A 50,389-nucleotide genomic window follows, 5' to 3' on the forward strand; every position below is an offset into this window, starting at 1 on the left:
CAATTAACTTTTTCCCCTCCCCCACTCTGTTCATTTGTGGACGGGCTGTTTTTGTGCGGGTTCCCCGCGGGGTCCCCTGCGGGGCGCTTCTGCTTGGTGGGTGGGGGTGGGGGCCCTCCGGGCAGACTCCTCAAAAATGGCGTGTGCACCCGACGACGCATCGGTACCCGGGTCGTACGCCATTTTCTGCGGGGACTGCCCTGCACGCCCCCACCCGGCATCAGTCGCGTCTGCACACCGGCCCATATGACCGTCGCAGACGCGAGACGGCCGGGGCCGGGGGCGTGCAGGGGAGTCCCCGCAGGACGACGAACATCGACCCGGGTCCGCTGCGTACCCGCGGAACGTTCGTCGTCCGAGGAGACGCCCCGGAGGGACCCCGGACCCCCACCCACCGGGCAGGCGCACACCCCGCGGAGCAACCCGCACACATCAAGCCCGTCCGGCGATTGAGGACGGAACCCCCGACGCCGGACCGGGGCGAACAACGAGCCCGCCCCGGACCACCGCACCCCGCGGAGCACCCGCACCACACCAAGCCCGTCCGGCGATTGAGGACGGAACCCCGCGCCCCGGACCGGGGCGAACAACCGGCCCGCCCCGCGCCAACAGAACCCCGCGCCCCGACAGGGGCAGGGCACAGAACCCCCGCCCCCGCCGTACGCTCGTACACATGACGACTGACGTACCCCTCCCCGCCCCCGGACGCGAGATCCAGACGCTCGACACCCTGTCCCCCGACCAGGCGGTCGCCGTCTCCGAGCTCCTCGCCGAAGCCGCACGGTCCGACGGCCGGCAGGCCGTGTCCGAGCAGGGGCGGCTGCAGCTGCGGGGCGGGCACCGGGACGGCGTGCGGCACTTCCTGCTGACCGCCGGCGGCACGCTGGTCGGGTACGCGCAACTGGAGGACACCGACCCCGTCGAGGCGCCGGCCGCCGAGCTGGTCGTGCACCCCTCGCACCGCGGCCACGGGCACGGGCGGGCGCTCGGGGCGGCCCTGCTCGCCGCCACCGGAAAGCGGCTGCGCGTCTGGGCGCACGGCGGGAAGTCCGCGGCACGGCACCTCGCGCAGGTGCTCGGCCTGTCGCTCTTCCGCGAACTCCGCCAGTTGCGCCGTCCGTTGAGCCCGCTGGACATCGCGGAGCCGGTACTGCCGCCGGGCGTCACCGTCCGCACCTTCGTGCCGGGCGAGGACGACGCCGCCTGGCTCTCCGTCAACAGCGCCGCGTTCGCCCACCACCCCGAGCAGGGCTCGCTGACCCAGCGCGACCTCGACGACCGCAAGGCCGAGGCGTGGTTCGACCCGAAGGGCTTCTTCCTCGCCGAGCGCGCGACCGGAGGCGGGGACGGCGCCGGGGGCAGCGAGCTGATCGGCTTCCACTGGACGAAGGTGCACGCCGACGAGCAGCTCGGCGAGGTGTACGTGGTCGGCATCCGGCCCGACGCGCAGGGCGGCGGCCTGGGCAAGGCGCTCACCGCGATCGGGCTGCGCCACCTGGCCGCCGAGGGGCTGCCCACCGCGATGCTCTACGTGGACGCGGACAACACCGCGGCCCTGACCGTCTACGAGCGGATGGGCTTCACCACCCACGAGGTGGACCTGATGTACCGCACGGAGTCCTGAGCACGCGTCAGAACCGCAAGGGGCGGCGTCGCTTGACGTCGCCCCTCTCTTGCGGCACCCTTTCACTACTCAATTAGTGAAAGGGGTGAAGATGGCACAGTCCGCAGCGGTCGAGTTCCGCATCGACCGGCGCAGCGGCGTCGCCACGTACCTCCAGATCGTCCAGCAGACCAAACAGGCCCTGCGGCTGGGGCTGCTGGAGCCCGGCGACCGGCTGCCCACCGCACGCGAGGTCGTGGAGGCCACCGCCATCAACCCGAACACCGTGCTCAAGGCCTACCGCGAGCTGGAGCGCGAGGGCCTCGTCGAGGCCCGGCGCGGCCTCGGCACCTTCGTCACCCGGACGCTCGGCGGCGCGGCCGCCGCCGACGACGCGCCGCTGCGCGCCGAACTCACCGACTGGGCGGTCCGGGCCCGCGCGGCCGGACTCGAGAGGGACGACGTGAGCGCGCTCTTCACCGCCGTACTGGACAAGGCTTTCGAGGGGGATCAGACCGGATGACAGGCGCTGCGATCGAGGCCGTCGGCCTCGGCATGAAGTACCGGAGCAGGGGCGGGGGCTGGGCGCTGCGCGACTGCTCGTTCCGGCTGCCCGAGGGGCGCGTGTGCGCCCTCGTCGGCCCCAACGGCGCCGGAAAGTCCACGCTGCTGGGCGTCGCCGCCGGGTTCCTGCGGCCCGCCGAGGGCACGGTACGGGTGCTCGGCTCGACGCCCGGCGAGGCCCGGGCCCGGATGGCGTTCGTCGCCCAGGACAAGCCGCTGTACCCGCAGTTGACGGTCACCGAGACCCTCTGGGCGGGCGCCGAGCTGAACCCGGCGACCTGGGACCAGGCCACCGCCGAACGCATCACCGCACCGCTCCCCGCGGACGCGAGGGTCCGCACGCTCTCCGGCGGTCAGCGCACCCGGCTCGCACTGGCCCTCGCCCTCGGCAAGCGGCCCGGACTCCTGCTGCTGGACGAGCCGATGGCCGACCTCGACCCGCTCGGCCGGCACCAGCTGATGGGCGCCCTCATGGCCGAGGCCGCCGAACACGGGACCACCATCGTGATGTCCTCGCACATCCTCACCGAGCTGGAGGGCGCCTGCGACTACCTCCTGCTCGTCGACGGCGGCCGGATCCGGCTCGGCGGCGAGTCGGACGACCTGCTGGCCGCGCACGCCCTGCTCACCGGTCCGGCCGGAGACCTCGCCCCGCACACCGTCGTCGAGTCCCGCACCACGGGACGGCGGCTGACCGCACTCGTCCGCAAGGAGGGCCCGGTGGACACCTCGGCCTGGGAAAGCACGGAACCGTCCCTGGAGGAGTTGCTGCTGGCGCACCTGCGGTCGCCCGACGCTCCCCCGCTGCTCACGCCGAGCGCGGACGCCGGGACCCTGGCGGCGGTGAGCGCCGCATGAGCACCCTCGCCCTGCGCGGCCCGGCCCGCGTCGTCTTACGCCAGCACCGCCGCGTCCTGTGGATCACGGGCGCGCTCGCACTCGCCGGGGTCGTCCTGCTGACCGCGTCCCTGTGGTGGAACGCGCGCACGGCGGACTCGTTCGCGGATTCCGGCTGCTCGTACCTGTACACCTCCCCCCGCTGTGGCGCGGCGTTCGACGACCTCCTCAGCCACCAGGCATGGCTCAGGGACGTGCTGCGGTACGCGGGCGCCGCCATGATGGTCCTGCCCGCGGCCGTCGGCGTGTTCGTCGCCGGTCCGATGATCGGCCGGGAGCTGGAGAGCGGTACCTACCGGCTGGCCTGGTCCCAGTCCGTCTCCCCCGCCCGCTGGCTCCTCGCCAAGCTCGCCGTTCCGGCGGTGATCGCGGTGGTGGCGGTGCCGGTGCTCTCGGCCGTCTACGCCTGGTGCCGGACCTCCCCCGACAGCGACCGCGTGGCCTGGTACGACTCGACCGCGTACGCCGCGACGGGCACGCTTCCCACGGCCTCGGTCCTGCTCGCCGTCGCCCTCGGCGCGCTCGTCGCGCTGCTGGTGCGCCGCACGCTCCTCGCCATGAGCATCACAGCCGCGGCCTACGGCGCGGTGGCACTCGCGCTCGGCGCCGTACGCAGCAGCCTGTGGGCGGTCGACACCGTGGTCACGCCCCTGAACGCCGCGGGCGGCCCGCCGGGCGACTCCCTGTGGGTCGGCGGAGGCCTGATGGCGGGGGGCCGGCGGCTGCCCGGCGACCTCTGCGACCCGGGCCCCGTACCCGACACGGACCGCTGCCTGGCGGACCACCACGTCACCGGCGCCTACGTCGACTACCACCCCGCCTCGCACTTCTGGCCCCTCCAGCTGGTCGGGACGGGCATCGTCCTCCTCCTCACCGCCGCCGCGGTCGCCCTCGCCTTCCGCGTCCTGCGCCGCCGCCACGCCTGAGAGGCGTCCGCGGCCCCGGGGGGCCTCGCGAACCCAATGCAGTTGCCTTTGAGCTGCGGGCATCGTTGCCCCATGTGTGACGGGGTGGGGCGCTGGCCAGCGGGTGCGGATCGGGATCCTGACGAAGGTGTTCACCGCTGAGCTGGTCGACGCTGCGATAGCCAAGCACGACCGGGCCGAGCGACGCCGCCGACTTCTGCCGGCCCGGCTGGTCGTGTACTTCGTACTGGCCTCGTGCCTCTTCGCCCGGGAGTCGTACGAGGAGGTACTGCGGATGCTGACCAGCGGTATCCCGGGCAGCCGGGCCCTCGCGCGGGTGAACCGGTCTTCGTTGTCCCGGGCTCGCGCCCGCCTCGGCGAGGACGTACTGGAGACCGTGTTCCGCCAGGTGGCTGGCCCGCTCGCGACGCTGGGCACGCCTGGCGCGTGGTGGCGGGGGCTGCGGCTCCTCGCCCTGGACGGCACCCAGTTCGATCTCCCGGATTCGACAAGCAACGGCGACACCTTCGACGGCCCCTCTACCACCGGCGGCATCCCCTTCGGATTCCCCCAGGTCAGGGCGGTGGTCCTCGCGGAGATCGGAACGCACGGAGTCCTCGATGCCCGTCTCGGCGGATACCGCGACGGCGAACGCAGCCTCGCCTACCCGCTGGCTGGCTCCACCGGCCCCGGAGACCTAGTCATCGCCGACCGCGGCTTCTGGTCGGTCGAGTTCGTTGACGTCTTCACGGTGGCGGGCGCGGATCTGCTGGTCAGGCTCCAGTCCAACCACCTTGGCACCGCCCAAGAAGAACTTCCGGACGGCTCGTACCTGTCGATGGCGCGACCAGGTAAGGATGTCCGGCTCCGAGCCACGCGAGAAGGCCGAACGCTGCCCAAGCACGTGATCTACCGGGTCATCACCTTCGCGAAGGACGACAAGGTCACCTACCTGGGCACGACGCTGCTCGACCCCGCGCAGTACCCGGCCGCCGAGCTGGTCGCGCTTTACCGGGAGCGTTGGGAGATCGAGCTCGCCTTCGACGAGATCAAGAACCACCTCGGCCCTGGCGGGCCGATCAGGTCACGCACGCCGGAAGGCGTCCGGCAGGAACTATGGGCCTACCTCGCCGTCCACCACGCGATCCGCCAGTTCGCCCACACAGCGGCGCTTGCCCGGCCAGCGGTGGATACCGACCGTGTTTCCTACCTGAAGTGCGTCCGCATCATTCGCCGCAGCATCCCGTCCCAGCTGGGGGCGACCGTCCCCAAGCTAACCCGCTCCTACACCGAGGCCAGGCAGGAAGCACGCAGCCGCCTCCTACCGACCCGCCGTAGCCGGGACTGCCCACGTGCGATCAAGAAGCCGAACCGATGGCCGGTGCTGAGGACCCGCGCAAGACGCAACACGGTGCAGCGCGGTCGCTGGGCCCACAACCCGACGGCGAAGCCGAAGAGCACCCGCCGGGCAGGACGACCGGCAAAACAGAATGCGTCTGCTCTGCCACCGCCCGCTGGCCCCTAATCGGGTAGTGCCAGCGCTTCGTCCCAGACATTGCCGCCTTCTGCCCAGGTCCACAGCCACTGGCGCAGCGATGGCGCCGCATAACGCAGGCCGTCATGAGGTTCCTGGCCCCAGTCCGGTTCCCAACCGTCTGCGTCCCAGAGCAGGACCGGGTGATCAACCGCTATCAACGAGACGTACCACTTCATGGTGCAGCCGCCCTCCGTCAAGAAGAACCACGACGCCGGCGACCCCCACTCCGTCCGCTTGGCGTGGATGGTCGTCGCGCAAGGCCAGTCGCCCATATGCCAATGCGGAATACGGCGCGGTGTCAGCGACGCGAGGCCGCCTTCCGGCCCGAACCCACCGTCGCCGACCTCCGTGTAGATGCGGCGGAGCAATTCAGGTAGGGGATACCCGAGGCTGCGTTCAGCAAGGTCCGCTTCTGTCTTCGTGAGAGGCGGGAACGGCTGATCCGGGAGAAGCCCAGGAGAGGGAGGCACACTCTCCAAGCCCCACGCAAGTGCGTGCAGCCTCTCCAGAAGCGCGTCGTCGTCCGCAGCAGTGCGGTGCGCAGCATCGGTCACGAGCTGGGACTGTAGTACGCGCCACTCCCTGGTCAGCCCGCGAGGCTAGGTGAAACCCACGTCAGCATGCGCCGGGCGTCAATCACCGAAGGGCGAAGCTGAGCTACCTCCGGCCAATGCAGTCCTAAGGCAACTGCATTGGCCTCGCGAACCCCCCGGGGCACGGCCACACCGCTTCCTGCATGTCATGTCGCCGTTACCGGGCATTCAGACACCCTTGCGACCCTCTCAGGATGCAGCCAGCTGTGCCGACCCCCCGCAACGGGAGAGATCCCGGCAGAGAGCGCACCGAGCGTGCGATCTCCGCGATCTCCACCCCCTCCGACGCGCCTGCGGAGCACTCCACGCGGAACAATGGGCCCATGAGCCAGCAGCCCAGCTCCGAGGCCTCGGTCCAGCCCCCCGCCCAGCCGTCCGTCGGCTCCCTCGCCGCGCACCGGCCGCACGCCGTCGCCACCCCGTCGTCCTCCCACGCCCTGTCCACCTCGGCCGACCTCGATCCCGACATCGACGCCGATGCCGACGCGTACGAACCCGACGCCGACGGGGACGAACTGCCCCAGGGGCGGTTCCTCGACCGGGAACGCAGTTGGCTCGCGTTCAACGAACGCGTTCTGGAACTGGCCGAGGACCCGGCGACCCCCCTCCTCGAACGGGCTAATTTCCTCGCCATCTTCGCCTCGAACCTGGACGAGTTCTTCATGGTCCGGGTGGCGGGCCTCAAGCGCCGCATCGCGACCGGTGTGGCGACCCGGTCCGCCTCCGGCCTCCAGCCCCGCGAGGTCCTGGACCTGATCTGGACCCGCTCGCGCGAGCTCATGGCCCGGCACGCCGCCTGCTACCAGCAGGACGTCGCCCCCGCCCTGTCCGACGAGGGCATCCAGCTGATCCGCTGGCCGGAGCTGACCGAGAAGGAACAGGCCCGGCTGTTCACCTTCTTCCGCCAGCGCGTCTTCCCGGTGCTGACCCCGCTCGCCGTCGACCCGGCGCACCCCTTCCCGTACATCTCCGGCCTCTCGCTCAACCTCGCCGTCGTCGTACGCAACCCGGTCAGCGGACACCGCCACTTCGCCCGGGTCAAGGTGCCGCCGCTGCTGACCCGCTTCCTGGAGGCCTCACCGCAGCGCTACGTCCCCATCGAGGACGTCATCGCCGCCCACCTCGAAGAGCTCTTCCCCGGCATGGAGGTCCTCGCGCACCACATGTTCCGGGTCACCAGGAACGAGGACCTGGAGGTCGAGGAGGACGACGCGGAGAATCTCCTCAAGGCCCTGGAGAAGGAGCTCATGCGGCGCCGCTTCGGCCCGCCGGTCCGTCTGGAGGTCGAGGAGTCCATCGACCCGTACGTGCTGGACCTGCTGGTACGCGAGCTCAAGGTGTCCGACGCCGAGGTCTACCCGCTGCCCGGACCGCTCGACCTCACCGGGCTGTTCGGCATAGCGTCGCTGGACCGGCCCGAGCTGAAGTACCCCAAGTTCATCGCCGGCACGCACCGCGACCTCGCCGAGGTCGAGTCCGCCTCCGCGCCCGACATCTTCGCCGCCCTGCGCGAACGCGACGTGCTGCTGCACCACCCGTACGACTCCTTCTCCACCTCCGTCCAGGCCTTCCTGGAACAGGCGGCCGGCGACCCCGACGTCCTCGCGATCAAGCAGACGCTCTACCGGACCTCGGGCGACTCCCCGATAGTGGACGCCCTCATCGACGCCGCCGAGTCCGGCAAGCAGGTCCTCGTGCTCGTCGAGATCAAGGCCCGCTTCGACGAGCAGGCCAACATCAAGTGGGCGCGCAAGCTGGAGGAGGCGGGCTGCCACGTCGTCTACGGGCTCGTCGGCCTGAAGACGCACTGCAAGCTCTCGCTCGTCGTCCGCCAGGAGGGCGACACCCTGCGCCGCTACTCGCACGTCGGCACGGGCAACTACCACCCCAAGACCGCCCGGCTGTACGAGGACCTCGGCCTGCTCACCGCCGACCCGCAGGTCGGCGCGGACCTCTCCGACCTCTTCAACCGGCTCTCCGGCTACTCACGCCGCGAGACCTACCGCCGCCTGCTCGTCGCCCCGAAGTCACTGCGCGACGGGCTGATCGTCCGCATCAACAAGGAGATCGCGCACCAGCGGGCCGGACGCCCCGCCTACGTACGCATCAAGGTCAACTCGATGGTCGACGAAGCGATCATCGACGCCTGCTACCGGGCCGCGCAGGCCGGCGTCCCCGTCGACATCTGGGTCCGCGGCATCTGCGCGATCCGCCCCGGCGTCACCGGCCTCTCCGAGAACGTCCGGGTGCGCTCCGTCCTGGGACGCTTCCTCGAACACTCCCGGGTCTTCTCGTTCGGCAACGGCGGCGAACCCGAAGTCTGGTTCGGCAGCGCCGACATGATGCACCGCAACCTCGACCGCCGCATCGAGGCCCTGGTCCGGGTGACCGACCCCGCGCACCGGGCAGCGCTCAGCCGGCTCCTGGAGACCGGCATGGCCGACACCACCTCCTCCTGGCACCTGGGCCCCGACGGGGAGTGGACCCGGCACGCCACGGACGCGGAGGGCCGGCCGCTGCGGCACGTACAGGAAATGCTCATTGACGCCCGGAGGCGCCGGCGTGCGACGCCCTGACCACCAGACACAGGCCGACGTGACCGCGGGGGCGGTGCTCGCCCCGTACCTGCGGACACAAGCCGCGGAGTTCCTGCGCAGCCTGCGTCTGCACCGCGAGAACAGTGCCCCCACCGACGCAGGACCCCGGGCCGCCGAACAGGCCACCGGGGCGCTGCGCCGCTCGTCCCGCCGGATCAGCGGCACCCTGCACACCTTCCGGGCGGCGCTCGACCCGCTCTGGGCCGAGCACCTGCGCACCGAACTGGCCTGGCTGTCCGGCACCCTCGCCCGCGAGCACGCGTACGCGGGCCGGCTGACCCGGCTCCTCGAAGCACTGCACGGACTGTCGGGGGCGCCCCTGCCGGCGGCCCGCGCCGAGACCGGCGCCGCCACCGCCGTCGCCGTCGTCGACAAGGAGCGCGCCGTCCTCGGCGTCGGCGCCGCCCGCGCCGGAGCCCTGCTGGAACGGCAGCTGACCCTCGCCCGCACCCGCGCCCACTCCGCGGCGCTCCAGGCGCTCGGCTCCTCACGCTTCCACGCGGTGGCCGACGCGGTCGCGCTCCTCGCCTCCGAGGTCCCGCTGTCCGCCGCGGCCGCCGAACCCGCCGGTGAGCTGCTGCGGGAGCCCGCCGACCGGGCGGAACAACGGCTGCTCGGCGCCGTCGCGGCGCTCCGCTCCGACGAGGCGGCCGAGCCGTACAACGAGGCCCACGACGCGCCCTGGCACCAGACCCGGCTGCTGCTGCGCCTGCACCGGTACGCCCACGAGGTGGTGCGGGGCGCCCCCGACCCGGTCCTGGCCGGCCCCGGTCACGCGCTCGATCTGCACCGGGACGCGGCGGAGGCGGCCGCGGCGGCCTCCGCGGCCGCCCGCACCCCCCGCATCGCCCCGACGACCGCGTACGCCCTGGGGGTGCTCCACGCCGACCAGCGCCACGAGGTGGAGGCGGCGCGGGCGGTCTTCCGGGAGTGCTGGCCCTACGCGACGGCGACGGCGGTCCGGCCATGACCCGGGCGGTGGGCGATGTGGTGCGGGCGGCCGGCTGCGTGCTGTGGCGGCGCTCCCCCGCGTCCGCCGTCGGGGACGTGGAGCTCTGCCTCGTACACCGGCCGCGTTATGACGACTGGTCCTTCCCGAAGGGCAAGCTGAAGCGCGGGGAGGGGGCGCTCGACGGTGCGCTGCGTGAGGTTCTGGAGGAGACGGGCCACCACTGCGTGCCGGGCCCCGCGCTGCCCACGGCCCGGTACGAGGCGGGCGGGCGGCCGAAGGAGGTCCGCTACTGGGCGGCCGAAGCGGCGGAGGGCTCCTTCGAGCCGAGCGACGAGGTCGACCGCATCGTCTGGCTCCCCCCGTCAGCCGCGCGGGAGCGGCTCACCCAGGACCGGGACGCGTGGCTCGTCGACGTCTTCGTCACCACACTTCGCTCCACCGGCGAATTGCCGTGAAATAGCGCGTCGAGGCCCCCGGACACCGATCCCGGTGTTCCCGCGCCCCGGATCCGCACCACCCGCGCGCATCCGATCCCGTCGTCCCCGACAGGCTTTCCGGGCCGCTCAGAAGGGCGCTCCATCGCGACCGCCGACGAGGCACGCGATTCCCGGTGCCGGGAATCGCCGGATGCACCGCCCCCTGGATCGCAGTTCCTGCACGGAATGCGATGCCCGTCCCGCTGTCGCCGCAATCGGTAGCGAGAGAGATTATCCCGCCGGAATTGTTGCCGTAACAGCCACCGGACGCCTACGTGACGGCCTTTACGTGAGGCACTTTCCGGCGGCGTAAACGGCGGCGAGTCCGGCGTCATGAGCGAGTGGATCCCGCCGGCGCTCCCCGCGCTGCCGCCGACAGCGGTGCGACGCTCAGCAACGCGCGCATCAGCGCCGGTGAGGCGGGCTCGGCTGTCACCGTCACCCGCCGGACGTCGACCTGACTCCGGGGCAACCGAATCCCGCGACGCGCGCGGCCGGAGCGATCGTGACCGCACCGCCGGCGAGAGCGGCAAGGCCGTGGAGAACCACCGGCACGCGCGAGTACGTACCCACACCCCTGATGCAGAGTCACCCGGCACTGGTTCACTGCGCTATCGCATTCCGGTGCATGTCGAAGTCGGTTGAATGCGTCCCCCCACACCGTTTGAGCGCACCGATCCCTCTCGCGATACATCTGCTCCCTTCCCCGCCGGGCCGGCCCGGAGGCATATTCCACAGGAGCCGGCGCACATTCCGCTCAGACTTCCACCGGGCCTGCCCTCCGGGAAATGACAAAGCGATACCACCCTTCGGGTAGCACCGTCGGAATTCCACCTGATCCAGGGTTCCGGAGCCCCCCTCGGCCCGTGCCGTTCCGCCCCTCGGGCGGGCGGCGAAAGGCGGCACCTCGCCGTAGGTCAAGGTTCACCTCTCGTTCACTCACCCCCGTCGGCCGCTTCACCTGTTCTGCCTAATTTCGGACGTACCAGGTGCACGGCACACGCCCACCGCACCACTCCCTCGCACGCCGTCGTAGACCGAAACCACCGCGGCGGCTCCTGGAAGGAACACCCGAAAGTGAAGCTTCAGCGCAAGAACCGGCTTCGTGCCACCGCGCTCGGTGCCCTCGCCGTCTCCGGCGCCCTGGTCCTCACGGCGTGCGGTTCGGACAACAACAGCGGCGGCGACACCGGCGGGAGCGGCGGCCAGACGAAGGCCGCGTCGAACGTCAAGTGCGACGGTGCCAAGGGTCAGCTGCGCGCCTCCGGGTCCAGCGCACAGAAGAACGCCATGGACCTCTGGGTCAAGGAGTACATGGCGGCCTGCTCCGGCGTGGAGATCAACTACAACTCCTCCTCGTCCGGCGAGGGCATCGTCGCCTTCAACCAGGGCACCGTCGGCTTCGCCGGTTCCGACTCGGCGCTGAAGCCCGAGGAGGTCGCCGACTCGAAGAAGATCTGCAAGAGCGGCCAGGGCATCAACCTCCCGATGGTCGGCGGCCCGATCGCGATCGGCTTCCACCTCGACGGCGTCGACAGCCTCACGCTGGACGCCCCCACCCTCGCCAAGATCTTCGACACGAAGATCAAGAAGTGGAACGACGAGGCGATCGCCAAGCTGAACCCGGGTGCCAAGCTCCCGGACAAGGCGATCCAGCCCTTCCACCGCTCCGAGGACTCCGGCACCACCCAGAACCTCGGCAAGTACCTGGGCGCGGCCGCCCCGGCCGACTGGAAGTACGAAGCCGAGAAGAAGTGGCCGGCCCCCGGCGGCCAGGGCGCCACCTCCTCGTCCGGCGTCGCCACCCAGGTGAAGCAGGTCGACGGGTCGATCGGCTACTTCGAGCTCTCGTACGCCGCCTCGCAGCAGATCACCACCGTCGACATCAACACCGGTGGCTCCGCCCCGGTCAAGGCCTCCTCGGAGAACGCGTCCAAGGCCATCGCCGCCGCCAAGATCAAGGGCACCGGCAAGGACCTGGCGCTCTCCCTCGACTACACCACCAAGGCCGACGGCGCCTACCCGCTGGTCCTCGTGACGTACGAGGTCGTCTGCGACACCGGCAACAAGGCCGACACCCTCGGCACCGTCAAGTCCTTCCTGACCTACACCGCCTCCGCGGACGGCCAGAAGCTGCTCACCGAGGCCGGCTACGCCCCGATCCCCGACGCGATCAACGCGAAGGTCCGCGAGACGGTCGCCGGCCTCTCGTAACCACGCCGCCCCACCCGCACGACGCACGACGCAACAGGCGGCCCGGTCCGGTGCACCCCTCCGGACCGGCCCGCCACCCCGACCCATCCGGTGCACCGCCGCCAGGGGAGCCCCGGAGAGTGCCTGACAGGCGCCCCCGACTCCCCCACACAGACCGGAAAGACCATGGCTTCCACCACACAGACAGAAATCCCACCGGCCCCGCCGGGCCCACGCCCGCGGCCCAGGTCCACGGGCCGCGCCGGCGACAGGATCTTCCTGGGCCTGTCCCGCGGCTCGGGCATCCTGCTGCTCGTGATCATGGCGTCGATCGCCGTGTTCCTCAGTTACCGCGCCGCGATCGCCATCTCCGAGGACGAGGGCAACTTCCTCACCACCTTCGACTGGAACCCGGCCGGCGACCCGCCCGTCTTCGGCATCGCCGTCCTGCTCTTCGGCACCGTCGTCAGCTCGATCATCGCGATGGTCATCGCGGTTCCGATCGCTGTCGGCATCGCCCTGTTCATCTCGCACTACGCACCGCGCAAGCTCGCCGGCGCGATCGCGTACGTCATCGACCTGCTCGCCGCGGTGCCCAGCATCGTCTACGGCATCTGGGGCGCGCTCGTCCTCGTGCCGTACCTCGAAGGCCTCAACCTCTGGCTCGACCAGTTCTTCGGCTGGACGTACCTCTTCGAGAAGACCGAGATCGGCGTCGCCCGCTCGCTCTTCACCGTCGGCATCCTGCTCGCCATCATGATCCTGCCGATCGTGACCAGCGTCAGCCGCGAGGTCTTCCTCCAGGTCCCCCGGATGAACGAGGAGGCCGCGCTCGCGCTCGGGGCCACCCGCTGGGAGGTCATCCGCTTCTCCGTGCTGCCCTTCGGGCGCTCCGGCGTGATCTCCGCCTCGATGCTGGGCCTCGGCCGTGCGCTCGGCGAGACGATGGCCGTCGCCACGGTCCTGTCGCCGAGCTTCCTCATCTCGCTGCACGTGCTCAACCCGGGCGGCGGGACGTTCGCCCAGAACATCGCCGCGAAGTTCGGCGAGGCCGACGCGTTCGGGCGCGACGCCCTGATCGCCTCCGGCCTGGTCCTCTTCGTCCTCACCCTGCTGGTCAACGGCGCCGCGCGGCTCATCATCGCCCGCCGCAAGGAGTACTCGGGGGCCAACGCATGAGCCACGCATCCACCAGCGTCCAGGAACGCCCGACGCCCACACCGCCCGCGCCGGTGGGCAGCCTCAGCAGCCGGGCCCTTCCCCGCCTGGCCCCGCTCGGGTTCGCCGTCGTGTCGATCGCCCTCGGCGTCGGCATCGGGGCGGCCGCCGGCTGGCACAGCCGCGTCCAGTGGGGCCTGCTCTCCGCGCTGCTCTTCCTGGCGATCTCGTACGTCGCGACCAGCGTCGTGGAGAACCAGCGCCAGGCCAAGGACCGCCTCGCCACCAGCCTCGTCTGGGTCTGCTTCCTGATCGCCGTCGTCCCGCTGGCCTCCCTGCTCTGGACGACCATCAGCCGCGGCTCGGAACGCCTGGACGGTTACTTCCTGACCCACTCGATGGCCGGCGTCCTCGGCCCCGAGGCCAGCGGCGGCGTCTACCACGCACTGATCGGCACGCTGGAGCAGGTCGGCATCGCCACGGTGATCTCCGCCCCGATCGGCCTGCTCACCGCGGTCTACCTGGTGGAGTACGGCAAGGGCGCGCTGGCCAAGGCCGTCACCTTCTTCGTCGACGTGATGACCGGCATCCCGTCCATCGTCGCCGGTCTCTTCGTCCTCTCGATCATGCTGATCGCGGGACTCGAGCCCTCCGGCCTGATGGGCGCCCTGGCCCTGTCGATCCTGATGATCCCGGTCGTGGTCCGCTCCACCGAGGAGATGCTGAAGCTCGTACCGAACGAGCTCCGCGAGGCCTCCCTCGCCCTCGGCATCCCGAAGTGGCGCACCATCCTCAAGGTGGTCCTCCCGACCGCGATCGGCGGCATCGCCACCGGCGTCATGCTCGCCATCGCGCGCATCGCCGGCGAGACCGCGCCGATCATCCTGCTGGTCTTCGGCAGCCAGCTGATCAACCCGAACCCCTTCGAAGGCGCCCAGTCGTCACTGCCGTTCTACATCTACGAGCAGTACAAGATCGGCGAGACCGCGTCCTACGACCGCGCGTGGGCGGCCGCCCTGGTCCTGATCGCCTTCGTCATGATCCTCAACCTGGTGGCCCGCGGCATCGCCCGCTGGAAGGCCCCGAAGACCGGCCGCTAGGTCCGGCGGAAAGCAGTGATTCAGATGGCCAAGCGCATCGACATCAGCGGCCTGTCGGCCTTCTACGGCAGCCACAAGGCGATCGACGACATCTCCATGACCGTGGAGCCCCGCTCCGTGACCGCCTTCATCGGCCCGTCCGGCTGCGGCAAGTCCACCTTCCTGCGCACCCTGAACCGGATGCACGAGGTCACCCCCGGTGGCCGCGTCGAGGGCAAGGTGCTGCTGGACGACGAGAACCTGTACGGATCGAACGTCGACCCGGTCACCGTGCGCCGCACGGTGGGCATGGTCTTCCAGCGCCCGAACCCGTTCCCGACCATGTCGATCTTCGACAACGTGGCGGCGGGCCTGCGGCTCAACGGCAAGTACCGCAAGAGCGCGCTCAGCGACATCGTGGAGAAGTCGCTGCGCGGCGCGAACCTCTGGAACGAGGTCAAGGACCGGCTGAACAAGCCCGGCTCCGGCCTCTCCGGCGGTCAGCAGCAGCGTCTGTGCATCGCCCGCGCCATCGCGGTCGAGCCCGACGTCCTGCTCATGGACGAGCCGTGCTCCGCCCTGGACCCGATCTCCACCCTCGCCATCGAGGACCTGATCGGCGAGCTGAAGGAACGCTTCACGATCGTCATCGTGACGCACAACATGCAGCAGGCGGCCCGGGTCTCGGACCGCACGGCGTTCTTCAACCTCGCGGCGGTCGGCATGCCCGGCAAGCTCGTCGAGATCGACGAGACGGAGCGCATCTTCTCCAACCCCTCGGTCCAGGCCACGGAGGACTACATCTCCGGCCGCTTCGGCTGAGCCCAGACGGCCTTGAGGTGCTGCATGGCGGTGCCACCGCAAGGCGAAGGGTCCGCCCCGCTCCCCCGTGAGGGGAGCGGGGCGGACCCATGCGTCCGTACGGTCCGCGGACCGCTAACCGAACAACAGCGCGACGATCCCGTAGCTCGCGGCGGCGACCAGTCCCGCCGCCGGCATCGTGATGAACCAGCCCAGGATGATGTTCTTCGCCACACCCCAGCGGACCGCGTTCACCCGCTTCGTGGCGCCGACACCCATGATCGCCGAGGTGATGACGTGCGTCGTCGAGATCGGCGCGTGGAACAGGAACGCGGAGCCGAACATGATCGACGCCCCCGTCGTCTCGGCGGCGAAGCCCTGCGGCGGGTCCAGCTCGATGATCTTCCGGCCGAGCGTACGCATGATGCGCCAGCCACCGGCGTACGTGCCCAGCGACAGCATCAGCGCGCAGACGAGCTTCACCCAGACCGGGATCGGGTCGCTCGGCGACTCCACGTCGGCGATGACCAGGGCCATCACCACGATGCCCATCGTCTTCTGCGCGTCCTGCAGACCGTGACCGAGCGCCATGCCGGCGGCCGAGACGGTCTGGGCGATCCGGAACCCGCGCTTGGCCTTGTGCGGGTTGGCCTTCCGGAACATCCACATGATCGCGACCATCACCAGATACCCGACGACCAGGCCGATCACCGGCGAGATGAACATCGGGATGACGACCTTGTCGAGCACGCCGTCCCAGTGGACCAGCGTCCCGCCGGCGAGCGCCGCACCGACCATTCCGCCGAACAGGGCGTGGGAGGACGACGACGGCAGCCCGAAGTACCAGGTGACGAGGTTCCAGATGACCGCGCCGACGAGCGCCGCGAAGAGGATGCCCATCCCCTTGTTGCCCTCGGGCGTCGCGATCAGGCCCTCACTGACGGTCTTGGCGACCCCGCTGCCGAGGAACGCGCCGGCGAGGTTCATCACCGCGGCCATCGCCAGCGCGGCGCGCGGGGTGAGCGCGCGCGTGGAGACGGACGTGGCGATCGCGTTCGCCGAGTCGTGGAAGCCGTTCGTGTAGGTGAAGCCGAGCGCGACGCCGATGGTCACGATCAGCACAAAGGTGTCCACGTGGTTCAGGACTCCTTGACCGCGATGGTCTCCACCGTGTTCGCGACGTGCTCGAACGCGTCCGCAGCCTCTTCCAGCACATCCACGATCTGCTTCAGCTTCAGCACCTCCATGGCGTCGTACTTGCCGTTGAAGAGCTGGGCGAGCAGCTTGCGGTGGATCTGGTCGGCCTGGTTCTCCAGGCGGTTGACCTCGATCCAGTACTCGGTGAGGTTGTCCATGGTGCGCAGACCGGGCATGGCCTCGGCGGTCAGCTCGGCCGCGCGCGCCAGTACCTCGATCTGCTGCTCGACACCCTTGGGGAGCTCCTCGACCTGGTACAGAACGACCAGGTCGACGGCCTCCTCCATGAAGTCCATGATGTCGTCGAGCGACGACGCCAGGTTATAGATGTCCTCGCGGTCGAACGGCGTGATGAATGAGGAGTTCAGCTGGTGGAAGATCGCGTGGGTGGCATCGTCCCCCGCGTGCTCCGCTGCCCGCATGCGCTCCGCGATCTCGACTCGGGAGGCAGAATCCGCCCCGAGCAGTTCCATGAGGAGTTTCGAGCCCGTGACGATGTTGTCCGCGGATGCGGAGAACATGTCGTAGAAGCTCGTCTCCCTGGGGGTCAGACGAAAGCGCACGTGGGGTCCTCGGGGTGCTTTGGATTCGGTCAGGCTGATGCTAGGCGCATCATCCGGCCACGGCTAACCGGCATTCTTCAGTGTCGCGCATCAGGCACAGTGATCAGCACGGGGCCCCGGTCACGTTTCAGCTGAATTCGTTAGGATATACCCACCCGGGGTATTCAAACGGCAGGGTAAAGGGAAAACGGGAGGCAGCAATGACCACCACCGAGGCCACCGAGGCGGAGCGGTCGCCGGAAGCGGCAGCCGGCACGGGCACGGACGCGGCCGGCGCCACGGCTCCCGCCGAAGCGATCGTGACCGATCACGACCGGGGGATCCACGGCTACCACCACCAGAAGGCCGAGCACCTCAAGCGCCTGCGCCGCATCGAGGGCCAGATCCGCGGCCTGCAGCGCATGGTCGACGAGGACGTCTACTGCATCGACATACTCACCCAGGTCTCGGCGTCCACCAAGGCGCTCCAGTCCTTCGCGCTCCAGCTGCTGGAGGAGCACCTGCGCCACTGCGTCGCCGACGCCGCGGTCAAGGGCGGCGAAGAGGTCGACGCGAAGGTCGAGGAGGCCACCAAGGCCATCGCCCGCCTGCTGCGCACCTGAGCACCGGGCCCGGCTCCGCACCCGCCGCCCGCCCCGTCACCCCCGGTGCTCGGCCTGCCGGGGGACGGTGGTGCGCTCGGCGGTCACCTTGACGTCGAGCACCTCGTCGATACGGTCCGCGCTGAGCCGCTCCCCGATCGCCGCCGACGCCGCGATCATCAGCTCTCCGCACAGCTCGATCTCGGCGAGGGCCACATGGTCCGATACGGTCCGCGGGCTGAGCGTCACCACGTCACTCACCTCTCACTGCCGTCGCCGACTTCCCAGGGTAGGGAGGGCGGCACATCCCGCGCATGGCACGGACGGACCATTTCGCCGCCGCCAGATGCCTAGAAGGGGCCGGGCACCGCGGCCCGGTCACCCGGGACGGTCACTCCCGCCGCCCCGGTTCGATCTCCCCGGTGTAGATGTCGCGCGGGTCCGGCAGCGGTACGGAGACCGCCACCCCGAACCCGTACAGCAGCGTCGTCGACACCACCTCCCTCGCCGGTCCCTCGTTGGCGAAGCTGAACCGGTGCCGCACCTTGCGCAGCCTGCCCTGTGCGTCCAGATACGCGTCGAACGGCACCGCGACCGTGCCGAACCCCTGCGCCGCGGCCGTCAGCGCCCCCCGCGCGGAGGCCGAGGACCGGCGCGCGGCCCGCGCGATGTCGGTGGTTCCCCGGTAGTGCCGCACCGTCACCCCGGCCAGGTCGGCCTCGCCCACGTACGTCACCGAGCGCACCCCGCGCAGCAGCTCGGCGGCGGCCATCGGATCGGTCACCCCGCCGGTCACCAGATTGCCGTCCGCCAGCGCGGTCGTGTCGATCCTGACCCACTTGTCCGCGGGCACCCCGGCGCCACGGTTCATCATGTAGAGCGCGCCGGGGGCCAGCAGTTCCGTGATGGGCCGGTGCTCGTCCTCCCCGGTCGCGTCCTGCGGCAGCACGACCCTGAGCCGCCCGGACTGGGTACGGAAGTCGTACGTCCCCTTGCCCCTGATCGTCACCCGGGTGCCACCAGCCGCCGTCTCCATCGAGGTGCTCACCTCCGCGCTCCCGGCCTCGGCTCCCGGCCCGGCGAGCACCGTGGCGGCCCGCCGCACCGCTTCGACGGCGCCGGGACCCGACCGGTCCTCGGCCGCGGCACCGCTCCCGCCGTCCACGGCGCATCCGGCGGCCGCCACCATCACGCCCACCACGACGAGGGCGCACACAGCGCGCGCCCCGCCTCCGGACCTGTGCTGCCGCACCACCATCGCCTGCCAACCCCCAACGCCGACCGACTTGCCCGAGCCCCCCATCCGTTCCGCATAACGACAGCCCCTGCCCCTCGTCACGCCGCTCGCACGCCCCTCACCGCCGGACGGCCCAGCCCAGTACCGTGGTCGCGTGTACGACCAACACACCGAGGTACCGCCGGCCGTCCCCCCGGCCCGCCCCGCCCACGAAGCCACCACCGTCGAACGCGGCTCGTTCTGCACCGCCCGCTGCAGCTGCGGCTGGTCCGGACCCGCCCGCCGCTCCCGCGACCGGGCCCGCACGGACGCCGAGGACCACCGCACATCGACGGCCTGACCAGACCCCTCTCGCTCCTTCCCCCCGCCGCTCCCCTCTCCCCCACCCCGGAGGTCCGATGACCCTGCCGAACCGGCGCACCGTCCTGACCGCGGGCGCCGCGGCCGTCCTCACCGGGGTGGCCACCACCGCGTGCGACAGCACGGCCCCCCGCACGCCGGCCGGCGGCCCCGGCGCGGCCACATCGGCGCCGACCGCCACCTCCCCCGCCACACCGACGAAGGCCTCGCCCACCGGCCCCGCGGACTGGCCGGCCCTCGCCAGGAGCCTCGCCGGCTCTCTCGTACGCCCCGACGACGCCGCCTACCCGACCGCCCGTCAGCTCTACAACACCCGCTACGACGGACAGAAACCGGCCGCGGTCGCCTACGTCCGGCACGAGGCCGACGTCCGCGAGTGCCTGGCGTTCGCCCGCCGCGGCTCCGTGCCCGTGTCCATCCGCAGCGGCGGGCACTCCTACGGCGGCTGGTCGAGCGGCGACGGCCGATTGGTCATTGACGTCTCGTCACTGAAGCACGTCGAGCGGGACGGCACGATCGGTGCGGGGGCCCGGCTGCTCGACGTCTACCAGGGCCTCGCCGCACACGGCCTGACGGTGCCCGGCGGCTCCTGCCCCACGGTCGGCATCTCCGGCCTGACCCTGGGCGGCGGCCACGGAGTCGCCTCGCGTGCGTACGGGCTGACGTGCGACAGCCTCACGGCCGCGACGATCGTCACCGCCGACGGCACGACCCTCACCGCCGACGCCACCCACCACCCCGACCTGTTCTGGGCCCTGCGCGGCGCGGGCAACGGCAACTTCGGCGTCGTCACCGAACTCCGCTTCCGCACCCGTCCCGCCTCGCAGGCCGTCTCCGCGTACATGTCCTGGCCGTGGTCGCGTGCCCATGCGGTGGTGACGGCCTGGCAGGAGTGGGGCCCGGACCAGCCGGACGAGATCTGGTCCGCCGCACACGTCGCGGCCGGGCCCGGCGGCGGCAACCCGACGGTGTCGGTCTCGGCGTTCAGCCTCGGCACGTACGGCGACCTGCAGAACGCCGTCGACCGCCTCGCCGACCGGATCGGCGCCTCGGCGACCTCGGTCTCCCTGCGCCGCCGCAGCTACCAGGAGGCGATGCTCGTGTACGCCGGCTGCTCGGGCATCACCGACGCCCAGTGCCACCTCCCCGGCACCACCCCGGGCCGCGATCCGCAGGGCTCGCTCCAGCGCGAGACGTACGCGGCGGCGTCCGACTTCTACGACCGCTCGCTGCCGCCGGCGGGCGTCCAGGCCCTGCTCGACCGGACCGAGGCGTTCACCCGGATCAGCGGGGACCAGGGCGGCGGCGGCTCGGTCGCGCTGACGGCCCTGGGCGGCGCGGTCAACCGCGTCGACCCCCAGGCCACCGCGTTCGTCCACCGCGGGTCGCGGATGCTCGCCCAGTACATCGGCGCCTGGCGTCCGGGCACGGAGGGCGCCGCCCAACAGAAGTGGCTGAAAGACACCCACGCCGCGATGCGCCGTTACGCGTCGGGGGCGGCCTACCAGAACTACGCGGACCCGACCCTGACGGACTGGCGCAAGGCCTACTACGGCCCGGCCGCCGCCCGCCTCGGCGAGGTGAAGAAGAGTTACGACCCGGAGGGGCTCTTCACGTACCCGCAGTCGCTGTGACGTGGGGGCGTCGCGACACAGGGGACCCGCGCACCCCTAAGCGGCGAGCCCCTTCTCCCCTTCCGAGCCGCCGCCCGAACCGGGCCGCGGCTCGGGAATGCCGAGCGCCTCGCCGCCGCCTGAGGCCGCAGCCGCGAGCGGACGGCGGGACCGGACCAGCCCGCCCACCCGGGCCGACCGCGAGACGGCACCCACCAGGGGCGTCAGCAGCATCATCGCGAGCGGCGCGAGGAGCAGCGCGGCGGCCGTGCCGAGCGCGAATCCGCCGATGACGTCGGTCGGGTAGTGCACGCCCATGTAGATCCGGCAGAACCCCTCCAGCAGGGCGAGCGCGATCGCCGCGATGCCGAACTTCCGGTTCGCGACGAAGAGCCCGACGCCGAGGGCCATCGCCATGGTGGCGTGGTCGCTGACGAAGGAGAAGTCGTTCTTCCCGTCCACCAGGACGTCCAGCCCCTGGTGATCCTTGAACGGTCTTGGCCGCTCGACGAATTCACGGATCGGGATGTTGATCAGCAAGGCGATCCCGGCGGCGAGCGGCGCCCAGACGAGCCCGGCGACAGCGGCCACCGAATCCTCCGCCGTGCCGCGCCGGCGGACACTCCACCAGCACCACAGGACCACCAGGACCATGCCGAGCATGATCCCGTACTCACCGACGAACTCCATGACCCGGTCGAACCAGGTGGGAGCGGACTTGGCGAGCCCGTTGATGTCGTAGAGCAGGCTGACATCGGGGTTCGACCCATCCAGTGCGAGTCCAGCCATCTGCCGCGGCCCCTTGCCTTGTCTGCTGCTGCGGCGCACACCCATGTGCGCCGCTATGACGAACCCCCGTGTTCGGTTCGATCACTCACGTGCGTCGGGGCGACGCTAGGTCAATGGCTGCGGCCCCGGTCCCACCAGAGAACGACGCGGCCCGTGCGTACGTTCCACTCTCCACCGAACGATCACCATGACGTTATCGAAGAGTGACTCATCGTCGCAGCTCAGGGCCCAGGCTTCACAGAGAGTTCCGGCCACCGACGCCGGGACGTCAGGCCGCCGGCTGAGCGGTCGGAAGAGCCGCGGCACCGTCCTTGGTGACGCGTGTCGCACCGAAGTAGTCGGGAGTGTCGATCTTGTCGAACCGGATGACGGCACCGGTGTACGGCGCGTTGATCATGTACCCGCCGCCGACGTACAGGCCGACGTGGTGAATGGCCCGCGAGTTGGTCAGGTCGTCCGAGAAGAACACCAGGTCCCCGGGGAGCAGTTCCTCACGCGAGGGGTGCGGCCCGGCGTTGTACTGGTCGTTCGCCACACGAGGCAACTCGATGTCCACCGTCCGGTACGCGGCCTGGGTCAGCCCCGAACAGTCGAACCGCCCGCCCTGCTCCGGGGTGCCGTTGCCGCCCCACAGGTACTTCGTACCGAGCTTCTTCTGGGCGAAGTAGATGGCTCCCGCGGCTTGCTGAGAGGGCTGCACCCGCCCCACGGGCCGGGCGAAGCTCTTCTCCAGGGAGCGGATGATCTTGACGTAGTTGCGCGTCTCCGCGATGTCGGGAACCCCACCGGCCTTGATGACCCGGTACGCCCCCGCGTTGTACGCGGCCAGCATGTTGTCGGTCGGATCCCCGGGGACCTTCTTCACGTACCCGGCCAGCTCGCAGTCGTACGAGGCGGCGGAGGGAATCGCGTCGGCGGGATCCCAGACGTCCCGGTCCCCGTCCTTGTCCCCGTCGAGCCCGTGCGAGGCCCAGGTGCCCGGGATGAACTGCGCGATGCCCTGAGCGGCGGCGGGACTCTGCGCCCGAGGATTCCAGCCGCTCTCCTGGTAGAGCTGGGCGGCGAGGAGCGCGGGGTTGATGGCGGGGCAGAGGTTGCCCCACTTCTGCACCAGAGGCTGGTACTTGGCGGGCACGGCCCCCTTGGCCAACGCCACGGCCCCACCCCCACCGCCCACGAGGCCGGCGGCGGCGGAGTACGTACCGACGACGAGCAGCGCCACGAAGCACATGGCGACGCCGACGCCGATCCCCCCTGCCAACCAGTATTTGCGCACCCCTCAACCATCCCCCATCGGGGAGGGGTTCATGGGTGTTTTCGACGGTGTGTACGAGTCATTCGTGTCACTGATGCCCCATCAGGATGCGCCGGCGGACCAGAAGTCGGAGTGGACGTTGGGGCGGGGCAGCGGGTAGACGCCCTCATAGGAGGGACCGTTGGGCGGCGTCGCGGACTCAGCCACTTCAGACTCCTCCACGCATGGACTGTCCACTTCGAAGAAGGCTTGGCCCTCCCCGCCCACGCTTAGCGTTACACCGAATCCATCGCTTGTCTGGGCGTAGATGGCAGGCATATCAACATCCCTATTGATCGCCTTGAGCCGGTATCCACTCTTACGCCAGAATCGATCCACTACTCCCAGTAGACTTCCGCGGCGCTCTGCGGACACAATTGTCATAACAACGCGCATGCGTGAAACGTCACAACTTCCTGTACTGGTCGGGCCATGAGCCCAATGCATCTCGGGCCTGACCTCTTTAAGGACAGCGTCCAAAATTCCATCTGCACGATCCGCCGCATCTTGCATGTCCATTTTTGCATTCCCATCCCCATCAGCATTCGCGAATCCACTTCCACAGCTCGCCAGCATTACACACAAGAGCATCATCCCAATCGCCAAAGAGATCTTCGCCTTCAACGAGACTCCTCCGTCTTCACTTTGTCAGCCCGGCCAGCAGCGATCAGAGCGATACTGTCCGAGGACATGGCATCGCGCTGCGGGTCGAAATATTGAGAATGCGCATCAATAGAGACGCCGCTGCCGCCGACGAGTCGGGGCCCCTCGTTCACAGGAAACCTCCTGGCGCCGAAGGCCCCACTTGCCGGGTCCTTCCCAAACCAGAGATCATCGTCACCCTGGTCGGCCACCTCCCCCAGGAGATAGGCGCCAGCGGGTCCTGCGGCGGCCCAACCAACCAGACCTGCCGCCGTCTGCCGCTTTGACGGAAGCTTGGTCACGACGTCGTTCTCTGCTGCACCAACGAAAACATGGTCTTTACCTACTCCGAGGTCCTCAGCTCGATCCACGCCCACGCCAGGACTCCCGACAAAGACGATGTCGTCAACTCCGGGAATGCCACCCCCGTGCTGCGTGGCGGCGCCTACCGTGCGCGACCCGTACGAATGCCCGATTGCCGTCATGTGTGGATCAGCGTTCTCATTAGTAGCCGACAGACCACCCATAAACTGGTGAAACGAGCTCCCACCCCTCAAGGCCCTCTCGTCCCCCATCACGTCAAGGCTGTCAAAGCCATCCGGAGATTGCGGAGCGTCGTAGCCGAGCCAAACGATCGAGGCATTGGAATGGTCATACTTGCTGACACCCTTCGCGGTGTCCCACGCACGCTTTAGGTCATTTTTAGCAAAATCCGCATCCAACGACGTATTCAACCCCGGCACATAAGCCGAAACATTCCGTGCCGTATCCGGGTTCCCGTACGAAACAATCGCACGCCCGTTCCCCTCGTCGCCGATGCCAAGCAGGAACATCGGCGGCTGCCGACCCGCCTGCAACTGCCGGTCGATCTCCCGCAGCCCCGCCAACTGCGTCTCCGCCCTCGCATCGTCCCGCCCCTCCAGCTTGCCGATCAGCAACTGCAGGTTGTCGCGGTTCGCCGTGTCGCGGACCAGGGCCGGGATGCCGTCCAGGTTGCCGATCTGGTCCGGGTACACCGCGAGGTACTCCTCGCGCTGTTCGTCCGTCAGGCCGGCCCACCAGTCACGGCGCGCCGCCGGATCCGACTCGTACGGGATGCCCGACTTCAGGTACCCCCGCGCCGCGTCCCGGACCGCCGCCGCGTCCCCCGCCGCGTCCGTCCACGTCCGGTCCGGGACCTTCAGGCCCTCCTCGGCCCTCAGCTTCCGCAGGATCCGGGCGAACCGCCAGTCGATCTCGGCCGCCGTACGCACGGCCTTCGCCACCCGGTCCGCGATGTCCTGCGCCTTGGCGGTGTGGGGATTCGGGGCCACCAGCCCCGAGGGCGGCAGCAGCCCCGGCATCGCGCCCACAGACGCCGTCCCGCCCGCCAACGGCTTCCCGTCGATCAGGCCCTCCCCCGCCTCCGGATACGTCACCGAACCGTCCGCGTGCACCGTGAACCTCAGCGTCTCCGCATCGTCCAGCGCCTCCCGCAAGGCCCGCTGCTGCGCCCGCATCTCGTGCGCCAGGCTGTTCAGCGCCGTACGGACGAGGCCGCACTCCGTATACACGTACTGGAGGTTGCGGCCCAGCTGCCGCAGTCTCGCGACCGCCGCGTCCGCCGCCGCACCCTGCTGGGTCTCGCGCAGCCCGTGCAGCAGCTGCTTCTCGATCCGGTCCCGCCCGGCGTCGGCCCGATTGCTCGCCCTGCCCCAGCCATCGGCCGCACCCTCCAGCTCGGCGCACTTCAGGTCCCGTAACTGGGCCCAGGTCAGCGGCGAGGTCGCCGTCGTCATCGCTCGACTCCCCGGGTCCGCCTCGCCACGGGCGCGAAGGACGACTTCACGGTCTCGTTCGTCTCGCCCTGGGCGCGGGCGACGGCCCGCAGACTGCCGGCCAGGGACCCGCACTCCCGGCGCGCGGTCTCGAAGCGCCGCTCCCACGACTCGCGTACGGAACCCAGCTCGGCCAGCGCGCTGAGCCCGACGGTCCCTGCGAGCAATCCCTCGTGTGCGGTGGCCAGCTCCGTCCGCACCGGGCCGAGGTGCACACCCATCCCCTCCGCGCCCCCGGCCGCCCGCAGCCACGCCCCGTCGCTGTGTCGCAGCACGTCCCCGCCGACGGGACCGCTACCGCCCCCGTCACCGGCGAGATCGCTCAGCCTCTGCCGCACACCGCTCACACCACTCACCCCGTTCCTTGATCGTGGAGCGGCACTGTGCCGTACCCGGCGGCCCCGACACGCCGCGCACCCGGAGGGCGGAACGGGGCTCGGCCCCCGCTTCCGGGCCCGCCACCGCATCGCTTCGCGCCGGAGATCACCCGAACGATGGACCGGGCGCTACGCCCCGTACGTCCTCGGGTCCACCGTGGCGAGCCGGTCCAACGCCTCAGCGGCGCGGTCCTCCGGCGGGGTGCCGTCCTCCGGGAGGCGCCACATGAGGTGCTTCGGGGAGCCGTCCTCCCCCACGTACAGCAGGCACAGCGCCGTACGGTCCGGGTCCCTGAAGTCCGTCCCGGCCCAGCTCAGTTCCATGCCCCAGCGGGTGAGCAGGTCCGGCCGGTCACGCAGCCCCGCGACGATCAGCCGGGCCACCTTGCGAGCCGGCCAGGTCCACGTGTGGTCCATCTCGGCGCGGGTGATCTCGGCGTCGTACGCGACCGCGTCGAAGCGGAGTTCCGGGATCCGGCGCGTGTGCAGCGGGGAGGACGGCGGTGGCGGGCAGCGCCAGTCGGACCAGACGACCTGGTCACCGTCCCGCCGGATCGTGACGTGCAGCGCGCCGCAACACCCCTCGGTGCAGTAGGCCTCCGCGAGCTGCACCTGCCGAGGCTCTTCCGTGGCCCGCAGCCGGCCGCTGTCCAGCAACCACTCCGGGCTGTTCGCGGGCCCCCGCCCGAACACCTCCGGCACCAGAGGGCGGCCGTCGACCAGCATGCGGACCTCGACGGTGTCGGAGTCGACCGGATCGCGCACGACGGTCTCGATCCGCAGAACCCGCCGTCCGACCGCCCCGTCCGAACCCACCGGCCCTGCCTGCCCCACCAGCCCCACTGATCCTGCCAGCCCCGCCGGCCCCCTGAACGGCTGCCGCATGCCGCTCCGCGCCCATCGGAACCGCCGGAGCTCGACTCCGCCCGCACCCTCCCCGGGCTCGGCGGCCGGCTCCAGCACCGAGCGCCACGCGGGCCGGTTCAGTACGGACTCCAGCTCCACCAGCAACGCCTCGCGCCGGCCCGGACCCCACTCGTGCAGCCGGCTCGGCCCACTGTGCAGGTCGAACGCGGCGGAGAGCAGCAGCGCGTAGTGGTCGAGTGTGGGTTCCAGCTCCCCGGCGCACGCCACGAACGCCTCGTACGTCCTGACGGCCTCCGAGCAGTGGAGGATCTCGACCCGGTCGTCGCGCAGGCTCGTCGCACGGAACAACAACCACCCGGTACGCGCCGCCAACTCGGCCCGCGGGGCGGCCGGCTCGCCCTCCCCCAGGTCCAGGAGCCCGGCCGGCCGCACCGCCTCCACGATGCGGCGCGCCGTCTCGGGAAGCACGAGGGCGGGATCGCGCGGCACCGCCGCCATCGCTCCACGCACAGCGCCGACGTCCCCCGCCCCCAGCGCAGCAACCAACGCCCGCAGTTCCGGCCCCTCCCCGTGACGGCCCAGCCAGACCGCGCCCGCGGCCTGCCGGTCGAGGGCGTCGAGCGCGTACACGGCCGGGCTCACGAAGTCGCGCAAGCCGCCGAGGACCACCAGGAACGGCACATCCTGCGGCTCGCCCACCCGGGCCAGCAGGGCGAGGCCGACGCAGACGGCCGCGGGGCTGCTTCCCGTACGGGTGAGGCACCGCGCCAGCGCACGCGCCCGATCCTCGTCCTCCAGAGCCACACCACGCACGGCCGACAGCAGCTGATTGCTCCTCAGCGCGGGCTCCATCGTGGCGAGTCGCAGCTCGGTCTCGGCCGCGGCCCGTACGGCGTCGGGGGCGACGAGCAGCGGGTTCAGCAGTTCGGTCACCGCCGCGCGGGCTTCGCGCCAGCCGCGGATGAACGTGCGTCGCGGCGCGGGAGGACCAGGCAGCGCGTATCCCCCCTCTGGGGGCGGCCCGTCGGTGTCCGCGCGACGCAGGCGCAGAGCGTACGCATACAGCGAGGGCCGGACGCCGAGCGCTCCGCGCTCTTCCGGGGCCTTCAACGGGCGGGGTGGTTCTCGATTCCACGAGTCATGCGGCGCAGTCTGGCAGGCCGCCCGGCCCCACACCAGAGAGTTTCACCACCACCGCCACCGCCACCGCCACCGCACCGCCATCGCACCGCCATCGCGCCGGCACCTCCGCCACCAAGACCACCACCGTCACTACGGCCACCACCGTCACCACGGCCAACCGCCCCCGCGCACCGGCGCGAGCGACAGCGCCCCCGAGCGCGGCCGGTCCCTCCCGGCCCGGAAAACGGGGAGAATACGCCCCCATGAGCCATTCACCCCCTGCCGCGCCCTCCCCCAGCCCCTGGCGCCGTCCCATGTTCGCCCGTCCGGCCGACGAGCAGCACCGCACCGCGACCATGCTGGAGCTGTTCTTCGACCTCTGCTTCGTCACGGCCGTGGCGCAGGCAGCGAGCGCGTTCGAGCACGAACTCGCGCAGGGGCGCATCGGCCACGGCGTCCTCGGCTACGCGATGGTGTTCTTCGCGATCTGGTGGGCGTGGATGAACTTCACCTGGTTCGCCTCCGCCTACGACACCGACGACGTGCCCTACCGGCTGCTCACCCTCGTCCAGATCGTCGGCGCCCTCGTCCTCGCCGCGGGGGCGTCGGAGGCCTTGCAGCACGAGGACTTCACGGTCATCACCTGGGGTTACGTGATCATGCGGCTCGCGATGGTGACGCAATGGCTGCGTGCCGCCAGGTCCGATCCCGAGCGGCGCCGCACCTGCCTGCGGTACGCCGTGGGCATCTTCGTCGTGCAGGTCGGCTGGGTCGTACGCCTGGCGCTGCCCGACGACATCGGTGTCGCCACCTTCGCCGTCCTCGTCGTGGCCGAGATCGCCGTCCCCGTCGTGGCGGAACGTTCTGCCACGACCTCCTGGCATCCGCACCACATCGCCGAACGGTACGGCCTGTTCACCCTCATCGTGCTGGGCGAGTCCATCACCGCCGCCACCGGAGCCGTCCATGCCGCCCTCGACTCCGACGCGGCGCTCGGTGACCTCGCCACCCTCGTCATCGGAGGCATCCTGACGGTCTTCGCCCTGTGGTGGCTCTACTTCGCGAAGAGCGTGCACCACCGGCTCACCAGCCTGCGCGCCGCGTTGCTGTGGGGATACGGCCACTACCTGGTCTTCGCGTCCGCGGCGGCCGTCGGCGCGGGGCTCGCGGTCAACGTGGCCCTCGCGACCGGGCACGGCCACCTCTCCGACCGGGCCGCGGCGGCGACGTACACCGTCCCGGTCGCCCTGTTCGTGGCCCTCGTGTGGCTGCTGCACCACTACGCCGGCGGGCTGCCCCGGGGGGCCGACGCGCTCCACCCCCTGGCGGTCGTCGCGGTCCTGGCCGCCACGTTCGCGCCGTCCCCGATCCTCGTCACGGGCATTCTCACCGCACTCCTCATCGCCGCGACGCTGGTCCTGGCCACGCGCAACGCCGCGCAGACGGCCAGCCCGGAGGGGGACGCACGCGGGGCGGCACAGACGCCGGGTTCCTGAGCCCGGGGCACACGGGCCGGCCGTAAGGCTCAGCACTCGCTTCGGGCGGCCGACCGTAAGGCTCGCACCATGCTCCGGCGGCCGACCGTCGGGCTCAGCACGCGCTTCGGTCGGCCGACCGTCGGGCTCAGAACGGGGCTCAGCGCGTGCTTCGGGCCGCCGCCGCCTGGCCCGGCAGCACGATGCCCCGCGCCTGGGCAGCCTTCCCCGGGCGCAGGGTCCACGGCACGGGAGACGTCTCGGTGAGCCAGCCCTCGGCGATGATCCCGCTCACGACGAGTCCGCGCAGGGCGCGCGAGAGCTTCTTCCAGCGCAGTCCCTTGCACAGCTGCCCGTACGACGGCCCGTGGCCGTGCTCCGCCCGGAAGGCCACGGTGAACTCGGCCGCCTCCCGGCCGCACTCCGGGCGCGCGGCCCTCCACGCGTCGTGGTCGCCGACGGCCGGCCGGGGTGCGGGGACGGGGGAGGGCGCGGACATGAACGCCTTCGCGACCCGTCCGAAGGAGCACCGGCACACCGAGCACTGCTCCACGGCCTCCACGTGCCGCAGCAGGGCCGGGCTGACGCCGGACTTCCACTCCGCCCACTGGGCGGGGGTGATCTCCACGAGTTCGGCGGCGGCCGCCGCCTCACGCGCCGCCCTGCGCACCGCCTCCTCGGCCGCGAGTGCCGCTTCCTCCTCGGGGGTGCGGAACATGCCGGCGAGGTGCCGCACCGCCGGACCGAGCCGGTACGTCCGCCCGGACACCTCGGCCAGGAACCCCTTCTCCAGGAGGACGGGCACAGCGGGGTAGCAGGCGACGGGCAGTTCGTCGGGGGCCTCTCCGACGAGTTCTTCGGTGGAGTACGCCGCCAGGAACAGGGCGGCGAGCCGGGCGGCCGGTGAGGCCTTCTTCACGGGCTTGGCGATCCGCGTACGCATGGCCCATCCCGAGACCTTCGACCGCGTGCCCTTGCCCAGGGGCAGTACGTGGGTCTCGCCCGGCGCCATGTCCGGCACGATGATCCCGGCCGGCTTGTCCGGTTCCTCGCCGAACAGCGAGTCGGGCACCTGCCATCCGGCAGCGACCAGTTCGGCGACCGCCCCCTCCGGATCCTCCAGCCGCAACGACCGCAGGTCGGTACCGGTGAGGTTGCCGACCCCGGCCCGCGCGGCCCGGATCGCCACGACGACGGCCAGGAGCTGGGCATCGGGGGAGGTCAGCGGCAGACCGACCACGTACGACAGCAGTTCACGCGCCGCCGCACCCTGCCGCGGTGTCAGCAGGAAGGGCAGGGGCGCGGCAGGCGGAGGCGTCACGGCAGCGTTCTCGGTCGAGATGGCAGGCTTAGGCACATCACATGTAACGGTGATCAGACCGCGAAAGTCACGCGTGACGTGGCCCACACCCGATCCCGGCCCCACAACCCCCCGCTCGACGGCCCCCTGACGCGCGGTCGGCAGGAAACGCGGCGCGCTTCGCCTGCCCTTCCCCCATGACCCCGCGTTGACACAGGAACGCACGGGAGCGGCACAGCTCCTGGACGCCGGTGACGTGCCCGGAACCGTACGTGCCCTGCGCGGCTCCACTCGCTTCACGCAGCAGCGTTCGTCCTTCGGTCCGGGCAGCAGCGGGCGATCTCGGGGCCCGTGGAAGTCCACGCGAAGGAGCAGCGGCCCACGGGGACGGGCCGCAGGCGAGGGGCGCGCTCGGCGGAGGCTGTCACACGCATGGGCCGGGCGGTGTCTTCATGCCGAACAGCCCCACTGGCACGCGATCAAGGAGAGACGACATGGCGCTGCGCCTTCCGAAGGCCGAGCTTCCCGCCGGCCTCAAGGAGAACATGATCAAGCAGTTGGGCATCGTGCCCGAGAACGTCGAGGTGCTGTGGCACAGCCCCCGGGTGGCCCAGGACAATCTGGAGTTCGGGGCCAAGGTGGGGGCGTGGGACGCGGTCGACCCAAGCCTGAAGTCGTTCGCGCACATGGCCGTCGCGTCACAGGTCGGCTGCAGCTGGTGTCTGGACATCGGCTATTTCCAGGCGCAGAACGAGAACCTGGACCTGACCAGGGCGAGCCAGGTGCCGCGCTGGCGCGAGGCGGACGTGTTCACGGCGCTGGAACGCGACGTGATGGGGTACGCCGAGGCGATGACGAACACGCCACCGACCGTCACCGACGCGCAGTACGCCGCCCTCCTGGAGCGGGTGGGGACACCGGCGATGGTGGAGCTCACCTCGTTCATCGCCTACGTCAACCTGGCGACCCGAGCGAACGTGGCGAACGGCGTCACCTCCCAGGGCTTCTCCGACGCCTGCGAGATCCCGCTGGCCAAGCGCCCGGCGACGCCCCGCGCAGAGTCCCTGGCATGACCGAGGACCCGTTCGTCGCCCACCGCGGCCTGCTGTTCACCGTCGCCTACGAGATGCTCGGCTCCGCGGCCGACGCGGAGGACGTGCTGCAGGAGACATGGCTGCGGTGGGCCGGCGTCGACCGGTCACAGGTCCACGACCCGCGGGCGTACCTCGTCCGGGCCGTCACCCGGCAGGCGCTCAACCGCGTACGCGCACTCTCACGCCGCCGTGAGGACTACGTGGGCGAGTGGCTGCCGGAACCCCTGCTGACCCACCCCGACGTCGCCGACGACGTCGAGCTCGCGGAGAACGTCTCCCTCGCGATGCTCACCGTCCTGGAGACGCTCGGACCGGTGGAACGCGCGGTGTTCGTACTGCGTGAGGTCTTCGACATGCCGTACGCCGAGGTCGCCGAGGCTGTGGGCAAGACCACCACTGCGGTGCGGCAGATCGCCCGGCGGGCCCGGAACCACGTCACCGCTCGGCAGCCCCGCGTCAGCGTGAGCCCGACGGAGCACAAGGCGGTGACGGACCGGTTCCTGGCCGCGCTGCACACCGGGCGCATCCAGGACCTCCTGGAGCTCATGGCGCCGGACGTGGTCCTGATCGCCGACGGCGGCGGGCTCACGGCCGCTGCACTGGCCCCCGTCCACGGGGCCGAGCTCGTGGCGAGGATGCTCGCCGGCACGGACCGGGCCGAGGACGAGGCCATGCTGGTGTGGCTCAACGGCGCTCCCGCGATCCGGTTCGAATCCGACCACGGGCGGGCCGCGGTCAGCCTCGTGATCGAGAACGGCCGCATCACCCGCATCCTCGCGACATCCAATCCGCAGAAACTGACACGACTCGACCACCCCACCCGCCTCAGGAGGTAGAGCACGGCGCGGGGTTCCGGGCTCGACCCACCGGACCACCACCCGCATCACCAGGGCAGGCCCCGCGGAGACGCACGACCCGCGAGCCGCCCGCCCCGGTCCGCGGAGCCGTACGACGGGAGGGGCAAAGCGCCGTACACCGACAGGGGCAAGGGGGTTCGCCCCCGGTCGCGGGGACGTCAGCGGGACGTCAGGCAGGCGTTAGCAGAACATGAGCGGCGGGCGGGAAGCTTCACATGTCAGCAGGTCAGGAGGGGGAGCGGTTCGCCGCAAGTTCCGGGCCTCGGCTGCACCGCCGCACTCGACCGCCACACACTCGGGGAATTCACATGCGTACGATCCACACCCGCAAGCGCACCGCCACCCTCGGCGCCGCCGTGACCGCCGTACTCGCCCTGGCCCTCACGGCCTGCGGTGGGAACGACGGCGGCACCAAGTCCGCCGGCCCGGCGGACGCCGCCGCCACGACCGCCGCCTCGGCGGGTGACTCCCGGTCCGCCGGCACCGACGGCGCCGGTAAGACCACGGGGACCGCGAAGAACGACGGCTCCACGACGGCGGTCCCGGCCGGCACCAACTCGGGCACGTCCAAGGGCGGCACCGCGAAGAGCGGCGGCAACACCAGCGACAGCTACGCCTACAAGCACCCGTGCACGAGCGAGGACCTGTCGGTCCGGGTGTACGCCCGTGAGGGGTCGGCCACCCAGCAGGTCATCGAGGTCAACAACACCGGCGCGAACTCCTGCGGACTGAGCTACTTCCCGCGGGTCAGCCTGGGCAGCGCCGACGCCGCGGACCACAGCGGTGACATCAGGCCGCTGATCCCGGGCGGCCTGGGCGGCGCGCCCGCGTACCCGGTCAAGCCCAAGACCGCCGCGATCGCGGTGATCGACCTCAACCCGAGCGGCGCCGCCGGCGCCCTGACCTGGATCAACGAGCTGAACGTGCTGGCCGACGGCGACCACATGCCCAACGCGGAACAGCTCAACTTCCCGCTCGGCCCCGACGTGAAGGTCCTCGACCCCAAGCTGGGCCTGTACCGGGGCACGGTCGCCGACGCGGTGAGCTCCATGAAGCAGGCCGACACCAAGTCCTGACCCCGGCCCCCTCCTGACAGCATCCTGACAGCAGCCTTCTGACGCGCCGCGACGGCCCGTCAGAAGGCTGTGCCGTTCCGTCAGCCGGCCTTCGGCTGAGTGAAACGGAGCCGGTTGCCGAAGGGGTCGCGGAGGCCGCAGTCCGTTCCGTAAGGACGCTCGGTGGGCTCCTCGGTGAACTCGACGCCCTGGGCGAGCAGCGTCTCGTACGTCTTGCGGCAGTCCTCCGTGGTGAGGATCAGCCAGCCGCCCATCGCCCCCTTCGTCACGAGGTCGCGGACCTGCGCCGCCGTCTCCTCGGACATCGCGGGAGCACCGGGCTTCTCCAGGAGGACCTGACGCTCCGGGTGGCCGGGCACGCTGACGGCAAGCCAGCGCATGAACCCCATGTCGACGTCGGCGGCGACCTCCAGGCCGAGCTTGCCGACGTAGAAGTCGAGGGCTTCGTCCTGGTCGAGTACGTACATCTGCGAATGCGTGATGGCGTTGAACATGACGTCCACGCTACGAGCCGGGCCGCGCGGAAACTTATCCAGAACTGCTCGATCGGATGCGCGGCGGGCGCCTTCACACCCGGGCCGAAGGGGACGGGAAGCGCGCCTCAGCCGCTTGGCCGTGTCCACGCCATCGTGAAGCACGTCGGGACGCCCACCGCCACCGTTTCCCTGCGGTACGTCCGAGGCGACCGGCCGACGATGGCGCTGAACGTCCGGCTGAACGTCCCCGTACTGCCGAAGCCGACCTCGAAGCAGATGTCCGTCACACTGCGGTCGGTCTCCCGCAGCAGGAACATCGCCCGCTCGACCCGGCGCCGCTGCAAGTAGCGGTGCGGCGTCTCACCGAACGTGGCCCGAAAGGTGCGCGAGAAGTGCGCCTCGGACACATGGGCGAGGCGCGCCAGGGCCGGTACGTCCAGCGGCTGGGCATACGCACGGTCCATCGCGTCCCGGGCCCGCAGCATCCGGCGGTTGGACTCCTCCGTGGCTCGGCTCACCCCGCCATCACATCACGGTCGGCCGCGCATTCCGCCCGGAGGAGCTTGCCGCCCCCGAGGACGAGCCGGGCCCGGGCCCGTGGATCGAGCTCGCCTTCGGGGCGGACGACCTGGTGCACCTGCGCGAGACCAGCGCCCCGGGAACGTCGTCACGACCACCCGTACCAAGTGGGAGGCCTTCGCCATGGGTGTCCGGGCCGGCGAGTTCGACCACCTCACCACCGGCTGACGCCCCGTCGCGGCACGGGCCTCCCCGGTCGCCGCGGGGGCCGGCGGCCTGCTCGCCGGGGGCATGAAGGGGGGCAAAGGTGAGGGGAACGTTCCGCCGAAGCCCCCTCGTTACGCCTGCGGCCGTTCACGTCACCCGCAACCGCCCGAGGAGCATCGTGCCCGAACCCTCACCCGTCACCACCACCGCCCTTCCCGCACTCCCGCCCCTGAGTGCGCAGGCCGAGACGCTGATCGGGCTGGGGGTGCACGAGATCGCGGGCCTGTCCGCTGCCGAGATGCGAGGCTTCGCCAAGGCGGCCGCAACCACCGAGGCCGACCGCGACGGCGGTCTGCTCGTCGTCCACCCGGAGCGGGCCCCCGCCTCCGCCCTCGCTCCGTTGCTCCGCCGCGACGACAAGCCGGGATTCGTCGTCGTCGACATGCCCGACGTCGACCTCTTCACCCCGCTCGGCACCGTCGCCGTCCCCGACGCACCGCTCTACGTCCTCAGCGGAGTCGACCGCGGCGACCACATGGCCAACTGGAGCCCCGAGGAGGCACTGCCCGCCCTCACCGCGCAGGACCGCACCCCGCTGCTGCTCGCCGAGGGCATCCACTGGGTGCTGCAGCAACCCGCCTCCCTGGAGCGCAACCACTGCTTCATGACCATCGGCTCCCGGCTGCGCAAGCCCGACGGTGCCCTGGACGCCCGCACCCCGGCGATCTGGATCAGCAACGGCACCGGCCGAGACGGCCGCGAGCGCCGCAACGCCCCGAAGGCGGGTTGGTGCTGGGCGGGCAACCGGCACACCTGGCTGGGCTTCGCGTCCGCGACCGCCCGCCGCGTTCCCGGCTCGTAGAGAGCGGCAACGGGAGCGCCCCGGCCCCCGGGCATCGCCACCGCCCGGCGCGGCAGGCAGCTCGGCAAGCGAGGGCTCCGAGCTCTGGGCTCCGCATCTGCGGTACGGGGTACTCGGTACTCTGCCGGGCATGGGGCTGGACATCACCGTGCTGATCGCCGACTGGGCATGGCTGGGGGAGGCCGAGCCCGGCAAGAGGCTCTCGCGGTTGCGGGACGCGTGGTACGACGACGAGACCGGGCTGTGGGACCACGAGGCACCGGAGGCCCCCGAAGGCGCCTTGCAGCGGCCGCGGGGGCCTCACGGCACCTCCTTCGCCCTCTACGAGTTCCGGCGCACCGCCGGTTCGTTCAAGGCGCACTTCTGGACCGGGAATCGGTGGGAGGACGTACGCGACCATGCCGACCCTCTGCTGCGGACCGAACTGGACACTTTCCTGCTCGGCCTGATCTGGCAGGGGATGGACGGGGAGGCGGAGCACATCGATCCCGGCTTCTTCTCCGACGACCCCACCGCCGCCTACGGTGTGCTGCTCGCTCGGTCGCCGGCCGGCGTGCGCGAACTGGCGGCCACGTGGGAACGGGTACAGCCCCTGCTCGCCGGACTCCGTAGCGCCTACGACGAGCACGCCGCCGTACCTCACGGCTGGGCCGACACCTTCGAAGCCTTCACCGACCTGCTGGAGGACTGGGGCAACGCCCTGTCCGAGGCCGCCCGGCGGGGCTGGGGCGTGGTGGGACTCAGCGAATAGGGGCCACAGGGAGCTGAAGGGTCGGGGCGGGCGTGCGGCAGGGCAGGCAGAAGTCGGCCGGAAGCTCGGGCTCCCTCCCTGCGTCCCCATCGGGCGCACGGCAGAGGTGGGAGTTCCCGGGTGGGCGGGCCCCAAGGGCGGCGGAGACCGCCCGACAACCACCCCCGGGTCGCGCGAAGGGGGGTTCGGACTCGAATCCCGACCGCCCGCCGTATGCGCACCCCCGTCGAACCACGCGTGGCATCGCGCCGGACACTCATGTCATGTCCCTTACGACCCGTCTCGGACCATCAGCCGTAGCCGCCGTCCTCCTCGCGCTCACCGTGACCGCCTGCGGAACCGCCCACCCCGGGCAGCAGGGCCAGGCCGGCCCGGCGCTCCCCCGGCCCTCGTTCACTCCCCGCCCGAAGTGCGCACAACCCGTCGGCACTGCGGCAGTCCCACCCTCCCCCTCCCGCACACCGAACGAATCCAGCACTCCCGGCACTCCCGGCACTGCCGGCACTCCACCGGAGGGAAACAGTGCGGACCGTCCCCCCAACTACGCCGACAATCACGCCTACCGCATGTCGATGGAACTGACCGCGACCCAGCGCGCCAAGGGCGAGGCCTCGGCCGGGCTCATTCAGCACGAGCTGGAGAAGGCCCGGAAGAAGGGTGACGTCAGCGAGAAGCGGATCGCGACGGCCCTGGAGCATCTCGGCTGCGGAAAACAGCACGGCGTCTACGTAGGAAACGGGTTCTACAGCGTGCACACGGGCGACGTCTGCGTGTCCGGGCACGTGACGGAGAAGGAGCTGACCATCCAGATCCACGGGGCCTACGCCGAGCCCCAGCCGGGGACGGGACCGTGCGTGGAGAACCGGGGAGGCCACTGACCCCGTAGCCGGCACGGGCTGCGGCGCAGCGAGACCGCCGGCCCCAAGGGTCACGCCCAAGGAGGCCGACAGCACCCGGGACCGCGAACACCCGACCGGCTTTCGTGCACAGCGCCGGTGACGTGTCCGGAGCTCTCGTCGCGGGCATGATCAAACGCATGAAAGCGGGCAAGAGGGACCTCGCGAGCAACGGCACAAGAACTCACGCGAGCACCGACACGAGCACCCTCGCGGGTAACCGGCCGGGCCAGATCCTGTACTGGAACTTCTTCATAGGCGGCCACCTGAGCGCCTCCGTACCCGTGCGCCTCGTCGAACGCACCCCGGCGGGCCAGCTCGTCTGGATGGAGACGGGCACCCCGATGTGGCGCACGGCGCTCCCGCGCGGCACCACGCACCTGCGGGACATCGCCCCCCACGAGCGCCCGGCCGAGGGCTACCCCCTGGTTACCGGCCGGTGGCCGATGGGCAGCGCCCTCTTCTACCAGCCGACCGGTGCCGCTCACTCCGTCCTGTGGCTCTTCGGCCGCAGACAGAAGTTCCGCGGCTGGTACGTCAATCTCGAACGCCGCGTCCACCACGGCGACCACATCGACATCGCCGACCACGAGCTCGACATCAACGTGGCTCCGGACCGGACCTGGCAGTGGAAGGACGAGGAGTCCTTCGCCGAGAAGACCGGCCATCCCGCGTACTGGAGCGCAGAAGAGGCGGTGGCCATCCGGACCGAGGGGGTCAGAGTCGCACGGCTCGCCGAGGCCGGAACCTTTCCGTTCGACGGATCCTGGTGCGATTTCCGGCCGCCGTCGACCTGGCGGACCCCACCCCGGCCCCCCGTCCCCCGCCGCCCGCTCCTCTGACTGGCGGCCGTCCTCTCACCCCCTGAAGGGTGCGGGAACAGCCCCAACAGCCCCTTCTCAGGTCTCGGCCAGGGTGGCGTGATGGCGATCATTGCCCGGCGTCACCCTCCGTGATACACAGAGTAACCAGACACACATCACTCACACACCGATTCGATCCGCAGGTCAGGGCAGCCAGACCGGTCATATGTACGAGATCCGGGTAAAGAGAGCCGCCAAGTCGTCGTGCGAGAGCAGTTTCATCAGCGAAGATAGAGGGTGACTCGTGCCGTGCGGTGCGGGCATCGAACTACCCAGCAGGGGCGGTGACTTACATGAACCTGGCAGCTGAGAAGGGCGACATCACCACCATCATCGGCGGAATCGCCCCGAACTGGGGCCCGTTCGGGACCTTGGGCAACGAGGCCCGCGTAATGATCGAGGTGGTGATGGCGATCGCCATCCTGCTCTGCCTCGGCATCGCGGTCTGGGGCGCGGCCAAGCAGCGCATCGGCGCGACCGCGCTGCGCGACACGTTCAGCGCGGAACAGGGCAAGGGACTGATCGTCGCGGGCCTGACCGGTGTGTTCATCATCGGATCGCTGGGAACCGTGTTCACCATCGTCTACGGGATGGCCGTCTAGCCCAGCCGTCGGCCCGCGCCCAGGGCAGTCCCGCCCACCCTCACCATCCGTCCGTCGTGCCCACCGACAGAGGTTGCGTCTCCCTGATGTCGAGTCACCACACCGCCTCCGCGCGGAAACCAGCACGGCTACCGTCGTACAAAGACACGGTCCAGGCAACGGTTGAGGGGGCGTACGCGGCATGAGTCACGACGACGGCTACGGCAACGACTCGGGGCGTACGGGCGACGGCTACAGCACCATCGGCGGTACGCGCCAGACCCGCACCCGCCTCCCCGACGGCGAGGGCGGCGACGGCTACGGCCCCCGCCGCCCGGCCCGCAGCTCCCGCTCGCTGATCACGGTCGTGGGCGTGATCGTGCTCCTGCTCGGAGCGATCGCGTTCGCCAACATGGGCGGAGGCGACGGCGGCGACGGCGGCACGTCGGGTGGTGCCGGCGGAAACAAGGCGGGCGCGGCCCCGACGGCGGCTACGGGGACCAAACCGGTGACGGGGAAGAACGGTGACATCCCATCCGGTTTCGCACACGACGAGCAGGGGGCGCAGAGCGCGGCGTCCAACTTCGCGGTGGCGCTCGGCTCGGCCGACATGTTCAACTCTGCCTCTCGTCAGGCCATCGTGCAGGCAACCCACGATCCGGCACTGGTGGACAAGTTGATCACTGATCTCGAGGCGGCCTACTCCCCTGACTTCCTCAAGAACGTCGGCCTGAACGACGACGGCAGCACGCCCAGCGGCCTGACGTTCGTCTCCCGAACGATTCCCGTGGGCACCAAAGTAGTCGAGGGCAGCGGTGACACGGTCACTGTCGAAGTTTGGTGCACCGGCCTCGTCGGCATGGCCGGGCAAGGATCCACTAAGCCGGTGACGGAGACCTGGTTCACGATCTCGGAGACGCTCAAGTGGATCGGCAACGACTGGAAGATCGAGTCCTCCAGCCAGACAGAGGGGCCCACTCCGGTCAGCGGCGACAATCGGGCGTCTTCCGCCGATGAGATCGCCGGCGCGGTCGAGGGATACGGAGGCTTCGTCTATGCGCGCTAACCGCCGCCGGGGTGCGTTCGCCCTGGCATTCCTCGGCAGCCTTCCTGCCATGCTGGTCGTGCTGGCTTCACAAGCCTCAGCGGCTCCATCGCCGACACCGTCGCCGTCCCCCAGTAAGGGCAACGAGGCGTGTGACCTCATCGTAGGCCTCGCCAAGGACTACTGCGAAGGCGACTCCGCCCCCAGGTCCAAACTCCCCGACAGCGTCGACCCCGCCCTCGACCCCCTCACCTCCCTGGGCCGCGGCTGCGCCGACGCCGCAGCGTGGATCGTGGGCAAACTCAGCGACGCCGTCAAGAACACCGCGAACGTCGACTTCACCAACACCCGCTTCCTCCAGCAGTACGCGATCGTCTTCGCCGCCTCCACCGTCCTGACGCTCGTCCTGTGGCTGCTGGCCGTCGCCAAGCGGGCGATCCGCGGCGTGCCGCTGACTACCGCGATCTCCGAGGCCATCGGGTTCCTGTGGCTCACGGTCCTCGCGTCCGCGTTCACGCCGCTGATCCTGTACACGATCGTCTCCGCCACCGACGGCGTGACCGAGGTCGTCTCCTCGTCCTCCGGCGGGCAGACCGACGTCTTCTTCGGGTCGTTCGCCGAGGCGCTCAAGAAGGACGCCGACATCGGCGGCGGGCCGATCATGCTGATCGTCGTCTCCCTGGTGTCGATCCTCGCCGCGGGCATCCTCTGGCTGGAGCTCGTGATCCGCGCCGCCCTGCTCTACGTCGGCGCCCTGCTCGGAACCGCCGTGTACGCGGGGCTCGTCGACAAGAACATGTGGGGGCACGTGCGCCGCTGGGCGGGCATCATGATCGCCGTGATCATGGTGAAGCCGGTCATCGTCATCGTGCTCGGGCTGGCCGGCGCGCTGTCCTCCGACGACGGACCCGACGCGTTCTCGGCCGTCGTCTCCGGGCTGGCCATCATCCTGCTGGCGATCTTCGCGTCCGGCATGATCTACCGCTTCGTCCCCGGCTTCGGCGACGAGATCCAGGGTGCCCGCACCAACCGCAAGCAGGCCACCGACGGTTCCCAGGCCGCCGCGATGATCAGCTCGCCGGCCGCTCTCGTCTCGCAGGGCATCAAGACCCACAGCAGCCGCAGCGGCGGCGAAGGCGGCAGCGGCGGCGGACGGCCCGCCAACCCGGTCAGCGGCGGAGTCGCCGCACACAGCTCCCGCAACTCCGGGAGCGGGGTCGGCGGCGGATCTGTCCCCTCCGCCGCACCTCCGCCCCGCAGCGGTTCGGGCCCCACGTCCGGCACCCCGCACGGCAGCCGGGGATCACGCGGCGGATCGGGCGGATCAGGCAGTTCAGGTAACAAGAGCACAGGAGGTGGCGGGCGTTGAGCACCCAGTCCCATCCGATCACGCCCCGCCGTACGTATCTCATCGGCCGGGCCCGGCCGAACGCGATCGTCGGCAAGAACCGCGAGACGGGCGAGATCGCCCTGATCATCGGCGGTGCGTTCCTCGGCATGATGAGCGGGCTGCTCGTCCCGGTCCTGTCCCTGCGCATCGTGCTGCTCACCGGCTTCCCGCTGCTCGCCCTGGCCATCGTCTACGTCCCGTACAAGCACCGGACCTTCTACAAGTGGTTCGAGATCAACCGGAGCTTCAAGCGCTCCCTGCGCCGCGGCACGACCTACCGCTCCTCCGCCATGGAGGCGGGCGTCAGCGCCGACGGGCGCGAGGTCGAGATCGGGCCGCCCCCCGGCATCGGCCGGATCAACTGGCTGGCCGCACCCTTCGGGCCGGACGAGATCGCCGTACTGCTGCACGCCGACCGCCGCACCGTCACCGCGGCCATCGAGATCGAGGGGCCCGGCGTCGGGCTGCGCGACAGCGAGGACCAGGAAGCGCTCGTCGACCGGTTCGGCACCCTGCTCAAGCACGTCGCCAACGGGGACGGCTTCGTGACCCGCATCCAGATGCTGGCCCGCACCCTGCCCGCCGACCCCGACGCCCACGCCAAGGACGTCGCCCAGCGCGGCGACAAGGCCTCCCCGGGCTGGCTGCAGGAGTCGTACGAACAGCTCCAGTCCATGGTCTCCACCTCCAGCGAGCAGCACCGCGCCTACCTCGTCGCCTGCATGCACTTCAACCGCGAGCTCGCCGCCGAGGCCCACGCCATGGCCCGCGCCGCCCGCCCGCACGCCGGCCGCAAACTCGACCGGGACGCCGGCCTCGCCGTCGTCATGGCGCGCGAACTCACCGACATCTGTGCCCGCCTCGCCGAGGCCGACATCCGGGTCCGCCAGCCCCTCGGCCAGAGCCGGCTGGCCTCCCTCGTCCACTCGATGTACGACCCCGACCACCCCATCGACCACATCCAGGCCATGACCAAGCGCAACGCCTGGCCCGCCGAACTGGACGCGGTCGAACCGACCTTCCTGCAGGCCAAGACCCGCGAGTCCTCCACCCGCGCGCCCTGGTGCCACTCCACGGCCTGGGTGAAGGAGTGGCCGATGACGCCCGTCGGCGTCAACTTCCTCGCCCCGCTCCTCGTCCACACGCCCGACGTGATCCGTACGGTCGCGGTCACCATGGACCTCGAACCCACCGAGATCGCCATCGAGCGGATGCTCACCGAGAAGACCAACGACGAGGCCGAGGCCAGCCGCCAGGCCAAGATGAACCGCACCGTCGACCCCCGCGACATCGCCGCCCACGGCCGGCTCGACCAGCGGGGTGAAGATCTCGCGAGCGGCGCCGCCGGGGTCAACCTCGTGGGGTACATCACCGTGTCCTCGCGTTCGCCCGAGTCCCTCGCCCGCGACAAGCGGACGATCCGGGCCTCGGCGGGCAAGTCGTATCTCAAGCTGGAGTGGTGCGACCGCGAGCACCACCGCGCGTTCGTGAACACCCTGCCCTTCGCCACCGGCATCCGCCGCTAACCCACCCGCCCCCGACTTCGAGTCCGCGACACCGAGAGGGAGGTCAGTCACGCCATGCGAGATCCGCTGTCCGCGTTGTCGGACGCCTTTACCGCCTTCCTCTTCGGGAAGGTGGAGACGACCCGGCTGCCCGTCCGCACCTCGACCGGACAGGCCCAGGCGGTCTACCTGCCCACCGCGGCCCCCGGCCTCGGCGACTCCGGCGTGATCATCGGCCGTGAGGTGTACTCCGGCAAGGGCTACATCTACGACCCCTTCCAGCTGTACGGGCAACAGCTCCCCGCCCCGCACTGGCTGGTGCTCGGCGAGTCCGGCAACGGCAAGTCCGCGCTGGAGAAGACGTACGTCCTGCGCCAGCTCCGCTTCCGCGACCGCCAGGTCGTCGTCCTGGACGCCCAGGGCGAGGACGGCGTCGGCGAATGGAACCTCATCGCCCAGGAACTGGGCCTGACCCCCATCCGCCTCGACCCCACCTCCGCGCTCAACGGCGGCATCCGCCTCAACCCGCTCGACCCCTCGATCACCACCACCGGGCAGCTCGCCCTGCTGCGCACCATCATCGAAGTCGCCATGGGCCACGGCCTCGACGAACGGTCCGGCTTCGCGCTCAAGGTCGCGCACGCCTACGTGAACGAGACGACGACCGACCGCCAGCCCGTGCTGATGGACATCGTCGACCAGCTGCGCCACCCGGAGCCGGAGTCCGCCCAGGCGATGAACGTCGACATAGACGACGTACGGGCCTGGGGCCTGGACGTCGCCCTCGTCCTGGACCGGCTCGTCGACGGTGACCTGCGCGGCATGTTCGACGGACCGACGTCCGCGGGCATCGACCTCGACGCCCCGCTGATCGTCTTCGACCTCTCGCACATCGACCGCAACTCCATCGCCATGCCGATCCTCATGGCGATCGTCGGCGTCTGGCTGGAACACACCTGGATCAGGCCCGACCGGAAGAAGCGCATCTTCCTGGTGGAGGAGGCCTGGCACATCATCAACTCCCCGTTCGTCGCGCAGCTCTTCCAGCGCCTGCTGAAGTTCGGCCGCCGGCTCGGACTGTCGTTCGTCGCCGTCGTCCACCACCTCAGCGACGTGGTCGACGGAGCCGCGGCGCGGGAAGCGGCGGCCATCTTGAAGATGGCCTCGACACGGACGATCTACGCCCAGAAGGCCGACGAGGCCAGAGCGACCGGGCGGGTGCTCGGGCTGCCCCGATGGGCGGTCGAGATCATCCCCACGCTCACCCCCGGCATCGCGGTCTGGGACGTCAACGGCAACGTACAGGTCGTCAAACACCTGATCACCGAAGCCGAACGCCCCCTCGTCTTCACCGACCGCGCCATGACCGAGTCCTCCGCCTCCGACCTCCTCCCGGAGGACGTACGCGCCGCTGAACTGGAGGCGGAGCAACGCGCGGCACGGATCGAGAACCAGCAACGGCTGAACGAGTCGTCCGAGTCAACGGTGGCATGACATGGCGGGTGCGGGGCGCGGTGACGTACGCAACGGCGGAGGCAACGGGAACGGCGGGGGCATCCCGGACGGGCTGCTGATCGGGCTGCTGCTCTTCCTGCTCGGGCTGACGCTCCTGGCCTGGACGGCCACCGGTCTGGCCGGCCTCCTCGCCCACGGCGGCTGGCCGGATGGCGTCACCCTCGCTGAAACACCCCTGGCCATGCGCCGGCTCGTGGAGGCACCGCACGACCTGCCCGCCGCCTGGCCGGCCACCCCGCCCGGAGAGCTCTCCGGATACGGGCTGTTCTGGGGGCTGTTCATAGGCGAACTGATGGTGCTGGTGGTGCTGGCCATCTTCGTGATGGGCGTCATCGCCCGCTGGAGGGGTGTGCGGGCACGCCAGCGCGCCGAACGGCTGGAGCCGAGGAACGAGCCTGCGCAGGAGTACGCGTACGAGGAGCAGGCCCCCCACCCAGCCCCACACCCCGCCCCGTCCGAGGAACCCACCGCCCCACCGGTCACCGCACCGGTCACCTCCCCACCGGTCACCGCACCCGTCACTACCGCACCGCCCCCCGCGCAGGCACCCCCGGCCGACGCCACCGGGCCCCTTGGCTCCCCAGCCCCGATCCCGCCCGTCGTTCCCTCCCCGCGCACGCCCCTCGTCGTCTACGGCCCCGCCGCCACCCGCCGGCCCACCGCCGTCCAGGCCATCCGCGAGGCGGACGGCCCCGTGCTCGTCGTCACCTCCGACCCCAGCGTCTGGGCCGAGACCAAGGACGCCCGGGCCAAGATCGGCCCGGTCCTCGTCTACGACCCCGGCCACCTCTGCGACACCCCGGCGCGGCTCCACTGGGCCCCCACCACCGGCTGCGAAGAGCCCGACCGCGCCGCCGCCCGCGCCGCCGCCCTCCTGGCCCCCGTACGACCGCAGTCCCGCATCGACGCGGCGACGGCCGACACCGCGGAGACCCTCCTGCAGTGCTGGCTGCACGCCGCCGCCATCGACGGCCGCCCCTTCCGCCAGGTCCACCGCTGGGCCCTCGGCGGCAGCGCCCACGAACCGGTGCGCCTGCTCCGTACCCACCCCAAGGCGGCCTCCGGACTGGCCGGACTGCTGGAGTCCGCGCTCACCGCCCACCCCGAGCGCCGCGAGATGGCGCAGGAGCTGACGGTGCGGGCCTTCGGCGCTCTGTCCTCGGTCCACATCCGGGACGCCTGCACACCGAACCGCGCCGACTCGCTGGCCCTTGCATCATTCGCGGCCGAGGGGGGCAGCCTCTATGTGGTCGGCGAACCCATCGAGAACCCGCGCTCGGGCCCCGGGGCGATGCCCCTGCTCACCGCGCTCGCCTCAGACGTGGTCGAGCACGGCCGTCGCATGGCCGCACGGTCATCCGACGGCCGGCTCGACCCACCAATGACGCTCGTCCTCGACGACATCGCGGCCGTCGCGCCGCTCCCCCGGCTGCCCGAGCTCCTCTCCACCGGCGAGGAACAGGGCCTGCCCACCGTCGCGCTGCTCCGCTCCCGCGAACAGGCCCGCGCCCGCTGGAACCAGCACCTCCAGACCCCGACCACCCTCTGACACCAGGTCAGCGGATCACCAGGCCCTCATTCCCTCAGGCCCGCAGGTCCGACGGGCGCGCCACCGCGTACTCCAGCTCCCGGGCCGTCGGGTCACCCGGCATCGGCACGGTCTCCCCCGTCGGCACGAACCCGATCCGCCGGTAGACGGCGGCCGCCCGCGGATTGTCCTCGTGCACATACAGCCGCACACGCTCGATCAACGGCTCGCCCAACGACCACGCCCAGTCCGTCCCGGCCCGGAACAACTCCTCGGCCAGCCCCCTGCCCCGCGCCTCGGGCCGGACGAACACCGCGACCACATGCGCCTGGTGGACCGCCGCCGCCGCACCGAACCGCACCTCGTCGTCCGGCCGCTCGATCAGCACGGTCACCGTGCCCGCCCAACTGCCGTCGGGCGCCTCGGCGACGAACTGCCGCACCCGGCCCCCGCCCTCCTCCGACGCACCGAGCGTCCGCTCTCGCCAGAAGTCGTCGGACCGCTGCCGGCCTTCCTCGTACGTCTCCAGGAAGGCCACCGGGGCGACCGGATCCCGCAACGCGGCCAGCCTGAGTTCCTTCGCCGACTGCCACTCGTCAGCACGCACGGCCCGTATCACGTAGTCCATGCATCGATCCTGACCTGCGCTCCCTTGGTCGCGCAAACGCTTAGCGGCGGACCCCCGGGGGACGAAGCGGTGTCCTACCCCGGTACTACGCCCGCCGCCGCGTCCCACCCCCGGTCCGACGCCCCGCGCCCGCCGGCTCCGTAGCGTCCATCCCATGATCAGGGCATACGAACTCACCAAACGGTACGGCGACACCACCGTCGTCCAGGACCTCGACTTCACGGTCCGGCCCGGCGCCGTCACCGGCTTCCTCGGCCCGAACGGCGCCGGAAAATCCACGACCATGCGCATGCTCCTCGGCCTGGACGCCCCCACCCACGGCCGCGCCACCATCGGCGGACGCGCGTACGCCACCCACAGCGCACCCCTCACCGAAGTCGGCGCCCTGCTGGAGGCCCGCTCCGTCCACCCCGGCCGGACCGCCTTCCACCACCTCATGGCACTGGCCCACACCCACGGCATCCCGCGCAGCCGCGTCGAACACGTCCTCGACCTCGCGGGCCTGACCGCCGTCGTCGGGAAGCGCGTCAAAGGGTTCTCGCTCGGCATGGGCCAGCGGCTCGGCATCGCCGCGGCCCTGCTCGGCGACCCGGCCACCCTGATCCTGGACGAGCCCGTCAACGGCCTCGACCCGGAGGGTGTGCTCTGGATCCGCACCCTCCTCAAGTCCCTCGCGGCCCAGGGCCGCACGGTCCTCGTCTCCTCACACCTGATGAGCGAGATGGCCCTCACCGCCGACCACCTGGTCATCATCGGTCGCGGCCGCCTCCTCGCCGACACCACGGTCGCCGACTTCGTCGCCACCGCGGGCGGCAGCGCGGTCAAGGTCGTCACCCCGCAGGCCGCCGCCCTGCGCGACCTCCTGCGCGGCCCCGGCATCGCCATCACCGGAGCGGACGGCCCGGACCACCTGGAGGTCCACGGCACGGACGCCGCCCACATCGGACGCGTCGCCGCCGCCCACACCATCCCCCTGTACGAACTCACCCCGCTCGCCGCCTCCCTGGAACAGGCCTTCATGGACCTCACCCAGGCGTCGGTCGACTACCGGATCACCGCCCCCGAACCGACCGGAGCCCTCGCATGACCACCGCGACGACCACCGCGCACCCCTACCGCGTCACTCCGGCCCGGGTGCTGCGCTCCGAATGGCACAAGCTCCGCACCCTGCGCTCCAGCTGGATCACCCTCGGCTCCGCCGCCGCCCTCGTCCTCGCCGTCGGCATCGTCATGGGCACCACCTACACGTCCGACGGCGGCGACTCGGACGTCGACACCGTCATCCTCGTCCTCTACGGCACCACACTCGGCACGCTCTGCACGGTGGTCCTCGGCATCCTCGTCACCGCGGGCGAGTACTCCTCCGGCATGATCCGCGCCTCACTCACCGCGGTCCCCCGCCGGCTCCCGGTCCTGTGGGCCAAGGCGGCCGTGTTCACCGCCACCGTCCTCACCGTCATGCTGGCCACCTCCCTGCTCACGTTCGCCGTCGCGCAGCTCTTCCTCCACGACACGGACCAGGCCGCCGCCCTCAGCGACCCCGGCGTGCTCCGGGCCATCGCCGGCAACGCCGTCGGGGCCACCCTCCTCAGCCTCATCGCCCTCGGCCTCGGCGCCCTGCTCCGCTCGGTCCCGGGTGCGATCGGCGCCTTCATCGGAGGCGTGATGGTCCTGCCGGAGGTGCTCACCATGCTCCCGTACGACGCCGTGGCCACCGCCGTCCGCTACTTCCCCACCCAGGCGGCCGGCGTACTGGGCTCCGCGACACCCCTTCCCGACGCCGCCTCCACCGGCGGGGCCCTGCTCGCCCTCCTCCTCTGGGCGGCGGCCACACTGATCGCGGCGGCGCTGCTCCTGCGCCGCCGCGACGCATGACGCGGACGGGACCGGGCGCGAGGACGGACGAGTGACGGACACGTGACGAACGACGACACCCACCGGCCGACGGGAACCTTCCCGCTCACCGGACACATCCAGCGCCTGCTCCAGCGCGTCCGCGCGTCCGACCGCCGCCGCCCCCTCGTCTGGGACGGACTGCTGACCACGTTCTGGGTGCTGTTCGCCGTCATCGACGTCTCGTCCGGCGGCTGGCGCACGGTCGCCGTCGACCCCCATGTGCCGGAGTCGCTGGTTCTGACGATGAGCGTGGCCTTCTCCGCCCCGCTGCTGTGGCGCCGCAGCCATCCCCTGGCCGTGCTGGTGTTCATGGCACCGTTCTCCCTGGCCAACGGCTGGACGGGGGCGGCGATCCAGGCCGCACTTCTCCAGGAGATCGCCGTCTTCCACGTCGCGCTCCGGAAGCCGGTGCGCACTCTGGCCTGGTCGGGCGCCATCGTGCTCGTCCCCCTCGCGGCCAGCTCGGGCCGTTCCCCGGGCGACTGGGACCGCATCTTCGTCCCGCACCTGTACGCGTTCGTGCTCGCCGCCCTGGTCGGCATCGTGGTGCGTACGCGCAAGGAGTACACGGAGGCCCTCGTCGACCGCGCCGACCGCCTCGAACGCGAACGCGACCAGCAGGCCCAGCTGGCGGCAGCCGCCGAACGGACGCGTATCGCACGGGAGATGCACGACATCATCGGCCACAACCTCGCGGTCATCACGGGCCTCGCGGACGGCGGCGCCTACGCCGCGGCCAAGAGCCCCGAGCGGGCCGCCCAAGCCCTGGACGCCATCGGCACCACGAGCCGACAGGCCCTCTCCGAACTCCGCCGCCTGCTCGGCGTCCTGCGCGACCACCCGGACCTGGCCGACCGCACCCCCCAGCCCACGCTCGACGACATCGACGCCTTGGTGGACGGCGTACGCAGCGCAGGCCTCCCCGTACGCCTGCGGCGCCGGGGCACACCCCCGGCCGTCCCGCCCACGGCAGGCCGCCAACTGACGGTGTTCCGCGTCGTGCAGGAGGCCCTGACGAACACGCTGAAGCACGCCGGCCCCGGTCCCGCCCTGGCGGCGGAGGTCACGTTGACGTACCGTCCGACGGAGCTGGAGGTGCTGATCACGGACAACGGCGCCCCGCATCCCACCGCCGGCCCGCCCGACGGCCCCGGTCAGGGCATCACGGGCCTGCGTGAACGCGCTTCGCTGTACGACGGCACACTCGAAGCCGCCCGGCCCGGAACCACCGGCTGGCGCGTACGGCTCCGACTCCCCCTGGAGGACTCCCCCTCGTGACGACCGTGCTCATCGCGGACGACCAGCCCATGCAGCGCTTCGGCTTCCGCATGCTGCTGGAGAGCCAGGACGACATGACCGTCGTCGGTGAAGCCGCCGATGGCCACGAGGCCGTCCAGCTCGTGACCCGGCATCAGCCGGACGTCGCCCTCATGGACATCCGCATGCCCCTGCTCGACGGCATCGAGGCAACCCGCCGCATCATCAGGACCGGTTCCCGCACCCGCGTCCTCATCGTCACCACCTTCGACCTGGACCGCTATGCGTACGACGGTCTCCGCGCCGGCGCCAGCGGATTCCTGATCAAGGACGCCCTGCCGGAGGAACTCCTCTCCGGCATCCGGGCGGTGGCCAGCGGCGACGCGGTGGTCGCCCCGAGCCTGACCCGCCGTCTCCTGGACGCGTACGTACAGCACTTGCCGGCCACGCCCGGCGGACCCGCGACACCGGACGCGCGGCTCGCGAAACTCACCGACCGGGAACGGGAGATCCTCACCGTCATCGGTCGGGGCTGGACCAACTCGGAGATCTCCGAACGGTTCCACGTGGCCGAGTCGACCGTGAAGACCCATGTCTCACGCATCCTCGCGAAGACGGGAGCCAGAGACCGCGTCCAGGCGGTCATCCTGGCGTACGACACGCACCTGGTCACCGCAGGCTGAATGGCCTCTCGGCATTTCTGCTCCGGAACGCAGAAAAGCCCCGTGCCACAAGGGCACGGGGCTTTCTACAATGATTGTTCGGCGGCGTCCTACTCTCCCACAGGGTCCCCCCTGCAGTACCATCGGCGCTGAAAGGCTTAGCTTCCGGGTTCGGAATGTAACCGGGCGTTT

The 50,389-nt window shown here is 70.9% G+C and carries 48 protein-coding genes, 1 rRNA gene and 1 pseudogene; 34 read left to right on the forward strand and 16 right to left on the reverse strand.

From position 1 onward, the window contains the following. Nucleotides 1–673 precede the first annotated feature (673 nt). The 5 genes from mshD to ABZ454_RS23235 all read left to right on the forward strand — a co-directional run bounded on the left by mshD (nt 674) and on the right by ABZ454_RS23235 (nt 5,494). Nucleotides 674–1,624, forward strand: a complete 951-nt coding sequence (gene mshD, locus ABZ454_RS23215) for a mycothiol synthase (RefSeq protein WP_359540421.1) — start codon at nt 674–676, stop codon at nt 1,622–1,624. A 91-nt stretch (nt 1,625–1,715) separates the two neighbouring features. After that, nucleotides 1,716–2,126, forward strand: a complete 411-nt coding sequence (locus ABZ454_RS23220; RefSeq protein ID WP_356318784.1) for a GntR family transcriptional regulator — start codon at nt 1,716–1,718, stop codon at nt 2,124–2,126. Next, complete coding sequence (locus tag ABZ454_RS23225; protein ID WP_359540425.1) at nt 2,123–3,025, forward strand: ABC transporter ATP-binding protein; 903 nt, start codon at nt 2,123–2,125, stop codon at nt 3,023–3,025. Before ABZ454_RS23220 ends, ABZ454_RS23225 begins: the two co-directional genes overlap by 4 nt. After that, nucleotides 3,022–3,990, forward strand: coding sequence for a hypothetical protein (locus ABZ454_RS23230; RefSeq protein ID WP_359540427.1), 969 nt, complete (start codon nt 3,022–3,024; stop codon nt 3,988–3,990). Before ABZ454_RS23225 ends, ABZ454_RS23230 begins: the two co-directional genes overlap by 4 nt. A gap of 103 nt (nt 3,991–4,093) precedes the next feature. Then, entirely contained in the window at nt 4,094–5,494 is a 1,401-nt protein-coding gene (locus ABZ454_RS23235) for an IS4 family transposase (RefSeq protein ID WP_359540428.1), read from the forward strand. Here the strand turns inward: ABZ454_RS23235 and ABZ454_RS23240 are convergent. Further along, nucleotides 5,491–6,060: a hypothetical protein gene (locus ABZ454_RS23240; RefSeq protein ID WP_359540430.1), complete on the reverse strand. Its 570-nt coding sequence runs from the start codon at nt 6,058–6,060 to the stop codon at nt 5,491–5,493. The genes ABZ454_RS23235 and ABZ454_RS23240 overlap by 4 nt on opposite strands. 362 nt (nt 6,061–6,422) lie before the next feature. On the opposite strand from ABZ454_RS23240, the gene ABZ454_RS23245 reads away from it, so the two are divergent. The 7 genes from ABZ454_RS23245 (at nt 6,423) to pstB (ending at nt 15,376) form a co-directional block, all read left to right on the forward strand. After that, complete coding sequence (locus tag ABZ454_RS23245) at nt 6,423–8,675, forward strand: RNA degradosome polyphosphate kinase (RefSeq protein WP_359540431.1); 2,253 nt, start codon at nt 6,423–6,425, stop codon at nt 8,673–8,675. Next, nucleotides 8,662–9,666 carry a CHAD domain-containing protein gene (locus tag ABZ454_RS23250; RefSeq protein WP_356318780.1) on the forward strand — a complete coding sequence of 335 codons (1,005 nt, stop codon included), beginning with the start codon at nt 8,662–8,664 and terminating at the stop codon, nt 9,664–9,666. Before ABZ454_RS23245 ends, ABZ454_RS23250 begins: the two co-directional genes overlap by 14 nt. After that, complete coding sequence (locus ABZ454_RS23255; protein WP_356318779.1) at nt 9,663–10,103, forward strand: NUDIX hydrolase; 441 nt, start codon at nt 9,663–9,665, stop codon at nt 10,101–10,103. The genes ABZ454_RS23250 and ABZ454_RS23255 overlap by 4 nt, the downstream gene beginning before the upstream one ends. 1,098 nt (nt 10,104–11,201) lie before the next feature. Next, nucleotides 11,202–12,338, forward strand: a complete 1,137-nt coding sequence (gene pstS, locus ABZ454_RS23260; RefSeq protein ID WP_359540434.1) for a phosphate ABC transporter substrate-binding protein PstS — start codon at nt 11,202–11,204, stop codon at nt 12,336–12,338. Between the two features lie 165 nt (nt 12,339–12,503). Next, nucleotides 12,504–13,496, forward strand: coding sequence for a phosphate ABC transporter permease subunit PstC (gene pstC, locus ABZ454_RS23265; protein ID WP_359540437.1), 993 nt, complete (start codon nt 12,504–12,506; stop codon nt 13,494–13,496). Continuing rightward, the gene (gene pstA, locus ABZ454_RS23270) at nt 13,493–14,575 is read left to right on the forward strand and encodes a phosphate ABC transporter permease PstA (RefSeq protein ID WP_356318776.1); all 1,083 of its coding nucleotides are present in this window, start codon (nt 13,493–13,495) and stop codon (nt 14,573–14,575) included. The genes pstC and pstA overlap by 4 nt, the downstream gene beginning before the upstream one ends. 24 nt (nt 14,576–14,599) lie before the next feature. Further along, on the forward strand, nt 14,600–15,376 hold the full coding sequence (pstB, locus tag ABZ454_RS23275; protein WP_356318775.1) for a phosphate ABC transporter ATP-binding protein PstB: 777 nt from the start codon (nt 14,600–14,602) through the stop codon (nt 15,374–15,376). Between the two features lie 114 nt (nt 15,377–15,490). Here pstB and ABZ454_RS23280 read toward each other — a convergent pair whose 3' ends face one another. Together ABZ454_RS23280 and ABZ454_RS23285 are read right to left on the reverse strand one after the other, a co-directional pair. Continuing rightward, nucleotides 15,491–16,489: an inorganic phosphate transporter gene (locus ABZ454_RS23280; protein WP_356318774.1), complete on the reverse strand. Its 999-nt coding sequence runs from the start codon at nt 16,487–16,489 to the stop codon at nt 15,491–15,493. 5 nt (nt 16,490–16,494) lie between these two features. Beyond that, nucleotides 16,495–17,115, reverse strand: a complete 621-nt coding sequence (locus ABZ454_RS23285; protein ID WP_359540441.1) for a DUF47 family protein — start codon at nt 17,113–17,115, stop codon at nt 16,495–16,497. Nucleotides 17,116–17,315: 200 nt separating this feature from the next. Between ABZ454_RS23285 and ABZ454_RS23290 the strand changes: the two genes are divergently transcribed. Continuing rightward, nucleotides 17,316–17,717: a metal-sensitive transcriptional regulator gene (locus ABZ454_RS23290; RefSeq protein WP_356318772.1), complete on the forward strand. Its 402-nt coding sequence runs from the start codon at nt 17,316–17,318 to the stop codon at nt 17,715–17,717. A gap of 36 nt (nt 17,718–17,753) precedes the next feature. Here the strand turns inward: ABZ454_RS23290 and ABZ454_RS23295 are convergent, their stop codons facing one another. After that, nucleotides 17,754–17,948, reverse strand: coding sequence for a hypothetical protein (locus ABZ454_RS23295; protein WP_359540444.1), 195 nt, complete (start codon nt 17,946–17,948; stop codon nt 17,754–17,756). 139 nt (nt 17,949–18,087) lie between these two features. Next, complete coding sequence (locus ABZ454_RS23300; protein ID WP_359540446.1) at nt 18,088–18,954, reverse strand: hypothetical protein; 867 nt, start codon at nt 18,952–18,954, stop codon at nt 18,088–18,090. Between the two features lie 133 nt (nt 18,955–19,087). Between ABZ454_RS23300 and ABZ454_RS23305 the strand changes: the two genes are divergently transcribed. Next, nucleotides 19,088–19,273 (forward strand): hypothetical protein, encoded by a 186-nt coding sequence (locus ABZ454_RS23305; protein WP_359540448.1) that lies wholly within the window; start codon nt 19,088–19,090, stop codon nt 19,271–19,273. A 58-nt stretch (nt 19,274–19,331) separates the two neighbouring features. After that, nucleotides 19,332–20,927 (forward strand): FAD-binding protein, encoded by a 1,596-nt coding sequence (locus ABZ454_RS23310; protein WP_359540450.1) that lies wholly within the window; start codon nt 19,332–19,334, stop codon nt 20,925–20,927. A 36-nt stretch (nt 20,928–20,963) separates the two neighbouring features. On the opposite strand, the gene ABZ454_RS23315 is transcribed toward ABZ454_RS23310, so the two are convergent. The 6 genes from ABZ454_RS23315 to ABZ454_RS23340 form a co-directional block, all read right to left on the reverse strand. Then, a complete protein-coding gene (locus ABZ454_RS23315) occupies nt 20,964–21,695 on the reverse strand; it encodes a phosphatase PAP2 family protein (RefSeq protein ID WP_356318767.1) in 732 nt (243 codons plus the stop codon). A 268-nt stretch (nt 21,696–21,963) separates the two neighbouring features. Beyond that, nucleotides 21,964–22,956 (reverse strand): bifunctional lytic transglycosylase/C40 family peptidase, encoded by a 993-nt coding sequence (locus ABZ454_RS23320; RefSeq protein WP_356318844.1) that lies wholly within the window; start codon nt 22,954–22,956, stop codon nt 21,964–21,966. 96 nt (nt 22,957–23,052) lie between these two features. Then, nucleotides 23,053–23,565: a hypothetical protein gene (locus ABZ454_RS23325; RefSeq protein ID WP_359540510.1), complete on the reverse strand. Its 513-nt coding sequence runs from the start codon at nt 23,563–23,565 to the stop codon at nt 23,053–23,055. A 44-nt stretch (nt 23,566–23,609) separates the two neighbouring features. Beyond that, a complete protein-coding gene (locus ABZ454_RS23330; RefSeq protein ID WP_359540452.1) occupies nt 23,610–25,409 on the reverse strand; it encodes an alpha/beta hydrolase in 1,800 nt (599 codons plus the stop codon). Then, entirely contained in the window at nt 25,406–25,804 is a 399-nt protein-coding gene (locus ABZ454_RS23335; RefSeq protein ID WP_359540454.1) for a hypothetical protein, read from the reverse strand. Before ABZ454_RS23335 ends, ABZ454_RS23330 begins: the two co-directional genes overlap by 4 nt. A 150-nt stretch (nt 25,805–25,954) precedes the next feature. Next, nucleotides 25,955–27,625 (reverse strand): hypothetical protein, encoded by a 1,671-nt coding sequence (locus tag ABZ454_RS23340; protein WP_359540456.1) that lies wholly within the window; start codon nt 27,623–27,625, stop codon nt 25,955–25,957. A gap of 452 nt (nt 27,626–28,077) precedes the next feature. Here ABZ454_RS23340 and ABZ454_RS23345 point away from each other — a divergent pair, with 452 nt between their 5' ends. Further along, nucleotides 28,078–29,310 carry a low temperature requirement protein A gene (locus ABZ454_RS23345; RefSeq protein ID WP_359540458.1) on the forward strand — a complete coding sequence of 411 codons (1,233 nt, stop codon included), beginning with the start codon at nt 28,078–28,080 and terminating at the stop codon, nt 29,308–29,310. Between the two features lie 139 nt (nt 29,311–29,449). Here the strand turns inward: ABZ454_RS23345 and ABZ454_RS23350 are convergent, their stop codons facing one another. Then, nucleotides 29,450–30,610: a hypothetical protein gene (locus ABZ454_RS23350; protein ID WP_359540459.1), complete on the reverse strand. Its 1,161-nt coding sequence runs from the start codon at nt 30,608–30,610 to the stop codon at nt 29,450–29,452. A 473-nt stretch (nt 30,611–31,083) separates the two neighbouring features. Here ABZ454_RS23350 and ABZ454_RS23355 point away from each other — a divergent pair, with 473 nt between their 5' ends. From ABZ454_RS23355 to ABZ454_RS23365, 3 genes are all read left to right on the forward strand, one after another. After that, nucleotides 31,084–31,662 carry a carboxymuconolactone decarboxylase family protein gene (locus ABZ454_RS23355; protein WP_359540461.1) on the forward strand — a complete coding sequence of 193 codons (579 nt, stop codon included), beginning with the start codon at nt 31,084–31,086 and terminating at the stop codon, nt 31,660–31,662. After that, on the forward strand, nt 31,659–32,519 hold the full coding sequence (locus tag ABZ454_RS23360) for an RNA polymerase sigma-70 factor (RefSeq protein WP_359540463.1): 861 nt from the start codon (nt 31,659–31,661) through the stop codon (nt 32,517–32,519). Before ABZ454_RS23355 ends, ABZ454_RS23360 begins: the two co-directional genes overlap by 4 nt. A gap of 329 nt (nt 32,520–32,848) precedes the next feature. Next, a complete protein-coding gene (locus ABZ454_RS23365) occupies nt 32,849–33,616 on the forward strand; it encodes a DUF4232 domain-containing protein (protein ID WP_359540466.1) in 768 nt (255 codons plus the stop codon). A gap of 80 nt (nt 33,617–33,696) precedes the next feature. On the opposite strand, the gene ABZ454_RS23370 is transcribed toward ABZ454_RS23365, so the two are convergent. Beyond that, nucleotides 33,697–34,110, reverse strand: a complete 414-nt coding sequence (locus ABZ454_RS23370) for a VOC family protein (protein WP_359540468.1) — start codon at nt 34,108–34,110, stop codon at nt 33,697–33,699. A 107-nt stretch (nt 34,111–34,217) separates the two neighbouring features. Beyond that, on the reverse strand, nt 34,218–34,610 hold the full coding sequence (locus ABZ454_RS23375) for an AraC family transcriptional regulator (RefSeq protein ID WP_359540470.1): 393 nt from the start codon (nt 34,608–34,610) through the stop codon (nt 34,218–34,220). Nucleotides 34,611–34,621: 11 nt separating this feature from the next. Here ABZ454_RS23375 and ABZ454_RS23380 point away from each other — a divergent pair. From ABZ454_RS23380 to ABZ454_RS23430, 11 genes and pseudogenes are all read left to right on the forward strand, one after another. Further along, nucleotides 34,622–34,839, forward strand: a pseudogene (locus ABZ454_RS23380) (DUF397 domain-containing protein). 157 nt (nt 34,840–34,996) lie between these two features. Continuing rightward, entirely contained in the window at nt 34,997–35,680 is a 684-nt protein-coding gene (locus ABZ454_RS23385) for a DUF5701 family protein (protein ID WP_359540472.1), read from the forward strand. A 130-nt stretch (nt 35,681–35,810) separates the two neighbouring features. After that, complete coding sequence (locus ABZ454_RS23390) at nt 35,811–36,431, forward strand: hypothetical protein (RefSeq protein WP_359540474.1); 621 nt, start codon at nt 35,811–35,813, stop codon at nt 36,429–36,431. A 566-nt stretch (nt 36,432–36,997) separates the two neighbouring features. Next, nucleotides 36,998–37,309: a hypothetical protein gene (locus tag ABZ454_RS23395; protein ID WP_359540476.1), complete on the forward strand. Its 312-nt coding sequence runs from the start codon at nt 36,998–37,000 to the stop codon at nt 37,307–37,309. A gap of 158 nt (nt 37,310–37,467) precedes the next feature. Then, complete coding sequence (locus ABZ454_RS23400; protein WP_359540478.1) at nt 37,468–38,169, forward strand: DUF402 domain-containing protein; 702 nt, start codon at nt 37,468–37,470, stop codon at nt 38,167–38,169. Between the two features lie 314 nt (nt 38,170–38,483). Beyond that, the gene (locus ABZ454_RS23405) at nt 38,484–38,792 is read left to right on the forward strand and encodes a hypothetical protein (RefSeq protein WP_356318751.1); all 309 of its coding nucleotides are present in this window, start codon (nt 38,484–38,486) and stop codon (nt 38,790–38,792) included. Nucleotides 38,793–38,973: 181 nt separating this feature from the next. Beyond that, nucleotides 38,974–39,837, forward strand: a complete 864-nt coding sequence (locus tag ABZ454_RS23410; RefSeq protein WP_359540481.1) for a hypothetical protein — start codon at nt 38,974–38,976, stop codon at nt 39,835–39,837. A gap of 49 nt (nt 39,838–39,886) precedes the next feature. Next, nucleotides 39,887–41,185 (forward strand): hypothetical protein, encoded by a 1,299-nt coding sequence (locus ABZ454_RS23415; RefSeq protein WP_359540511.1) that lies wholly within the window; start codon nt 39,887–39,889, stop codon nt 41,183–41,185. Then, nucleotides 41,182–42,732 (forward strand): SCO6880 family protein, encoded by a 1,551-nt coding sequence (locus ABZ454_RS23420; RefSeq protein ID WP_356318748.1) that lies wholly within the window; start codon nt 41,182–41,184, stop codon nt 42,730–42,732. The genes ABZ454_RS23415 and ABZ454_RS23420 overlap by 4 nt, the downstream gene beginning before the upstream one ends. Before the next feature lie 54 nt (nt 42,733–42,786). Then, nucleotides 42,787–44,205 (forward strand): ATP-binding protein, encoded by a 1,419-nt coding sequence (locus ABZ454_RS23425; RefSeq protein ID WP_359540484.1) that lies wholly within the window; start codon nt 42,787–42,789, stop codon nt 44,203–44,205. A gap of 1 nt (nt 44,206) precedes the next feature. Beyond that, complete coding sequence (locus ABZ454_RS23430; RefSeq protein WP_359540487.1) at nt 44,207–45,775, forward strand: type VI secretion protein; 1,569 nt, start codon at nt 44,207–44,209, stop codon at nt 45,773–45,775. A 34-nt stretch (nt 45,776–45,809) separates the two neighbouring features. On the opposite strand, the gene ABZ454_RS23435 is transcribed toward ABZ454_RS23430, so the two are convergent. After that, nucleotides 45,810–46,382, reverse strand: coding sequence for a GNAT family N-acetyltransferase (locus tag ABZ454_RS23435; protein WP_359540489.1), 573 nt, complete (start codon nt 46,380–46,382; stop codon nt 45,810–45,812). A gap of 154 nt (nt 46,383–46,536) precedes the next feature. Here ABZ454_RS23435 and ABZ454_RS23440 point away from each other — a divergent pair, with 154 nt between their 5' ends. From ABZ454_RS23440 to ABZ454_RS23455, 4 genes are read left to right on the forward strand one after another with little or no spacing between them, the layout of a single operon-like run. Further along, the gene (locus ABZ454_RS23440; RefSeq protein ID WP_359540491.1) at nt 46,537–47,469 is read left to right on the forward strand and encodes an ATP-binding cassette domain-containing protein; all 933 of its coding nucleotides are present in this window, start codon (nt 46,537–46,539) and stop codon (nt 47,467–47,469) included. Beyond that, nucleotides 47,466–48,257 carry an ABC transporter permease gene (locus ABZ454_RS23445; protein ID WP_359540492.1) on the forward strand — a complete coding sequence of 264 codons (792 nt, stop codon included), beginning with the start codon at nt 47,466–47,468 and terminating at the stop codon, nt 48,255–48,257. Before ABZ454_RS23440 ends, ABZ454_RS23445 begins: the two co-directional genes overlap by 4 nt. A gap of 42 nt (nt 48,258–48,299) precedes the next feature. Further along, nucleotides 48,300–49,556: a histidine kinase gene (locus tag ABZ454_RS23450; RefSeq protein WP_359540495.1), complete on the forward strand. Its 1,257-nt coding sequence runs from the start codon at nt 48,300–48,302 to the stop codon at nt 49,554–49,556. Next, nucleotides 49,553–50,218, forward strand: a complete 666-nt coding sequence (locus tag ABZ454_RS23455; RefSeq protein ID WP_359540497.1) for a response regulator transcription factor — start codon at nt 49,553–49,555, stop codon at nt 50,216–50,218. The genes ABZ454_RS23450 and ABZ454_RS23455 overlap by 4 nt, the downstream gene beginning before the upstream one ends. Before the next feature lie 76 nt (nt 50,219–50,294). On the opposite strand, the gene rrf is transcribed toward ABZ454_RS23455, so the two are convergent. Next, nucleotides 50,295–50,389 (reverse strand): 5S ribosomal RNA (gene rrf / locus ABZ454_RS23460); the annotation flags it as partial.

It is taken from the genome of Streptomyces sp. NPDC005803 (genome assembly GCF_040630435.1).
Classification (GTDB): Bacteria; Actinomycetota; Actinomycetes; order Streptomycetales; family Streptomycetaceae; genus Streptomyces.

What these genes read in the sequence shown, in the direction of transcription:
- ABZ454_RS23310 (WP_359540450.1), top strand. Translation starts at nt 19,332, where the DNA reads ATGACCCTGCCGAACCGGCGCACCGTCCTGACCGCGGGCGCCGCGGCC.
- ABZ454_RS23245 (WP_359540431.1), top strand. Translation starts at nt 6,423, where the DNA reads ATGAGCCAGCAGCCCAGCTCCGAGGCCTCGGTCCAGCCCCCCGCCCAG.
- ABZ454_RS23230 (WP_359540427.1), top strand. Translation starts at nt 3,022, where the DNA reads ATGAGCACCCTCGCCCTGCGCGGCCCGGCCCGCGTCGTCTTACGCCAG.
- ABZ454_RS23410 (WP_359540481.1), top strand. Translation starts at nt 38,974, where the DNA reads ATGAGTCACGACGACGGCTACGGCAACGACTCGGGGCGTACGGGCGAC.
- ABZ454_RS23325 (WP_359540510.1), bottom strand. Translation starts at nt 23,565, where the DNA reads ATGCTGGCGAGCTGTGGAAGTGGATTCGCGAATGCTGATGGGGATGGG.
- pstB (WP_356318775.1), top strand. Translation starts at nt 14,600, where the DNA reads ATGGCCAAGCGCATCGACATCAGCGGCCTGTCGGCCTTCTACGGCAGC.
- ABZ454_RS23300 (WP_359540446.1), bottom strand. Translation starts at nt 18,954, where the DNA reads ATGGTGGTGCGGCAGCACAGGTCCGGAGGCGGGGCGCGCGCTGTGTGC.
- ABZ454_RS23400 (WP_359540478.1), top strand. Translation starts at nt 37,468, where the DNA reads ATGAAAGCGGGCAAGAGGGACCTCGCGAGCAACGGCACAAGAACTCAC.
- ABZ454_RS23440 (WP_359540491.1), top strand. Translation starts at nt 46,537, where the DNA reads ATGATCAGGGCATACGAACTCACCAAACGGTACGGCGACACCACCGTC.
- ABZ454_RS23365 (WP_359540466.1), top strand. Translation starts at nt 32,849, where the DNA reads ATGCGTACGATCCACACCCGCAAGCGCACCGCCACCCTCGGCGCCGCC.
- ABZ454_RS23390 (WP_359540474.1), top strand. Translation starts at nt 35,811, where the DNA reads ATGGGGCTGGACATCACCGTGCTGATCGCCGACTGGGCATGGCTGGGG.
- ABZ454_RS23370 (WP_359540468.1), bottom strand. Translation starts at nt 34,110, where the DNA reads ATGTTCAACGCCATCACGCATTCGCAGATGTACGTACTCGACCAGGAC.
- ABZ454_RS23395 (WP_359540476.1), top strand. Translation starts at nt 36,998, where the DNA reads ATGTCGATGGAACTGACCGCGACCCAGCGCGCCAAGGGCGAGGCCTCG.
- ABZ454_RS23255 (WP_356318779.1), top strand. Translation starts at nt 9,663, where the DNA reads ATGACCCGGGCGGTGGGCGATGTGGTGCGGGCGGCCGGCTGCGTGCTG.
- ABZ454_RS23355 (WP_359540461.1), top strand. Translation starts at nt 31,084, where the DNA reads ATGGCGCTGCGCCTTCCGAAGGCCGAGCTTCCCGCCGGCCTCAAGGAG.
- ABZ454_RS23430 (WP_359540487.1), top strand. Translation starts at nt 44,207, where the DNA reads ATGGCGGGTGCGGGGCGCGGTGACGTACGCAACGGCGGAGGCAACGGG.
- ABZ454_RS23415 (WP_359540511.1), top strand. Translation starts at nt 39,887, where the DNA reads ATGCTGGTCGTGCTGGCTTCACAAGCCTCAGCGGCTCCATCGCCGACA.
- mshD (WP_359540421.1), top strand. Translation starts at nt 674, where the DNA reads ATGACGACTGACGTACCCCTCCCCGCCCCCGGACGCGAGATCCAGACG.
- ABZ454_RS23445 (WP_359540492.1), top strand. Translation starts at nt 47,466, where the DNA reads ATGACCACCGCGACGACCACCGCGCACCCCTACCGCGTCACTCCGGCC.
- ABZ454_RS23330 (WP_359540452.1), bottom strand. Translation starts at nt 25,409, where the DNA reads ATGACGACGGCGACCTCGCCGCTGACCTGGGCCCAGTTACGGGACCTG.
- ABZ454_RS23360 (WP_359540463.1), top strand. Translation starts at nt 31,659, where the DNA reads ATGACCGAGGACCCGTTCGTCGCCCACCGCGGCCTGCTGTTCACCGTC.
- ABZ454_RS23425 (WP_359540484.1), top strand. Translation starts at nt 42,787, where the DNA reads ATGCGAGATCCGCTGTCCGCGTTGTCGGACGCCTTTACCGCCTTCCTC.
- pstC (WP_359540437.1), top strand. Translation starts at nt 12,504, where the DNA reads ATGGCTTCCACCACACAGACAGAAATCCCACCGGCCCCGCCGGGCCCA.
- ABZ454_RS23225 (WP_359540425.1), top strand. Translation starts at nt 2,123, where the DNA reads ATGACAGGCGCTGCGATCGAGGCCGTCGGCCTCGGCATGAAGTACCGG.
- ABZ454_RS23405 (WP_356318751.1), top strand. Translation starts at nt 38,484, where the DNA reads ATGAACCTGGCAGCTGAGAAGGGCGACATCACCACCATCATCGGCGGA.
- ABZ454_RS23220 (WP_356318784.1), top strand. Translation starts at nt 1,716, where the DNA reads ATGGCACAGTCCGCAGCGGTCGAGTTCCGCATCGACCGGCGCAGCGGC.
- pstA (WP_356318776.1), top strand. Translation starts at nt 13,493, where the DNA reads ATGAGCCACGCATCCACCAGCGTCCAGGAACGCCCGACGCCCACACCG.
- ABZ454_RS23435 (WP_359540489.1), bottom strand. Translation starts at nt 46,382, where the DNA reads ATGGACTACGTGATACGGGCCGTGCGTGCTGACGAGTGGCAGTCGGCG.
- ABZ454_RS23345 (WP_359540458.1), top strand. Translation starts at nt 28,078, where the DNA reads ATGAGCCATTCACCCCCTGCCGCGCCCTCCCCCAGCCCCTGGCGCCGT.
- ABZ454_RS23290 (WP_356318772.1), top strand. Translation starts at nt 17,316, where the DNA reads ATGACCACCACCGAGGCCACCGAGGCGGAGCGGTCGCCGGAAGCGGCA.
- ABZ454_RS23315 (WP_356318767.1), bottom strand. Translation starts at nt 21,695, where the DNA reads ATGGCTGGACTCGCACTGGATGGGTCGAACCCCGATGTCAGCCTGCTC.